The sequence below is a fragment of the Thalassospira indica genome, from assembly GCF_003403095.1.
Taxonomy (GTDB): domain Bacteria; phylum Pseudomonadota; class Alphaproteobacteria; order Rhodospirillales; family Thalassospiraceae; genus Thalassospira; species Thalassospira indica.
In genome coordinates this window covers 3350001-3407671 of the sequence record NZ_CP031555.1, presented here as the reverse complement: position 1 = coordinate 3407671, position 57671 = coordinate 3350001, and the positions used below count along the sequence as shown (strand labels likewise).

The 57671-nt window shown below is 55.3% G+C and carries 51 protein-coding genes (2 of these 51 cut by a window edge); 30 read left to right on the top strand and 21 right to left on the bottom strand.

Going from position 1 to position 57671, the window contains the following annotated elements:
• The 4 genes from DY252_RS16045 to DY252_RS16030 all read right to left on the bottom strand — a co-directional run.
• Window positions 1-470, bottom strand: partial view of an alanine/glycine:cation symporter family protein gene (locus DY252_RS16045; RefSeq protein WP_064788384.1) — the beginning only. The gene continues 1051 nt to the left of window position 1, outside the view; only the first 470 of its 1521 coding nucleotides appear in the window; it begins with the start codon at window positions 468-470; the stop codon falls past the left edge of the window.
• A gap of 31 nt (window positions 471-501) precedes the next feature.
• Window positions 502-936 (bottom strand): universal stress protein, encoded by a 435-nt coding sequence (locus DY252_RS16040; protein WP_064788383.1) that lies wholly within the window; start codon window positions 934-936, stop codon window positions 502-504.
• Window positions 937-1275: 339 nt separating this feature from the next.
• Window positions 1276-2514 carry an allantoate amidohydrolase gene (locus DY252_RS16035; protein WP_064788382.1) on the bottom strand — a complete coding sequence of 413 codons (1239 nt, stop codon included), beginning with the start codon at window positions 2512-2514 and terminating at the stop codon, window positions 1276-1278.
• Window positions 2515-2534: 20 nt separating this feature from the next.
• Window positions 2535-3200, bottom strand: a complete 666-nt coding sequence (locus DY252_RS16030) for a DUF1028 domain-containing protein (protein ID WP_064788381.1) — start codon at window positions 3198-3200, stop codon at window positions 2535-2537.
• A 241-nt stretch (window positions 3201-3441) separates the two neighbouring features.
• Between DY252_RS16030 and DY252_RS16025 the strand changes: the two genes are divergently transcribed.
• The 6 genes from DY252_RS16025 to DY252_RS16000 all read left to right on the top strand — a co-directional run bounded on the left by DY252_RS16025 (window position 3442) and on the right by DY252_RS16000 (window position 10992).
• Window positions 3442-5010 carry an ABC transporter substrate-binding protein gene (locus DY252_RS16025; protein WP_064788380.1) on the top strand — a complete coding sequence of 523 codons (1569 nt, stop codon included), beginning with the start codon at window positions 3442-3444 and terminating at the stop codon, window positions 5008-5010.
• Between the two features lie 84 nt (window positions 5011-5094).
• Entirely contained in the window at window positions 5095-6042 is a 948-nt protein-coding gene (locus DY252_RS16020; RefSeq protein ID WP_064788379.1) for an ABC transporter permease, read from the top strand.
• Window positions 6039-7976 (top strand): dipeptide/oligopeptide/nickel ABC transporter permease/ATP-binding protein, encoded by a 1938-nt coding sequence (locus DY252_RS16015; RefSeq protein WP_082923419.1) that lies wholly within the window; start codon window positions 6039-6041, stop codon window positions 7974-7976. Before DY252_RS16020 ends, DY252_RS16015 begins: the two co-directional genes overlap by 4 nt.
• The gene (locus DY252_RS16010; protein WP_064788378.1) at window positions 7969-8961 is read left to right on the top strand and encodes an ABC transporter ATP-binding protein; all 993 of its coding nucleotides are present in this window, start codon (window positions 7969-7971) and stop codon (window positions 8959-8961) included. The genes DY252_RS16015 and DY252_RS16010 overlap by 8 nt, the downstream gene beginning before the upstream one ends.
• A 52-nt stretch (window positions 8962-9013) precedes the next feature.
• Window positions 9014-9883 (top strand): FadR/GntR family transcriptional regulator, encoded by an 870-nt coding sequence (locus DY252_RS16005; protein WP_064788377.1) that lies wholly within the window; start codon window positions 9014-9016, stop codon window positions 9881-9883.
• Window positions 9884-9924: 41 nt separating this feature from the next.
• Window positions 9925-10992, top strand: coding sequence for an osmoprotectant NAGGN system M42 family peptidase (locus DY252_RS16000; protein WP_064788376.1), 1068 nt, complete (start codon window positions 9925-9927; stop codon window positions 10990-10992).
• Between the two features lie 13 nt (window positions 10993-11005).
• On the opposite strand, the gene DY252_RS15995 is transcribed toward DY252_RS16000, so the two are convergent.
• Window positions 11006-11431, bottom strand: coding sequence for an acyl-CoA thioesterase (locus DY252_RS15995; RefSeq protein WP_064788375.1), 426 nt, complete (start codon window positions 11429-11431; stop codon window positions 11006-11008).
• Window positions 11432-11959: 528 nt separating this feature from the next.
• Between DY252_RS15995 and DY252_RS15990 the strand changes: the two genes are divergently transcribed.
• Genes DY252_RS15990 through DY252_RS15980 form a run of 3 tightly spaced genes read left to right on the top strand, consistent with a single transcriptional unit; the run spans window position 11960 to window position 15934 of the window.
• Window positions 11960-13318, top strand: coding sequence for an NAD(P)-dependent oxidoreductase (locus DY252_RS15990; RefSeq protein ID WP_064788374.1), 1359 nt, complete (start codon window positions 11960-11962; stop codon window positions 13316-13318).
• A gap of 25 nt (window positions 13319-13343) precedes the next feature.
• Window positions 13344-14621, top strand: coding sequence for an NAD-dependent dihydropyrimidine dehydrogenase subunit PreA (gene preA, locus DY252_RS15985; protein ID WP_008890132.1), 1278 nt, complete (start codon window positions 13344-13346; stop codon window positions 14619-14621).
• A gap of 41 nt (window positions 14622-14662) precedes the next feature.
• Complete coding sequence (locus tag DY252_RS15980; protein WP_063087951.1) at window positions 14663-15934, top strand: Zn-dependent hydrolase; 1272 nt, start codon at window positions 14663-14665, stop codon at window positions 15932-15934.
• A gap of 84 nt (window positions 15935-16018) precedes the next feature.
• Here the strand turns inward: DY252_RS15980 and DY252_RS15975 are convergent, their stop codons facing one another.
• Window positions 16019-16870, bottom strand: a complete 852-nt coding sequence (locus tag DY252_RS15975) for a substrate-binding periplasmic protein (protein ID WP_231959679.1) — start codon at window positions 16868-16870, stop codon at window positions 16019-16021.
• Between the two features lie 114 nt (window positions 16871-16984).
• Window positions 16985-17623, bottom strand: coding sequence for a TetR/AcrR family transcriptional regulator (locus DY252_RS15970; RefSeq protein ID WP_064788373.1), 639 nt, complete (start codon window positions 17621-17623; stop codon window positions 16985-16987).
• A gap of 496 nt (window positions 17624-18119) precedes the next feature.
• Between DY252_RS15970 and aptA the strand changes: the two genes are divergently transcribed.
• The 7 genes from aptA to hydA all read left to right on the top strand — a co-directional run bounded on the left by aptA (window position 18120) and on the right by hydA (window position 26358).
• On the top strand, window positions 18120-19451 hold the full coding sequence (aptA, locus tag DY252_RS15965) for an omega-aminotransferase AptA (protein ID WP_008890128.1): 1332 nt from the start codon (window positions 18120-18122) through the stop codon (window positions 19449-19451).
• A gap of 248 nt (window positions 19452-19699) precedes the next feature.
• Window positions 19700-20566 carry a nitrilase-related carbon-nitrogen hydrolase gene (locus DY252_RS15960; protein ID WP_008890127.1) on the top strand — a complete coding sequence of 289 codons (867 nt, stop codon included), beginning with the start codon at window positions 19700-19702 and terminating at the stop codon, window positions 20564-20566.
• 256 nt (window positions 20567-20822) lie between these two features.
• On the top strand, window positions 20823-21614 hold the full coding sequence (locus DY252_RS15955; RefSeq protein ID WP_008890125.1) for an ABC transporter ATP-binding protein: 792 nt from the start codon (window positions 20823-20825) through the stop codon (window positions 21612-21614).
• A complete protein-coding gene (locus DY252_RS15950) occupies window positions 21604-22533 on the top strand; it encodes an ABC transporter permease (RefSeq protein ID WP_064788372.1) in 930 nt (309 codons plus the stop codon). The genes DY252_RS15955 and DY252_RS15950 overlap by 11 nt, the downstream gene beginning before the upstream one ends.
• Window positions 22530-23687 (top strand): ABC transporter permease, encoded by a 1158-nt coding sequence (locus DY252_RS15945; protein WP_064788371.1) that lies wholly within the window; start codon window positions 22530-22532, stop codon window positions 23685-23687. The genes DY252_RS15950 and DY252_RS15945 overlap by 4 nt, the downstream gene beginning before the upstream one ends.
• Window positions 23688-23748: 61 nt before the next feature.
• Entirely contained in the window at window positions 23749-24729 is a 981-nt protein-coding gene (locus DY252_RS15940) for an ABC transporter substrate-binding protein (protein ID WP_064788370.1), read from the top strand.
• Window positions 24730-24906: 177 nt separating this feature from the next.
• Complete coding sequence (hydA, locus tag DY252_RS15935) at window positions 24907-26358, top strand: dihydropyrimidinase (RefSeq protein ID WP_064788369.1); 1452 nt, start codon at window positions 24907-24909, stop codon at window positions 26356-26358.
• A gap of 120 nt (window positions 26359-26478) precedes the next feature.
• Here the strand turns inward: hydA and DY252_RS15930 are convergent, their stop codons facing one another.
• Window positions 26479-26691, bottom strand: coding sequence for a tautomerase family protein (locus tag DY252_RS15930; RefSeq protein WP_064788368.1), 213 nt, complete (start codon window positions 26689-26691; stop codon window positions 26479-26481).
• Window positions 26692-26759: 68 nt separating this feature from the next.
• Complete coding sequence (locus DY252_RS15925) at window positions 26760-27500, bottom strand: SDR family oxidoreductase (RefSeq protein ID WP_064788367.1); 741 nt, start codon at window positions 27498-27500, stop codon at window positions 26760-26762.
• A gap of 128 nt (window positions 27501-27628) precedes the next feature.
• Here DY252_RS15925 and DY252_RS15920 point away from each other — a divergent pair, with 128 nt between their 5' ends.
• Window positions 27629-28531: a LysR family transcriptional regulator gene (locus DY252_RS15920; protein ID WP_064788366.1), complete on the top strand. Its 903-nt coding sequence runs from the start codon at window positions 27629-27631 to the stop codon at window positions 28529-28531.
• Window positions 28532-28561: 30 nt separating this feature from the next.
• On the opposite strand, the gene sugE is transcribed toward DY252_RS15920, so the two are convergent.
• Window positions 28562-28882: a quaternary ammonium compound efflux SMR transporter SugE gene (gene sugE / locus DY252_RS15915; protein WP_008890117.1), complete on the bottom strand. Its 321-nt coding sequence runs from the start codon at window positions 28880-28882 to the stop codon at window positions 28562-28564.
• A 260-nt stretch (window positions 28883-29142) separates the two neighbouring features.
• Here sugE and mobA point away from each other — a divergent pair, with 260 nt between their 5' ends.
• The gene (gene mobA / locus DY252_RS15910; protein WP_064788365.1) at window positions 29143-29781 is read left to right on the top strand and encodes a molybdenum cofactor guanylyltransferase MobA; all 639 of its coding nucleotides are present in this window, start codon (window positions 29143-29145) and stop codon (window positions 29779-29781) included.
• Here mobA and DY252_RS15905 read toward each other — a convergent pair.
• From DY252_RS15905 to glpD, 8 genes are all read right to left on the bottom strand, one after another.
• Window positions 29778-30644 (bottom strand): tetratricopeptide repeat protein, encoded by an 867-nt coding sequence (locus DY252_RS15905; protein WP_231959678.1) that lies wholly within the window; start codon window positions 30642-30644, stop codon window positions 29778-29780. The two genes, mobA and DY252_RS15905, sit on opposite strands and share 4 nt — an antisense overlap.
• Before the next feature lie 127 nt (window positions 30645-30771).
• Window positions 30772-32520, bottom strand: coding sequence for an ABC transporter substrate-binding protein (locus DY252_RS15900; protein ID WP_064788605.1), 1749 nt, complete (start codon window positions 32518-32520; stop codon window positions 30772-30774).
• Between the two features lie 137 nt (window positions 32521-32657).
• Window positions 32658-32930, bottom strand: a complete 273-nt coding sequence (locus DY252_RS15895) for a DUF2160 domain-containing protein (protein ID WP_063087963.1) — start codon at window positions 32928-32930, stop codon at window positions 32658-32660.
• A gap of 24 nt (window positions 32931-32954) precedes the next feature.
• The gene (locus DY252_RS15890; RefSeq protein ID WP_008890110.1) at window positions 32955-33758 is read right to left on the bottom strand and encodes a carbohydrate ABC transporter permease; all 804 of its coding nucleotides are present in this window, start codon (window positions 33756-33758) and stop codon (window positions 32955-32957) included.
• 1 nt (window position 33759) lies between these two features.
• Window positions 33760-34632 carry a carbohydrate ABC transporter permease gene (locus DY252_RS15885; protein ID WP_008890109.1) on the bottom strand — a complete coding sequence of 291 codons (873 nt, stop codon included), beginning with the start codon at window positions 34630-34632 and terminating at the stop codon, window positions 33760-33762.
• Between the two features lie 14 nt (window positions 34633-34646).
• Window positions 34647-35741 (bottom strand): ABC transporter ATP-binding protein, encoded by a 1095-nt coding sequence (locus DY252_RS15880; protein WP_064788364.1) that lies wholly within the window; start codon window positions 35739-35741, stop codon window positions 34647-34649.
• A 15-nt stretch (window positions 35742-35756) separates the two neighbouring features.
• Complete coding sequence (locus DY252_RS15875; protein ID WP_008890107.1) at window positions 35757-36857, bottom strand: ABC transporter ATP-binding protein; 1101 nt, start codon at window positions 36855-36857, stop codon at window positions 35757-35759.
• Window positions 36854-38410, bottom strand: a complete 1557-nt coding sequence (gene glpD / locus DY252_RS15870) for a glycerol-3-phosphate dehydrogenase (RefSeq protein ID WP_064788363.1) — start codon at window positions 38408-38410, stop codon at window positions 36854-36856. Before glpD ends, DY252_RS15875 begins: the two co-directional genes overlap by 4 nt.
• Before the next feature lie 447 nt (window positions 38411-38857).
• Between glpD and DY252_RS15865 the strand changes: the two genes are divergently transcribed.
• The 6 genes from DY252_RS15865 to DY252_RS15840 all read left to right on the top strand — a co-directional run bounded on the left by DY252_RS15865 (window position 38858) and on the right by DY252_RS15840 (window position 47110).
• Window positions 38858-39376, top strand: a complete 519-nt coding sequence (locus DY252_RS15865) for an RNA polymerase sigma factor (RefSeq protein WP_064788362.1) — start codon at window positions 38858-38860, stop codon at window positions 39374-39376.
• Window positions 39377-39476: 100 nt separating this feature from the next.
• A complete protein-coding gene (locus DY252_RS15860; RefSeq protein WP_064788361.1) occupies window positions 39477-40442 on the top strand; it encodes a FecR family protein in 966 nt (321 codons plus the stop codon).
• A 120-nt stretch (window positions 40443-40562) separates the two neighbouring features.
• On the top strand, window positions 40563-43016 hold the full coding sequence (locus DY252_RS15855; protein WP_082923417.1) for a TonB-dependent receptor: 2454 nt from the start codon (window positions 40563-40565) through the stop codon (window positions 43014-43016).
• Window position 43017: 1 nt separating this feature from the next.
• The gene (locus DY252_RS15850; RefSeq protein ID WP_064788360.1) at window positions 43018-44241 is read left to right on the top strand and encodes an MFS transporter; all 1224 of its coding nucleotides are present in this window, start codon (window positions 43018-43020) and stop codon (window positions 44239-44241) included.
• Window positions 44242-44248: 7 nt separating this feature from the next.
• The gene (locus DY252_RS15845; RefSeq protein WP_064788359.1) at window positions 44249-45373 is read left to right on the top strand and encodes an ABC transporter substrate-binding protein; all 1125 of its coding nucleotides are present in this window, start codon (window positions 44249-44251) and stop codon (window positions 45371-45373) included.
• A gap of 276 nt (window positions 45374-45649) precedes the next feature.
• Window positions 45650-47110: an NAD-dependent succinate-semialdehyde dehydrogenase gene (locus tag DY252_RS15840; RefSeq protein ID WP_064788358.1), complete on the top strand. Its 1461-nt coding sequence runs from the start codon at window positions 45650-45652 to the stop codon at window positions 47108-47110.
• A gap of 82 nt (window positions 47111-47192) precedes the next feature.
• Here the strand turns inward: DY252_RS15840 and DY252_RS15835 are convergent, their stop codons facing one another.
• On the bottom strand, window positions 47193-47744 hold the full coding sequence (locus tag DY252_RS15835; RefSeq protein ID WP_064788357.1) for a hypothetical protein: 552 nt from the start codon (window positions 47742-47744) through the stop codon (window positions 47193-47195).
• A 313-nt stretch (window positions 47745-48057) separates the two neighbouring features.
• On the opposite strand from DY252_RS15835, the gene glpK reads away from it, so the two are divergent.
• Window positions 48058-49554 (top strand): glycerol kinase GlpK, encoded by a 1497-nt coding sequence (gene glpK / locus DY252_RS15830; RefSeq protein WP_064788356.1) that lies wholly within the window; start codon window positions 48058-48060, stop codon window positions 49552-49554.
• A gap of 160 nt (window positions 49555-49714) precedes the next feature.
• Window positions 49715-50656 (top strand): AEC family transporter, encoded by a 942-nt coding sequence (locus DY252_RS15825; RefSeq protein WP_063087976.1) that lies wholly within the window; start codon window positions 49715-49717, stop codon window positions 50654-50656.
• Here DY252_RS15825 and DY252_RS15820 read toward each other — a convergent pair.
• Window positions 50653-52755, bottom strand: coding sequence for a bi-domain-containing oxidoreductase (locus DY252_RS15820; RefSeq protein WP_165374915.1), 2103 nt, complete (start codon window positions 52753-52755; stop codon window positions 50653-50655). The genes DY252_RS15825 and DY252_RS15820 overlap by 4 nt on opposite strands.
• A 332-nt stretch (window positions 52756-53087) precedes the next feature.
• Between DY252_RS15820 and DY252_RS15815 the strand changes: the two genes are divergently transcribed.
• From DY252_RS15815 to DY252_RS15800, 4 genes are all read left to right on the top strand, one after another.
• Window positions 53088-53984: a dihydrodipicolinate synthase family protein gene (locus DY252_RS15815; protein WP_008890095.1), complete on the top strand. Its 897-nt coding sequence runs from the start codon at window positions 53088-53090 to the stop codon at window positions 53982-53984.
• Window positions 53985-54154: 170 nt separating this feature from the next.
• Entirely contained in the window at window positions 54155-55456 is a 1302-nt protein-coding gene (locus tag DY252_RS15810) for an NAD(P)/FAD-dependent oxidoreductase (protein ID WP_064788353.1), read from the top strand.
• Between the two features lie 10 nt (window positions 55457-55466).
• Complete coding sequence (locus DY252_RS15805; RefSeq protein ID WP_064788352.1) at window positions 55467-56468, top strand: 4-hydroxyproline epimerase; 1002 nt, start codon at window positions 55467-55469, stop codon at window positions 56466-56468.
• 209 nt (window positions 56469-56677) lie between these two features.
• Window positions 56678-57346 (top strand): GntR family transcriptional regulator, encoded by a 669-nt coding sequence (locus DY252_RS15800; RefSeq protein WP_008890092.1) that lies wholly within the window; start codon window positions 56678-56680, stop codon window positions 57344-57346.
• Between the two features lie 78 nt (window positions 57347-57424).
• Here DY252_RS15800 and DY252_RS15795 read toward each other — a convergent pair whose 3' ends face one another.
• A protein-coding gene (locus tag DY252_RS15795; RefSeq protein WP_064788603.1) for a proline racemase family protein crosses the window boundary here: on the bottom strand, window positions 57425-57671 show its final stretch. Its footprint extends 776 nt past the window's final position; the window shows 247 of its 1023 coding nt (coding positions 777-1023); its start codon lies off the right edge, out of view; the stop codon is at window positions 57425-57427.

Sequence of the window (57671 nt, the reverse complement as noted above, 5' to 3'; positions counted from 1 at the left end):
TCGGTGAATTTCGATGCCATGCCCAAAAGTCCGGCCAGGATCATCCAGAATGTTGCCCCCGGCCCGCCGATGGAAACGGCAACGGCGACACCGGCAATATTGCCAAGCCCGACCGTGCCCGAAAGGGCGGTGGCAAGGGCCTGGAAGTGCGAAACTTCACCGGCATCTTCGGGGTGGGAATAGTCGCCCTTGACCAGTGCTATGGCATGGCCAAATCGACGGAACTGAACAAAGCCGAAATAAAGCGTGAAAATGGTGGCGGCAACAACAAGCCAGCCGACAATAAGGGGAAATTCCGTGCCGGCAATCGGCACGGAATAGAACATGGTGCCGGCAATCACATTTGAAATCGGTGAGATTGCCTGATTAATTCTTTCATCAAGGCCGACTTCCTGCGCAAGTGCGATTTGCGGCAGGGTGGCCGACATCATTGCAACGGCGCTGGCCGCTGCTGTCTTTTTCCAGAACATGATGGTTCTCCGGTTTAACTTCGTGATTGCCTTACGGAACGACAGTGACCGGAACAGGCGATGCCTGAACCAGGGTCAGCGGCAAACTGCCCAGCAGCCGTGCCCCCAAAGTCGATCCACCCTTCCTGCCGACGATGATCTGACAGGCGCCTTTGTCTTCGGCGATCTTGCAGATCAATTCGCCGGAATGGCCGTAACGGACTTCCGAAGTTACCGGTATTTTAAGTTTGTTAAGCGCGTCCAACGCGGGCTTGAGAGTTTCCTCCGCCCGCGACAGTTCTTCTGTTCGCCGTTGATGGCGTTCTTCGAGTTCCTGTGTCGACAGGAAGCTGTAGGGGGACCATTCAAGAACGTAAACCAGATGAATGGCACAGCCTTCGGCTGTTGCGCGTTTGCCCGCGAATTCCACGGCGCGCTGTGCGGCATCTGTTCCGTCATAGCCCACAAGAATTGGCTGATCGGTCATGTGCTTCTCCTGATCAGAGACTGAAATGTCGGATAAGACTCTCCCACTTCCTCTCGCAATACAGGTGTCGGCCTGTACCATGCCGTCTTTGTCCCTGACACCAGCACACGACGGTTCCCCCGAATTTCATTTCCAGCGCCAAGTGAAACGACATGGGGGAATGATACATAAAACTGAAATGAATTCGCCAAAAAGTTGAGATATAAAAATAAGATGTTCTGTTTTGGCGTGCTATTTGACGGCCAAACAAAATAAAACGCGCCGAATTTTTCGGCGCGCGTGGGAATGTTTTGCAAGAACGCTTAAAAAAAGTGCGTACGACCGGCCCGGTCAGGCCGTTTATGTGCCAGAAATTCCCTTTATGGGACCGACCATTTGCAGGAAGTCGATCAATACACGGGCGGCAACATCGATATCCTCTGGCGTGACGGCTTCGTCGGGATGGTGGCTTAGCCCGTCGCGACACCGCACAAATAACATGCCGATGTCACACAGATCATGCATGGCAAGCCCGTCATGGCCTGCGCCGCTAAACAGCCGAAAGGGTTCTATGCCCTGTTCACCAATTGCCTGACCCAGCCCATCCATGATCCAGTTGGCGCACGGCACGCCTTCGGCCTCATAGGTCAGGTCGGCCGATATTTCCACACGGCGATTGGTCGCGATATTGGGCAGTGCTGAAAGGATCTGACCGCGACCATTGACCCGAACAATCCGCTCGGGTGCGCGCAGTTCGATGGTCAGATCGACATGATCGGGAATGACATTGACGGCATTCGGACTGACTTCGATCTTGCCAACGACACCAACCATGCCATCGGTCATCGAACAGATGCCCTCAACCTGATGGATGACATCGGCGGCGGCCACCAACGCATCGTGTCGGTCATTCATCGGGGTTGTTCCCGCATGGCTGGCCTTGCCCTGAATACGGATGCGGTGGCGTTCAATGCCGGTCAGTGCGGTAACAACGCCAACGGGCAGATCACGCTTTTCAAGAACCGGACCCTGTTCAATATGGGTTTCGATAAAGCCCAGTACATTGGCCTTGTCACGTTTGAGGCCTGCGATATCTTCGGGCCTACAACCAAATGCGCGCAAGGCATCTGCAACAGATATGCCTTTATCATCGGTGGCCTCCAGCGATTTCGGGTCATGTTTGCCCGCCAGCGCCCGAGAACCGACGAGTGTTGATTGAAAGCGCGTACCTTCTTCATCGCCAAAGGCAACGATTTCGATGCCGAAGGGCAAGTCGATCCCTGATTTATTGAGTTGTTCGATCACCGCAATTGACAGGGCAACGCCCAGCATTCCGTCATATTTCCCGCCTGAAACAACAGTGTCCTGATGGGATCCCATGATCAGGGTAGGCGCACCATCCAGTGCCTTTTGGTCGCGTCCGACAATATTGCCAGCCGCATCAATTTCACTTGTGAGTCCGGCCTTGGTCATCCAGTCGCGGATCAGCGGGGTGACCGCGCGGTGTTCATCACTCAAAAACAGGCGGGTAACACCCGGGCCGGGCAGGCTGTGAGTGGCGGCGTCTTCAAGGCGGTCATAGATCAGTTGGCCAAGCATGGCGGTTCGGGCCCTGTTTCCTAGTATTGATGGGGTTTGTCAGGTGTCGGCAGGCGATCAAAGAACCGGCGATATTCCGGGTCCTGGGTTTTGGCGTAAAGGCGCATCAATTCATGCAGGGGATCGGTATGGTCATCAACCCGCAGATCAAGCGGGAGCCTGTCTGGTGTGATGACCTTGATGACGGCCGATGTTGTCCCGCGCACATCGCCGCCCGCATCAAAGCCCGCGACAAGTGCTTCGAGGATGCATTTTTCGAACGGCTCATTGCCATCGCGCATCATTTCAAAGCCTTCGCGCATCGCATCAGGCACATTGCGATGGGCCAGCATATTACCGGCAATCGCCAGATTGCGGGCGCTAATCCGTGCGGTTTCAGAGCGGTTCTTTTCCCCGGTCCAGACCGCAGTTTCACCGTTTTGATCAAGAACGATCAGTTGTCGCCAGTCGCGGCCATTGTCTTCACCGGTCAGTTTTTCGCTTACCGACTCGGCAGCCTCGCCCTGTTCAAGCATCGCCAGCCCGTTGACCCCGTACCAGAAATTTGTCGAGAATCCTTGTGTGGCGATGGCACCCACACCCGGTTTGACGTGCGGCACAAAGCCGCCCACGGCCAGATTTCCCGTCGCACTCGCGATGCCGATCGCGTTGGTTTTCGGGTCTCTGGCAACGATTGTGTAGGTCATGTTTCCCGCCTGATGGACAGCTTGGTAGGGATGCTGTCTTGCATTTATCATGATAAATATTTGCTCAATTCGAATTTATCATTATAAATATGTTTTGCAACCGTGACATCCGAATGCATCGACAACGGGTTCGGAACTCGGGAAACGTCCAATCGAATAAGAACACCTCACAAACGGTGCGTTGTCGGTCGGTTCGGTATGAACCGGGGGTAACAGGAAGGTTTCAACATGGGAGGCTTGAATGAAAAGCCTGTTTAAGGGGGTGCTTGCAGCAGCAGCCCTTGCGGTTTCCGCAATCGGTTTCGGCCCAGCCGAAGCCCAGACGCCACCGGGTGTTCTGGTGGTCGGTCAGATTGCAGAACCCAAATCACTTGATCCGGCGGCCGTGACCGCCGTGAATGATTTCCGCATTCTGATGAATGTCTATGATGGTCTGGTACGTTACAAGGATGGCACACTCGAAGTGGAGCCCGCCCTTGCCAAAAGCTGGACGATCTCTGATGACGGAACGGTTTACACCTTTTCCTTGCGCGACGGTGTAACCTTCCATGACGGCACGCCGTTCAATGCCGAGGCGGTGAAATACAATTTCGACCGCATGCTTGATGAAGATCATCCCGAACATGACACCGGTCCTTTCCCGCTTTCCTTCTTCTTTAGTGCGGTGGAAGAGGTCGAGGTTGTTGATGATCTGACGGTCAAATTCCAACTGAACGCGCCCTATGCGCCGTTCCTGTCCAATCTTGCCTATCCGACCGGCCTGATCGTTTCACCGACAGCAGTTCGTGAAGGCGGTGCGGATTATGGTCGTAACCCGGTTGGCACCGGCCCGTTCAAGTTTGCCGAATGGGAAAGCAACGCCAAAGTGGTTGTCGTGCGTAACGATGATTACTGGGAAGACCCGGCCAAGCTTGAAGCGGTTGTGTTCCGTCCGATTACGGATGCCAACACCCGTGTTGCCGAACTGATGGCCGGGGGCATTGATCTGATGGTCGAAGTGCCGCCAGACAGCCTGACCCAGCTTTCGGGTGATGATAACTTCAGCGTCTATGAACAGGCAGGCCCGCACCTTTGGTTCCTGATTCTGAACCTGAAGGAAGGTCCGTTCAAGGACAAGAAAGTCCGTCAGGCAATCAACTATGCAATCGACAAAAAAGCACTTGTTGAAAACGTGCTTCAGGGGACCGCCGAAATCGCAACCGGCCCAACCCCGCCCGCATTTGCATGGGCCTATAACGAGCAACTGCAGCCCTATCCGCATGACGTGGAAAAGGCAAAACAGCTGATCAAGGAAGCCGGTGCCGAAGGTGCCGAGGTGGTCTTCTATGTCACCGAAGGCGGTTCGGGCATGCTTGATCCGGTACCGATGGGCGCTGCCATTCAGGCAGACCTGGCCCAGATCGGCCTGACCGTTGCCATCGAAACCTATGAGTGGAACACCTTCCTTGGCAAGGTGAACCCGGGTCTTGAAGGCAAGGCGGACATGGCGGAAATGGCCTGGATGACCAACGATCCGGACACCCTGCCATATCTGGCGCTGCGTACCGATGCATGGCCAGACAAGGGTGGCTTCAATTCCGGTTACTATTCCAACCCGGAAGTGGACAAGCTTCTTGAAGCAGCCCGGTCGTCGACCGATCAGGCCGAACGTGCCAAGCTGTATCGCGAGATGCAGGAAATCGTCTATGACGACGCACCGTGGGCCTTTATCGCGAACTGGAAACAGAACGCGGTTTCAAGCACGCTGGTTGATGGCTTCAAATTGCAGCCGTCCTTCTTCCTGCTGCTTGATGACGTCGTAAAGAACTGATCTGATTTTGATGCCGGGGTGAGAATGCCTTGCCCCGGCATTATTGTTTTCGACTTTTCCCGCACATAGCCAGACGAGCCTGCCATGCACGTCTATATTTTACGTCGATTGATCCTGATGGTGCCGGTGTTGCTGGGCCTGACAGTGATCGTTTTTCTGATTATGTCGATGATCCCCGGTGATCCGGCATTGGCGATCCTTGGATCCTATGCCACGCCGGAAAATGTTGCGAAATTACGCGCAGATCTTGGTTTGGACAAAACCATGGTCGAACAATACTGGATCTGGCTGACCAACATGCTTCAGGGCGATTTCGGGCGGTCCTATAGCCTGAACCGGCCGGTTTTGGATGAAATCCTTGAACGGTTTGGTGCGACCCTGATCCTTGCGGGTACGTCGCTTGTCCTCTGTACGATTTTTGGCCTTCTGACCGGTGTGATTTCTGCCGTGCGTCAGTACGGCTGGGCGGACAAGGCGCTGACCTTTGCTGTTCTGATCGGCATTTCCGTACCCAGTTTCTGGCTGGGGCTTTTGTTGATGATGTTTTTCGCTGTTGAATTGCGGTGGCTTCCGGTCAGCGGCATGTACGCCATTTACGGTGGCGGCGATTTGCCCGACTTGATCCGCCATCTGATTTTACCATCCATCACACTTGCTGTGGTCGCGACCGGGATTATTGCCCGACTGACGCGATCCAACATGCTGGAAGTTCTGCGTCAGGATTTCATTCGCACAGCACGCGCCAAGGGGCTTGATGAAAACCGGGTGATTTATCGCCATGCCTTCAAGGCAGCCTTGGTCAATGTCATTCCGGTGATCGGGGTGCAGGCGGGCTTTGTTCTGGGCGGGGCGGTTTATATCGAAACCGTGTTCCAGTGGCCCGGCATCGGCCGCATGCTGGTCAATGCGATTTCGACACGCGACATCCTGCTGGTTCAGGGCGGCGTGGTTCTGGTTGCCGGCAGCTATGTGCTTTTCAATCTGTTTGCCGATGTCATCCAGCATCTGCTTGATCCGAGGGTGAAGGCATGACCAGCAACACAGCAACAGCACCTGAAATCAAAACCAAAAAGCGTTCGGCGCGGCCATCGGCCTTCAAGCTACTGGCGCGCAATCAGCTTGCCCTGATGGGGGCTGCGATCCTTGCGCTTGTGGTGGCGATTGTACTTATTACGCCGATCTTGCCGCTGCCTGATCCTGACGTGACCAACCCGGCGCAGCGATTGTTGCCGCCACTGTCTGACGGGCATTTCCTGGGGACGGACCATCTCGGACGTGACTTGTTGTCGCGTTTGTTATGGGGCACGCGGGTCAGTCTTGCGGTCGGCATTTCGGCATCGCTGGTGGCGGCCCTGTTCGGGTCGACCATCGGGATCGTGTCGGGCTATTTCGGTGGGCGAACCGATAACATCATGATGCGTGGCATCGATATGTTGATGGCGTTTCCCTATATCCTGCTGGCACTTGCGATTGTTGCCGCCCTTGGTCCGGGACTGATGAATGCGCTGTATGCCATTGCAGTCGTCAATATCCCGTTCTTTGCGCGTAATATTCGCGGTGTCACGGTCGGGATCGCACACCGGGAATTCGTTGATGCCGCCAAACTTTCGGGCAAGGGGCATATCCGCATTCTTGTGACCGAAATCCTGCCCAATGTGATGCCGGTGATCGTGATTACGATTTCAACCACGGTCGGCTGGATGATCCTTGAAACCGCGGGTCTTAGCTTCTTGGGCCTTGGTGCACAGCCGCCGCAGGCCGACCTTGGTTCCATGCTGGGCGAGGGGCGCAAACTGATCACAACCGCACAGCATCTTTCGGCCATTCCCGGGGCGATGATCTTCATTCTGGTGATGAGCATCAATTTGCTGGGTGATGGCATCCGCGATGTGCTTGACCCGCGTCTGAAATCCGGCGCACTGGCGCGTCCGGCACCACTGACCAAAATTGATCGCAGCGATCAGGGTTCGGGAAGTGCGGTTGCTGATGACACTGTTCTGGCCGTTGATGAACTGCGCACGGAATTTGTTCTGGGTGATGATATCTACAAGGCCGTGGGCGGTGTCAGTTTCTCGGTCGGCAAGAATGAATGTGTTGGTCTGGTCGGGGAATCCGGGTCAGGCAAATCCGTAACAGCACTTTCGCTTTTGGGGCTTGTGGCTTCGCCACCCGGTACGATTGCCGGGGGTCGGGTGATGTTTGATGGCAAGGACGTGTTTGACATGTCCGAACGTCAGGTCCGCAATATTCGCGGTGGCAAGGCGGCCTATGTGTTCCAGGATCCGCTTTCCACGTTACATCCGCTGTTTTCCATTGGCGATCAACTGGTCGAGGCGATCCGGGCCCATAACGCCATGAGCTACAAGGAGGCCTGGGCCAAGGCGGTCAAGCTGCTGGGCATGGTGCGTATTCCCAACCCGGAACGCCGCGCGGAAAACTATCCCCATCAACTGTCGGGCGGTATGCGCCAGCGTGTCGGCATTGCCATGGCCCTTGCCAATGAACCGCAACTTATCATCGCCGATGAGCCGACCACGGCCCTTGATGTCACCGTGCAGGCGCAGATTTTGAAATTGATGAACAATCTGCGCACCGATCACGGGACGTCGGTCCTGTTCATCACCCATGATTTTGGCGTGGTGTCGGAAATCTGTGATCGGGTGGCGGTGATGTATGCCGGGCGCATTGTTGAAATGGGCACGACCGAACAGGTTCTTGGCCATCCGGCGCATCCCTATACCAAGCGTCTGATTGACTGCGTGCCGCGTCTGGGTGAGCCGGACCGTCGCACTGCGGCCATTCCGGGATTGCCACCGGCCGTTAACAACCTGCCAGCCGGTTGTGCCTTTGCTGATCGATGCGAACGGGCAGAGGATAAATGCCGGGTTGGTGAGATCAGCTTTGATGATTTGGGCAACGGCCATGGTGTGCGTTGTATCAAACCGATGGAGGCGGCAAATGTCTGAGACGTCTGACGTCGTTTTGCAAACCAGCGACCTTGTCCGCACCTTTGGCGGCGGCCGCACGATTTTGGGCGGGCCGAAACCCATGGTCTATGCCGTGCGCGGCATTGATGTGGCGGTGCGCAAGGGTGAAACATTGGGCATTGTCGGGGAATCAGGTTGTGGCAAGTCAACACTGGCCCGCATGCTGGTCGGGCTGGATCGCCCGACAGAGGGCAATATTACCCTGACCGGATCGGATATGAATGATCTGATCGCCCAGGATCGCCACGCCTTGTCCAAGCGCATCCAGTATGTCTTTCAGGATCCGATCAGCTCGCTTAATCCGCGCAAGCTGGTCCGTGAAACGCTGGCGGCTCCCTTGCGTCATTTGCGTGGTCTGTCGGGCGATGCGCTCGATAAGCGGATGAAGGAATTGATGGATGCGGTCAATCTGCGTCCGGAATTTCTTGATCGTTACCCGCATGAGTTTTCCGGCGGGCAGGCCCAGCGCATCGGCATTGCGCGCGCCCTTGCGGCAGAACCGGAAATCATTGTGCTTGATGAACCGGTCTCGGCCCTTGATGTGTCTGTGCAGGCGCAGGTTTTGAACCTTCTGGCGGAACTCAAGGCGCAATTTGGCCTGACCTATGTGTTTATCAGTCACGATCTTTCCGTGGTCGAAGCGGTCAGTGACCGGGTGGCCGTGATGTATTTCGGCCGGGTGGTTGAACAGGCGCCGGGACGGGCATTGTTTGAAAAGCCGCAGCATCCCTATACCCGGTTGTTGCTTGATAGCGCGCCAGTACCGGGTAAACGCGGCCTTACGGTCGAAGATGCCAGTGCCGAATTGCCCGATCCGCTGGCCCCGCCGCCCGGTTGTGCCTTTGCGCCACGCTGCCCGCGGGCCCAGGATGATTGTGTTGCCACCGTCCCGGATGCACAATACGGGTTGGATAACCACGATGCGGCATGTCTGCATCCGCTCAATCCGGTGACAAGGTCCTGAAAAAGGATAGAATAGAGGCCGGAATGCGTTTGGGCGCGACAGGGAAAAACAAATGACAAAGAACCCGATCAAGGGGCCGAAACAGGACTTGGAACTGACCACACGCCCACGCAAGCGCGAGCGGAAGCGTTCCGATATCATTGCCGACGCGCTGAAAGACTATATCGCGCAAACGGGGCTGCGTCCGGGCGAGCGTCTGCCACAGGAAGCGGAACTGATTACACTGTTGGGCGCATCCAAGGGGACCGTACGCGAAGCTCTGAAATCAATGGAAACGCAGGGGATTATCGCAACCCGGACCGGACCGGGCGGCGGGGCGTTTATCGATACCGTGTCCGAGGGACGCGCGGTCGAACTTCTGGCTAATTACTTCTTTTTCAAGGACCTTACGATCCGCGACATTTACGAGCTTCGGATACTGCTGGAACCGGAAATGGCCGCGGCCTGTATCGGTCATCTGGAAGAAGACGATTTTGAAAGGCTTGAAGAGGTCATGACATGGTATGCGAGCCATCCGACCTCGATCGAGGAAGCGCGACGCCAACGCATCAAGGAACTGGAATTCCATCTGGTTCTGGTGGAGCTTTGCCCCAATCCGCTGTTGTCATTTATCTGTCGGTTCATGATCGATTTGCTGATGAATTTGACCGTCTGCAAAAAGATTTATGATCAGCCCAACACTGAACTGCGCGAAACGGGGCGCAACTATCAGTTCCGCCTGATCGAAGCGCTTCGCAAGGGCGATGGTGAAACGGCGCGTGCGGTCACCTATCAACACATGTGCGCGGCCCAGCGTTTGATGGAAGAACAGGAAGCGGTGGTTGAAAACCGCTTTTTCCGGTCGGGCAATATCGATCTGCCGCGTGACTTGTCACCCAGTGCCGAATTGCGCGCGCTTTCGGGTATCGCAACCAAGCACTGATCTTTGAGCCGACGTTATACAAGAATTTAAGGACGGGTATCATGTCTGAAACCCATATTGATCGACAATATCTCAGTGCGGTTCTGGCAAGGCTTCTGACGATTGACAGCCCGACGGGCATGACCGAGCGCGCCGTGGACTTCGTCTGTGACGAGTTGCGCGATATGGGAATATCGTTTGAACTGACCCGGCGGGGGGCGATCCGGGCTGTCATTCCGGGTCAGGCCAAGGGATCCGACCGTGCGGTCGCAGCCCATCTTGATACGCTCGGCGCGATGGTCAAACAGATCAAGGATAATGGCCGACTGGAAGTCGCCATGATCGGGCATTGGTCTTCGCGCTTTGCCGAAGGGGCGCGCGTGACGGTCTATTCCGATAACGGCAAAACAACACGCGGCACGATCCTGACGATCAAGGCATCAGGCCACACCTATAACACCGAAATCGAAAGCCAGCCGGTTACATGGGAACAGCTTGAGCTGCGTCTGGATGCGCGGGTTGCCAATCGTGATGATGTGGTGGCCCTTGGCATCAATGTCGGGGATATGGTTGCGATTGATACCAATGCCGAATTTACCGACAGCGGCTTTGTCGTGTCGCGCCATCTTGATGACAAGGCGGGTGTGGCGGCTGTTCTGGCGGCTGTCCGTGCGCTTGTGACGGGAAAGGTATCCTTGCCCGTCGATTGCAAAATCCTGTTTACCATTGCCGAAGAAGTCGGTCATGGCGCGCCGCACATCCTTGATGATGATATTGCCGAACTGGTCGCGGTTGATAACGGCACCTTCGCACCGGGGCAGAACACCAGCGAATATGGCGTGACCATTGCGATGAAGGACATGTCCGGCCCGTTTGATCGCAAGCTTAATCGCCATTTGCTTGATCTGTGCGAAGCAAACGGCATCGAGCATTCCCGCGATGTGTTCAAGTTTTACCGAAGCGACGTGGCCGCCGGGATTGAAGCCGGCTATGACGCGCGCGGATCATTGATCTGTTTCGGGCTGGATGCATCGCACGGGCATGAACGTGCTCACATCGACAGCTTCGTCGCGGTCGGGGAATTGCTTGTGGCGTATCTGCAAAGTCCATTGCTTGGCTCGGATGTTTGACCCGGATCCTTGATCAGGCCTCTGACAAGGCATCTTCCGGGTCGGGATTAAGCGGGCGGGGGCGGCCGGCCTCATCGAGCGCGACAAAGGTAAAGATACCTTCGGTTACTTTGTCGGATGTTTCTTCAAAGCGCGTCTGGCGCCAGGCCTGCACATGGATGCGAAGGGATGTGCGCCCGACATGGATGATTTCGGTGAAGAACGACACTTCATCGCCGACATGGACCGGACGCAGGAACGACATGCTGTCGACAAAGACGGTCGCGGTTCGTCCCTTGGCCCGCCTTGCAGCGGCGGTTCCGGCGGCAAGGTCCATTTGCGACATTAACCAGCCGCCAAAGATATCCCCGGTCGGGTTGGTATCGGACGGCATGGCAACGGCACGCACCGACGGTTGACGGTCGGGAAGGGTGTCGGTGGCATCGTTTACAAGGGTCATCGAAGGCTTTCCGAAGTGGGTTTGTTCGATGACGTTACTTTAGTTTGTCTAAATAAAGCCAGCACAAAATGTTGCCAAATCAGGGACATACCGGATGTCCAGTGGCCTGTAATCCGATGCGGATATGATGGCGCCAGGCCCCGGTTTTTTGGCGCGGATGCAGGTGTTTTACGACCCAACCAAGAATTCGGATTTTTAATCTTGACCAAATGATCAGGATTGGACATGCTGTATCCGTCAGAGAGAGGCATCTGCACGTGTATCAACCGGGGATAACCCCGAAACTATAACCACACGGCAGATCAAATACTGGGAAACAATCCGGCTCAAGCCGGACGGATACGCCAAGAATGTCAGTACGAGAGACCCTGAGTTGGTCGGGCCCGCCCGTCCACGTGAAGCCATAACTGTATTCTGATCGCGCGCAAGCTGTGATCACATTTGGCCCGCGGTCGATTGTAATGTCATTCTTGTTTTGTCTCTCGATGACGTCAGGAGAGGACGCCTTTTTGGCAGGGAGACAAACAAATGACCACCTTGCAGGCCAAGCAAGCTTCAAAATCCGGTGCCGTTCATGGCGGTGCTGGTCACAATGACGCAGATGACGGCTTTTCCGATCTGCATCCGGCCTATTCCACGCTTCAGGCGATGGCGGAAAGCAACCGCTGCCTGTATTGCTATGACGCGCCATGCGTGACCGCATGCCCGACATCAATCGATATTCCATCCTTCATTCGCAAAATCAGCACCGGCAACCCGGATGGTGCGGCAAAAACCATTTTGTCAGCCAACATCATGGGCGGCACCTGTGCGCGGGCCTGCCCGACCGAAGTGCTGTGTGAAGAGGCCTGCGTGCGTAACGTCGCCGAGGATACCGCCGTTGAGATCGGCAGCCTGCAACGATACGCGGTTGATCATCTGATGGCGCGCGATCTGCCCCATCCGTTCAAACGTGCACCCAAAACCGGCAAGACCATTGCCGTTGTCGGTGCCGGTCCGGCGGGCCTTTCGTGCGCGCACCGTGCGGCGATGCTGGGCCATGACGTTGTCGTGTTCGAAGCCAAGCCGAAACCGGGCGGGCTTAATGAATATGGTCTTGCCGCCTACAAGATGACCAACGATTTCGCCCAGCGCGAAGTAGAATTCCTTCTGGGCATCGGCGGGATTGAAATCGAATATAACAAGGCGCTTGGCAAGGACATCAACCTTGCCGACCTCAAAGCCAAATACGATGCCGTGTTTGTTGGTGTTGGTCTTGGCTCGACCAATGATCTTGGCCTTAAGGGTGAAGATTTCCCGGGTGTTGATGACGCAATCAATTTCATCGAAAAACTGCGTCAGACCGAACCGAAATCCGATATGCCGGTTGGCAACAACGTGATCGTCATTGGCGGTGGCAACACCGCAATTGATGCCGCGGTTCAGGCCAAACGCCTTGGGGCCGAGGAAGTCACCCTTGTTTACCGCCGGGGTGCGGAAAACATGTCCGCGACCGAGTTCGAGCAGGACCTTGCCAAAACCAACGGCGTTATTGTGCGTTACTGGGCAAAGCCGGTCGCGATCAAGGCCAATGGCAAGCTGATGGGCATGGAGTTCGAAAAGACCGAACTTGATGCCAGTGGCAAGCTTGTCGGCACAGGCGAAACCTTTGAAGTGCGTGCAGACCAGATTTTGAAGGCCATCGGACAAAAAATCAAAACCGATGACCTTGCCGGGATGGAGATCACCGGCGGCAAGATCGTGGTCGATAAAAACTATCAGACAACCGCCCCGGGCGTGTTCGCCGGTGGGGACTGCATCAAGAGTGGCGAAGACCTGACTGTTCAGTCGGTCGAAGACGGCAAACAGGCCGCCATCGCCATTGATGCATTCCTGAAATCCGCGTGAAACGCTAGCCAAAGGGAGAGAGAAAATGGCTGATCTAAGCTGCAAAATCGCCGGTATTGATTCGCTTAACCCGTTCTGGCTGGCCTCCGCGCCGCCAACGGACAAGAAATACAACGTTGTTCGCGCCTTTGAAGCAGGCTGGGGCGGGGTTGTCTGGAAGACGCTGGGCATCGATCCGCCCGTGGTCAACGTGTCCTCGCGCTATGGCGCGCACCATGACCAGAACCGCCGTCTGCTGGGGATCAACAATATCGAGCTGATTTCCGACCGTCCGCTTGCCACCAACCTTCAGGAAATCCGTGAATGCCGGAAAGAGTATCCTGATCACGTCATCATCGGTTCGATGATGGCCCCGATCGAGGAACGCGCCTGGAAGGACCTTGCCCAGCAGATCGCCGAAAGCGGTGTGCATGGGCTTGAGCTTAACCTTGGTTGCCCGCACGGCATGTGCGAACGCGGCATGGGATCGGCCATCGGTCAGGTGCCGGAAATGGTCGAACAGGTCACCCGTTGGGTCAAGGATGCGGTCGATATTCCGGTCTTTACCAAACTGACCCCGAATATCACCAACATCCTGTGGTCGGCCGAAGCAGCGCTTAAGGGCGGGGCGGATGCCGTATCGCTGATTAACACCGTTAACTCCATCGTCTCAGTCGATATCGACAACATGATCCCGGAGCCAGTCGTTGACGGCAAGGGCACGCATGGCGGTTATTGCGGGTCTGCGGTCAAGCCGATTGCGCTGAACATGGTGGCGGAAATCGCCCGCACACCTGAAACCCGCGATCTTGAGATTTCCGGTATCGGGGGCATCACCACCTGGAAAGATGCCGTCGAATTCATGGCACTTGGATCGAACGCCGTTCAGGTTTGCACGGCTGCGATGATCTATGGCTTCCGCGTGGTTGATGACCTGATTGACGGTATGAGCCAGTGGATGGATGACAAGGGTTATACCAGTGTCGAACAGTTCACCCGTGCTGCCGTTCCGCAGGTTTCCGACTGGAACGAGCTTAACATGAACTTCGACACCAAGGCGGTGATCAACCCGGATAACTGCATCGAGTGCGGTCGTTGCCATATTGCGTGTGAAGATACCTCGCACCAGGCAATCACCATGACCGACAAGCCCGAAGGCGGCCGTCTGTTCGAAGTGGTCGATGAGGAATGCGTTGGCTGTAACCTTTGTTATCACATCTGCCCGGTGCCCGATTGCATCACCATGGAACCGGTCAAGACCGACAAACCGCCGATGACCTGGCCGGAACATCCGCTTAATCCCATGCGCGTGGCTGCTGAATAAGCCATCCGCGCAAACGCCACCAAAACCAAAAGGACTGACGAATGACTGCTCAACCCAGTGTACGTAACCTGTCAATTGATGGTGACCGCCTTTGGGATAGCCTGATGGAAATGGCCAAGATCGGCAAAACCGCAAAGGACGGCGTTTGCCGTCTGGCGCTGACCGATCTTGACCGTGAAAGCCGTGATCTGTTCATCGACTGGTGCAAGGCAGAAGGTTGCTCGATCCGGATCGATAAAATGGGCAATATCTTTGCCCGCCGCGAAGGCCGCAATCCCGATCTGCCGCCCGTGGTGATGGGAAGCCACCTTGATAGCCAGCCCACAGGTGGCAAGTATGACGGTGTTTACGGGGTGCTGTCGGGGCTTGAAGTGATCCGCACGCTCAATGAAGCCAAATACGAAACCGAAGCGCCTCTTGAAGTCGTTTGCTGGACGAACGAGGAAGGCTCGCGCTTTGCCCCGGCCATGGTGGCATCCGGTGTCTTTGCCAAGGTGTTTGACCTTGAATACGGTCATTCCCGTGCGGATGTTGATGGCAAAACCATGGGCGAGGAGTTGGAGCGTATCGGCTATATGGGGCCGGACGAGGCCACCATTGATGCCCATCCGATGGGGGCCTATTTCGAAGCCCATATCGAACAGGGCCCGATCCTTGAAGATGAAGGCAAGGATATCGGCATTGTCACCGATGCCCAGGGCCAGCGTTGGTATGAAATCAAGTTCACCGGTGTCGAAGCCCATGCCGGCCCGACCCCGATGAAGACGCGTAAGGATGCATTGCTTGGTGCGGCGCGCGTGGTTGATCTGGTCAACAAGATCGGTCTGGATCGCTCCCCGCTTGCCTGTGCGACGGTCGGCATGATGCAAATCCATCCGAACTCACGCAACGTCATCCCGGGCGAGGTGTTCTTTACCGTCGATTTCCGCCATCCCGATGATGCGGTTCTGGCCGATATGGACAAGGCATTGCGCGAAGGTGTCGAAAAGATTGCCAAGGAGATCGGCCTTCAGACCGAGCTTGAGCAGATCTTTTATTACGCACCGGTGCCGTTCGATAAATCCTGTGTCGATGCGGTACGCATGGGGGCCGAACTTGGCGGGTTCTCTGCGCGTGAAATCGTTTCGGGTGCGGGGCATGATGCGTGCTATCTCGCGCAAGTTTGCCCGACGGCGATGATCTTTATCCCGTGTGTTGACGGCATTTCGCATAACGAGATCGAAGAAGTGCACAAACACTGGTCGGATGCCGGTGGTCAGGTTCTGCTGCATGCGGTTCTGGCCAAGGCCGATGAAACCGTGATGCAAAAATAGGGTCCCGACATTTTACGGTGACCAAATGTAAAGCAGGGCGTTATGTGCGCCCTGCTTTTTTATTATGGTGGCAACAGGCCGCCGTTAACTCGCCCCTTCGGACACATCAAGAAGATGGTTCTCGGTCCACTGATCAAGCGTTCCGTCTTCGGCAAGCTGTTCGATCAGGATATTCAGGTTTCTGACATGGCCCATGCAGGGGCTTTTGCGTGAAAACATGAAATGGACCTTGTTGCTGTCAATCGGTGGTTCGACCACGATGATGTCGTCGATCAGATTATCGCGATAGATATTGGTCAGCCCGTCAAAGCGCCCCAGCATCACATAATCGACCCGCCCATTCATCAGGACGTCAAAGATGCGATTGCCGGTGGGGGAGAAAATCATGTTCAGCCGTTGTTCGGCAAAGCGGTCGATATAATCGCCGTAACTGCCACCTTGCGGACGCGCACCGTCATACCCGATCAGATCACTCAGCTCGACGACCGGAAAGCGATTGTCGTTGCGTTGAAAGACCATGATGTCGTCATTGGCAAATGGCGCACTATAAAAGTGGACCTGATCGCGCTCGTGGGTGAAATAGGCGCCGGCAATCACATCCAGTTCACCCTTGCTGAGCATCTGAATGGCGCGTGTCCAGGGAATGTCGAGATTGAGATCAAGCTTCAAATCGTGACGGTTGGCGTAATCCTGCAAAATGTCGATTGCAAGCCCGGTCTGTTGGCCATCATCACGGATATAGGTGATCGGCTCCCAACCGTCTGCGCCGCCAACCGACAGCTTCCTGCAATTGCTGGCAGGCGGGGTATTTTGTGTCTGGGCTAAAATTGCGTTTTCGGCAGCTGCCGGGAATGTCATCAGGGACGCAAGTCCGCCGATCAGGACAGCGGAAATACAACCACAAACAGCGCGAAGTGATGGTCCGATACACAGCATTATTGTCTGCAAACATCGTGATTATCAGGAATAACTAAAATTGGTCCCGCGATAATCCGATACAACTATACAGAAGTGGTGACGTCGGCCGCAGTCAGGTCCCCAAACGGGGGATCAGGCGAGGCCGACACCCTTCAATATGATCCGCACGACATTTTCCTTGGCCTCGGCAAATTGTGCGTCGGTCAGTGGTTTGTCATTGTTGAAAATCTCGATCTGGCGGCCAAAGTCGGCATAGTGCTGTGTGGTGGCAAAGATCATGTACATCAGGGTGTAGGGTTCGACCTCATCCATCTTGCCCTCGTCAATCCAGCCCCGAATGACTTCCACGCGGCTATCGAGCCAGTTTTTCACCGTGGTCGAGATATATTCCGACGAGAATTTGGCGCCACGGATGATTTCATGTGCCCAAAGACGCGATCCGTATGGACGCACACGCGACAAATCCATCTTGGCCTCGATATAGCCGCGCAGAATGAAGGCGGGGTCGGCACTGTTATCGAACGTCATTGCCGCTTCGAGCCAGTGGTCGCAAACATCTTCCATGATCCGGCGATACAGGGCCTCTTTGGTGCTGAAATAGTAATGCACATTGGCCTTGGGGACATTGGCGATTTCGGCAATCCGCGCAGTGGTTGCCCCCTTGAACCCGAAATCGGCAAAGACCCGTTCGGCAGCGGCCAGAATCTGTTCTTCGTTTTCCTGTCGGATCGCGGCCTTGTGTGCGCCGTTTACTGCGGGTTTTGTGCTCATTTTTGTGTCCCGTTTCGCGCCGATTTTGATGGATCTCAATCGTGCTGTCTAAATCGCGTCATTTATCTTGACCGTTTGGTCAGGTTAAAATAACCTCTACTGCAAATATCAAAAAGAAACTTTTTATGCGCGTCGTTCCAAGCCATGGTCAAGAGTCGGTTTTGTCCGAAATATCGAACAGTACCGATGAAAGATAAACACAAAATAGACGCCGTAAATAAAAATCAGGGTCGCCGAAATGGTGTTTGACAGTCGAATATTCGAAACAGTTCCGCGGTGGTATTAAAGCGCTAGTGCGTGGGCATGTCTCATGCTAACGACGTTTGTGTGCCCGCAACAGGTCGGGCCGTCCCGGAAAACGAATGTGCGACATTTTGGTCATCAGGCCAGATACCTTTTCGCGAAAACGGGATGAAGAATATCAGATGCCGGTGCACGGTGGCCCGCCACCGAACCGGTCGAGGGAAGAACTTGAAAAGGTACGGGAGACCTTTTGATGACAGCCACCACGAAAATCAGCCGTCCGAACGATCTTTCGGCGTTCTGGATGCCCTTTACTGCCAACCGTCAGTTCAAGCAGACCCCGCGTATGCTGGTGTCGGCCGATGGCATGTATTACAAAACCGACGATAACCGCGACATCCTTGATGGCACCGCAGGCCTTTGGTGCTGCAACGCTGGTCACAAGCGTCCGAAAATCGTCGAAGCGGTCAAGGCACAGATGGACGAGCTGGATTATGCCCCGGCATTCCAGATGGGCCATCCCAAGGCGTTCGAACTGGCCAGCCGTCTGGCACAGTTGATGCCGGGCAATCTCAACCACGTTTTCTATACCAACTCCGGTTCTGAGTCGGTTGAAACCGCGCTTAAAATCGCACTGGCCTATCACCGTGCACGCGGCGATGGACAGCGGACCCGCCTGATCGGTCGCGAACGCGGATATCACGGTGTGAACTTCGGCGGTATTTCCGTTGGTGGTATTTCGGGTAACCGCAAAACATTCGGCCAGATGCTGGGCGGTGTGGACCATATGCGTCACACTTACCTGCCGGACGAAAACGGTGTTACCCGCGGTATGCCCGAACATGGTGCCTACCTTGCCGAAGATCTGGAACGCATTTGCGCGTTGCATGATCCGTCGACCATCGCGGCCGTGATTGTCGAGCCGGTTGCGGGCTCCACCGGTGTTCTGATCCCGCCGAAGGGCTATCTGGAACGCCTGCGCGAGATCTGCACCAAGCATGGCATCTTGTTGATCTTTGATGAGGTCATCACCGGTTTCGGTCGTCTTGGCGCACCGTTCGCAGTCGATTATTTCGGTGTTCAGCCGGATCTGGTCACTACCGCCAAGGGCCTTACCAACGGCACCATCCCGATGGGTGCGGTGTTTGCCACCGACGAGATCCATGATGCCTTCATGACCGGCCCGGAAAACATGATCGAGCTGTTCCATGGCTACACCTATTCGGGCAACCCGGTTGCCTGTGCGGCTGCCATGGCAACGCTTGAGACCTATGAAGAAGAAGGTCTGTATTCCAAGGGCAAGGAACTTGGTCAGTATTGGGAAGATGCGGTGCACAGCCTGATCGATCTGCCGCTGGTCAAGGATGTCCGTAACCTTGGCCTGATCGGTGCGATCGAGCTGGAGCCGATTGAAGGCTTCCCGACCAAGCGTGCGTTCAATGCCTTCCTCAAGGCGTTTGAGAAGGGCATTCTGATCCGCACCACGGGTGATATCATTGCGCTGTCGCCGCCGCTGATCCTTGAAAAATCACATATTGATCAGCTGTTCGGCACATTGCGCGAAGTGCTTAAAGAGATCGACTAGAGTTACGATTTTCGTTCCCTGCCTGCGCAATCGGGCAGGGGACACCCGGCTTGCAGAACCACCAAAAACAAACGGGACTGCAACGCCACGGAGGAAACAACTGTTTCGCGATTTTTCTGATTGCGTCCCGTCTGGGAACGAACCCGTAAAAAAACAAACAGGGTTCTTGGGGCGCGAGAAGACATAAGTCCAAAGATCAGCAAAAGCTGGCAAGGACATAAAAATATCAGATCAAGGAGGTATCTCGGATGTCAAAGCTGAGAGGTGGCCTGATTCAAATGAGCCTTAAGGGTTCAACCGATCAGTCCCCCGAAGAAATCCGCAAGGCCATGATCGACGCACACCTGCCCTATATCGAAGAGGCGGGCAAAAAAGGTGTGCAGGTTCTGTGCTTTCAGGAAGTATTCACCCAGCCCTATTTCTGTCCGAGCCAGGACAAGAAATGGTACGCCGCCGCAGAAAAAATCCCTGATGGCCCGACCACACAGCTGATGTGTGAGTTGGCCGCCAAATACAAAATGGTGATCGTTGTTCCGATCTATGAGGAAGACATCACCGGTGTTTATTACAACACCGCTGCCGTGATTGACGCCGACGGCACCTATCTTGGCAAATACCGCAAAACCCACATCCCCCATGTCGCCGGTTTCTGGGAGAAATTCTTCTTCAAGCCGGGTGTTTCGAACTGGCCGGTCTTTGATACCCAGTATTGCAAACTTGGCGTTTATATCTGTTACGACCGGCACTTCCCGGAAGGCTGGCGTGCCTTAGCACTTAATGGCGCGGAATATATCGTCAACCCGTCGGCGACGGTTGCCGGGGTGTCGGAATATATCTGGAAACTCGAACAGCCGGCATCGGCTGTCGCCAATGGCTGCTTTATCGGTGCGATCAACCGGGTCGGCCGTGAACAGCCCTGGGATATTGGCGAGTTTTACGGCCAAAGCTATTTCGTCAATCCACGCGGCGAAATCGAAGCACAGGCATCGCGCGATAATGACGAATTGCTGGTCCATGACATGGATATGTCGATGGTGCGCGAAATTCGCGACAACTGGCAATTCTTCCGCGACCGTCGCCCGTCGACCTATACCCGTCTGACCGACGGGAACTGATTTCATGATACCGGCGAGCGGTCAAAGCGCTGCTCGCCGTTTTGCCTTGATCGACAGGTGGGGTATCATTCCCCGTTCCCGGCAACGACCGGACAAAGGCTTTATGCGTTTGATCAATGTCGACAAGGTTCAGGGCAACGTCCCTGAGGGAGGCTTCCATCGACTGTGCCAAAAGAGACGCTTTTGGTTCTGAGAGAGACATACGATCAGGGGAAACCCCATGACGCTAAAACAAGTCGTCAATAATGTTGCTGAGATGCCCGCATCGAAAAAAGCAGTTGTTGATATCAAGAAACTGTCGCTGACTTTCCAGACGGCAGACGGTCCCGTTTACGCCCTTTCCGATGTCGATCTGACCATCGAAGAAGGCGACTTTGTTTCCTTTATCGGCCCGTCGGGCTGCGGCAAAACCACACTTTTGCGCGTGATCGCCGACCTTGAACAAGCCACCGGCGGCGAAATTTCGATCAATGGTGTCACGCCGCATGAAGCGCGCGAAAAGCGTGCTTATGGCTATGTGTTTCAGGCACCCGCACTTTTGCCGTGGCGTTCAATCGAACGCAACGTGACCTTGCCGCTCGAAATCATGGAAATCTCCAAGGAAGAGCGCGTCAAGCGCGCCCAGGAGGCCCTGAAACTGGTCGAGCTCAATGGTTTTGAAAAGAAATTCCCATGGCAGCTGTCCGGCGGCATGCAGCAACGTGCGTCAATCGCGCGTGCCCTGTCGTTCGACGCCGACCTGCTGTTGATGGACGAACCATTTGGCGCGCTTGATGAAATCGTGCGCGATCACCTGAATGAACAGCTGTTGAAATTGTGGGCGCGGACCAACAAGACGGTGGCGTTCGTCACCCACTCCATCCCCGAGGCGGTGTATCTGTCGTCCAAGATTGTCGTGATGTCACCCCGTCCGGGGCGAATCATTGATGTGATCGAAACCGACTTCCCGAAAGACCGCACACTTGATATCCGCGAAACGCCGGAATTCCTTGAGATTGCGCATCGGGTGCGGGAAGGGCTGCGTGCGGGGCACAGCAATGACGAGTAACACTGCTGCCATGACCGGGTCTGTTCGCGGACCATCGACCTGGACACGCATGATGTCTGGCCAGACCGGGCCGGTTTGCGTTGTTCTGATCGCCCTTCTTGTTCTGTGGTATGTCGGGGCCGTTTTCATGAACGCGCCGACCCAGATTGACCGTTACAACCGTGCTGACCAGACCTGGACTACGGGCCAGCTGATTGAGGATACCCTTGCGCAAGATCGCCCGATCCTGCCCGCCCCGCATCAGGTGGCGGTCGAGATGTATCACACCATCTTTGCCATCAAGATCACCTCGAAACGCTCTCTGGTCTATCACAGCTGGGTAACGCTTTCCTCGACCCTTCTTGGGTTTGGGATTGGTACGTTGCTTGGTGTGTTACTGGCGGTGGGGATTGTTCATGTCATGACGCTTGAAAAAAGCCTGATGCCATGGGTGATTTCATCGCAAACCATTCCGATCCTTGCCATCGCGCCGATGATCATCGTTGTTCTGGGCGCCATCGGGATCAAGGGGCTGGTGCCAAAGGCGGTCATATCGACCTATTTGTGCTTCTTCCCGGTCACGATCAGCATGGTCAAGGGGCTACGTTCCCCGCAGGTGATCCAGCTTGATCTGATGCGGACCTATAATGCCTCGAAATGGCAGACCTTCTGGCAGCTTCGCCTGCCGTCGGCCATGCCATATCTGTTTGCCAGCCTGAAGGTTGCGATCGCGATCAGTCTGGTCGGTGCCATCGTCGGCGAATTGCCGACCGGTGCGCAGGCGGGCCTTGGCGCGCGTTTGCTGGCCGGGTCCTATTACGGACAGACCATTCAAATCTGGTCGGCCCTTCTGACCGCGGCGTTTGTGGCCGCCATCCTTGTCGTCATCGTCGGCTGGTGTGAACGCAGGGTCCTTGTGCGGATGGGGGTGAAGTCATGACCTGGACGAAACTGGACAAGTTCTGTCTCGTCGCGGCGATTGCGGCCTTGCTGGCACTCATCTTCCCGCTTGCGGGTGTGGATGGGGATACAGGTAAACAGGTTGCCTTTGTTGGTGACATTCCCGGGCTTGCAGCCGCAATGGCGTTGTCTGTGATCGTCGGTTCCGCCTTTACCTGGCTGGGCGCACGGTCGATCACCGCTGGCATGATCATTCTGGCAGTTGCAGTGTTTGGCTGCTGGCAGGCCTTGAGTGTTCTGTATGATCACGGTGTTGCAGGCTTTGCCGGGCTTGGTTTCTGGTTGTTCATCCTGTCGCTTTGGGCGTTTGTCTGGCGCGGGATTGATGTGATTGCCAATTACCACAGCCTTGATCGCACCAAACAGCATCTGGCGAACTTCGTCGTGCCGGTGGCCTTTGGCGTATGGCTTCTGTTTGTCTGGGAAGTCGTCGTTTCAGGCTTTGGCGTGCCACAGGTTCTGTTGCCGCCGCCCAGCATGATTGGCGAACGGTTCGTCAATTCCACTGACATTCTGGCAGCCGACTTCCACCAGACCTTCGTGAAGGCCGTGCTAAGCGGCTATGTCATGGGCTGTGGTTCGGCCTTTATCGTAGCGATCGCGGTTGATCGTGTGCCGTTCCTTAAACGCGGTCTTTTGCCGCTGGGCAATATGGTTTCGGCGCTGCCGATCATTGGCGTCGCTCCGATCATGGTGATGTGGTTTGGCTTTGACTGGCAATCGAAGGCGGCTGTGATCGTCATCATGACCTTCTTCCCGATGCTGGTGAATACCGTGACCGGGTTGAATGCGGCCGGGAAGCTTGAAAAGGATCTGATGGCGACATACGCGTCGGGCTATTGGTCAACGCTGTTTCGGCTGCGTTTGCCTGCGGCCATGCCGTTTGTTTTCAACGCACTTAAAATCAATTCCACGCTTGCGCTGATTGGCGCAATCGTCGCCGAATTTTTTGGCACCCCGATTGTGGGCATGGGATTCCGTATTTCGACCGAGGTCGGGCGGATGAACATCGACATGGTCTGGGCGGAAATCGCATTGGCGGCCCTTGCGGGGACCGCCTTCTACGGGGCTGTGGCGTATATCGAAAGAAAAGCGACGTCATGGCATCCGTCATTCAGGGTACGTCGCCATTAAAGGCATAAAACAAGACGACCCGCCGGGAGGACTTGACGATAACCTGAGGAGACATCGACGAATGAATAAGTTTATCGCGACTGCAATGGGGTTGAGTTTCGGGTTGGCATCGTTTTCCGCGATGGCAGCAGATGAGGTGACCCTGCAGCTTAAATGGGTCACGCAGGCCCAGTTTGCAGGCTACTATGTGGCACTCGACAAAGGTTTCTACGAAGAAGCCGATCTTGATGTGACCATCAATCCGGGTGGTCCGGACGTTGCCCCGCCGCAGGTGATTGCGGGCGGTGGTGCCGATGTGATCATTGACTGGATGCCGTCCGCACTGGCATCGCGCGAAAAGGGTGTGCCGCTGGTTAATATCGCCCAGCCATTCGCCAAATCGGGCATGATGCTGACTTGCCTGAAGGAAACCGGGATTGAAAGCCCGGAAGACTTCCCGGGCCGTACCCTGGGTGTGTGGTTCTTTGGCAACGAGTATCCGTTCCTCAGCTGGATGTCGAAACTTGGCATTCCGACCGACGGCGGGGATAACGGCGTTACTGTCCTTAAACAGGGCTTTAACGTTGATCCGCTGCTTCAGAAGCAGGCCGATTGCGTATCGACCATGACCTATAACGAATACTGGCAGGTCATTGATGCCGGTCTTTCGCCAGACGACCTTAAGGTCTTCAAATACGAAGATCAGGGTGTCGCCACCCTTGAAGACGGTCTTTATGTTCTCGAAGACAATCTTGAGGATCCGGCATTCGTCGACAAAATGGCACGCTTCGTTGATGCCAGCATGAAGGGCTGGATGTGGGCCAAGGAAAACCCGGAAGATGCCGCGATGATCGTTCTTGATAACGACATGACCGGTGCCCAGACCGAAAAACACCAGGTCCGCATGATGAAAGAAATCGCCAAGCTGCTTGGTGATTCTGCGGTTCTTGATGAAGCAGCCTATCAGCGTACCGTTGACAGCCTGCTCTCAGGTGGTTCCGATCCGGTGATCACCAAGGAACCGGAAGGTGCCTGGACCCATGCTGTGACCGACAAGATGTAATTTGACCATCTTGTGATTTTGACCGTCCGGCGGGGTTGGCTTCGCCGGACGGGATTACCTCCCGAACTTTGTGCTTTGAACTATGATGATCGAATACCCTCGGGTGTTTGGAGACAACGGGCGAAATGCCGGGATGGCCCGCACCTTTTCGCCGCAGAGACAGACAAGGAGCCACCCATGTCCATGGTTATTCGTGGCGGAACCATTGTTACCGCCGACTTGACTTACAAATCTGATATCCTGATCGAAGACGGCAAGATTGCCGCCATCGGGGACAACCTGACCGGGGACAAGGTGATTGACGCCGACGGCTGCTATGTGATGCCGGGCGGGATTGATCCGCACACCCATATGGAAATGCCCTTTATGGGCACCTATTCCGAAGACGATTTCGAAAGCGGCACCAAGGCCGCGGTTGCCGGTGGCACGACTATGGTGGTCGATTTCTGCCTTCCGGCGCCGAACCAGTCGCTGCTCGAAGCGCTTCAGGCATGGGATAACAAATCCTCAAAGGCGGTATGTGATTATTCCTTCCACATGGCAATCACCTGGTGGAGCGAGCAGGTCTTTGATGAAATGAAGACCGTCGTGCAAGAAAAGGGCATCAACACCTTTAAGCACTTCATGGCCTACAAGGGCGCGCTGATGGTCGATGATGACGAAATGTTCGCATCCTTCTCGCGCTGCTCGGAACTGGGCGCCATGCCGCTGGTGCATGCTGAAAACGGCGACGTGGTCGCAACCCTTCAGCAGAAATTGCTGGCCGAGGGCAATAACGGCCCGGAAGCACATGCCTATTCACGGCCTGTGGATGTCGAGGGCGAAGCATGTAACCGCGCGATCATGATTGCCGATATGGCCAATGTGCCGCTTTATATCGTGCATGTGTCCTGCGAACCGGCCCACGAAGCCATCCGCCGCGCGCGTGCCAACGGCAAGCGTGTGTTTGGCGAACCGCTGATCCAGCATCTTATTTTGGATGACAGCGAATATAAAAACGCTGATTGGGACCATGCCGCACGTCGCGTCATGTCCCCGCCGTTCCGCAGCAAGGAACATCAGGATGGCCTGTGGAATGGTTTGGCATCGGGCAGCCTGCAGGTTGTTGCCACCGACCATTGTGCGTTTACGACCGAACAGAAACGCATGGGCGTTGGCGATTTCACCAAGATCCCGAACGGCACCGGCGGCCTTGAAGACCGCATGCCGCTTCTGTGGACCTATGGTGTTGGCACCGGGCGTCTGACCCCGAATGAATTCGTGGCCGCAACCTCGACCAACATTGCCAAGATCCTCAATATCTATCCGCGCAAGGGTGCCGTCCTTGTCGGGGCGGATGCCGACCTTGTTGTCTGGGATCCGAAGGCCTCGAAAACCATCACCGCAGATCATCAGCAGTCGGCAATCGATTACAACGTGTTTGAAGGCATCGAGGTTACCGGCCTTCCGCGCTACACACTTAGCCGTGGTCGGATTGCCGCCGAAGAGGGTGTTGTGCTTGCCAAATGCGGCGACGGCGAATTCATCGCCCGCGAACCGTATCCGGCGGTCAACAAGGCGCTTTCCAAATGGAAAGAAATTACCTCGCCGCGCAAAGTTGAACGCAGCGGTATTCCGGCGGGCGTCTAAGCCGATCGGTAACGAAACATCAAAAAACGGGGCAGCCAATGGCTGCCCCGTTTTTGTTTCGGGCCATCATCTGTCACGGGGTGGGGGAAAAATGAAAGACGCGGCCCGTGAACAGCTGGATCATTCCTTGGCGCGATATTCATCTGGCAGAATGAAGACCTCGTCTGCGCGACCATATCCACCATCAAGGACTTCTTCGATCAGAACCATCGTGTGAGGACGGGCAGCTTCCGAGAAGTATTCCACCAGCATGTCGGTGGTTTTATGGATAATCTCTTCTTTCTGGGCGGTGCTCAGCGCACCTTGCGGGGTTTTGATATTGACGAATGGCATTTAATATCTCCGTTTAGGGATTTGTAATGATGGGCTGTGTGGTTGATGAATGGGCGTTTTCGGGCCGCTTAGATAACACCGCCGTTGGCACGAATGGTTTGACCGCTGATCCAGCCGCCTTGTTCTGAGGCAAGGAAGCTGACGACATTTGTGATGTCATCTGGTTGGCCCAGACGTTTGAACGGGTTCATGGCAATCATGTTTTCAATCAGTTGATCGCTTTTACCCTTAAGGAAAAAGTCGGTGGCAACCGGGCCGGGTGCGACGGCATTGACCGTAATTCCCCTTGGTCCGAGTTCCTTTGCCAGAACGTGGGTCAGGGCTTCGACCGCGGCCTTGGTTGCGGCATAGACCCCGTATGTCGGTTGATAAAGTCCGACAACGCTTGATGAAAAGCTGATGATGCGACCACCGTCACGCAGCTGATTGGCCGCTGACCGCATACCGCGAAAAACACCGCCAAGATTGACCGCAACCTGCTTCTCGAAGGCATCATCATCTGTGTCGGCAATCGATGCACACGACATGATCCCTGCATTGTTGACCAGGACATCAACACCGCCGAATTCTGCCTTTGCGGTATCAAACAAATGCGCAATCCCGTCACGTGCACTGATATCGGCGGCAATCGCGATGGCGGTGCCGCCAGATGCCTTGATATTGGAAACAAGTGTCTCGGCAGCGTCAGCGCTGCTGTTGTAATTGACGACAACAGCAAAACCGTCCGCGGCCAGTTTGCGGGCAAGGTTTGCACCAATGCCGCGGGATGCGCCGGTGATGATTGCTGTTTTTTCTGTTTTGTCAGACATGACAAACTCCTTTTGCCGTTTTGTGGTGCCGGCTCTGGGCTGTGATTGATGTTGGCAAAGGTAGTCGCAAGGTTTATTCAGAACAATAATCGGAATTTTGACATCACTATTCGTATGAGGCGAACAAAGTGGATCGTCTTGATCGCATGTCCCTGTTTGTCAGGATCGTTGAACGCGGCAGTTTTTCGGATGCGGCGGCGGATCTTGGAATGGCGCGCTCCACGGCAACAGAGGCCATCAAGGTCCTTGAACGTGACCTTGACGTGCGCCTGCTTGAACGGACAACCCGCCATGTCACGGCGACGCTTGATGGTCGGGAATATTATCAGCGCTGTTTGTCTATTCTGGGGGATATCGAAGACGCCGAGGGACTGTTTCGCAACCCGTCACCTGCGGGCCTGCTGCGCATTGATGCGCATGGCTATCTGACGCGGACGTTTATCTTGCCGCACCTGCCGGATTTCCTTGAACGCTATCCTGACTTGAACATCCATTTCGGCCAGACGGACCGATTTGTTGATCTGGTGCGCGAAGGCGTTGATTGCGTTATCCGCGCGGGCGAGCTTAATGATAGCAGCATGATCGCGCGCCATTTGGGCGATCTTGATGAAGTCACCATTGCCAGTGCCAATTACGTCGAAAACTTTGGCATACCCATGAGCCCCGATGATCTGGACGGGCATCAAATGGTCGCTTTTGTATCCTCAAGAACCGGGGAAGCCATGCCGCTGGAATTTCAGATCGACGGCAAAGTTAAATACGTTAACTTACCCAGTCGGGTGACGGCGAATAATTCGAACACGGTTGCGGCACTGGCCCGACTGGGGTTCGGGATCATGCAGGCCCCCAGATACCATTTCGCCGACGAACTCGCGCGCGGCAACATGGTGGAGCTTCTGGCCGACTACCCGCCGTTGCCAATCCCACTTGCCGCTGTCTATCCACAAAATCGTCAAGTGACCCGGCGTTTGCGTGTTTTCCTTGATTGGGTGGCCGAGATATTTGCATCCGCTGATTTGCAGGGGCGCTGACAGACGACAGCGCCCCGAGATGTCCGGCGCTTAGCTCGGACTAAACAGTTTCAGCATAACGATGCCTGATAGGATCAGCGCAATCGCGACCAGTCTCCCCGGATTGGCCGGTTCGCCGACCATAATGATGCCAAAGATCACCGCACCCGCCGCACCGATCCCGGTCCAGATCGCATAGGCCGTTCCGATCGGGATGGTGCGCATGGCAATCGACAGCAGCCAGAAACTGGCAGCGATTGCGGCAATGGTAAGCGCACTTGGGATGGGTTTGGTGAAGCCTTCGGTGTATTTCAGGCCAATCGCCCAGCAAATTTCGAGAAATCCGGCAATAACCAACGCTGTCCAGGCCATGGGGGCCTCCTGTCTTGCGGGGCCGTCCCCATTGATCGGATCAGGAATACCGGTCGTCCGGTATCAAGGCGGAAGTCGCAATGTCTTTAATCACTCTAAATCAATGCCTGTAGGGCGACAATGTAAAAATGACGCAGTGCAGCATTGCGGCACGGCCTTAGAAAACGCCTTTGTGCCAAGACGACAGATGCAACGATTGGCGCACTGGATTATGATGAGGCCATCTGGTTATTCGCCCCCTTCAAAGGTTTGGTCTTATCGTGAACACGCCCCAATCCCAACATGTCCCAACCCTTGGCCTTATTCTGGCCGGGGGCGACGCACGACGTATGGGCGGGGACAAGGCGTTTCGCGAGGTCGGGGGCAAAAGTCTGATCGGGCGGGTAATTGATGTTGCCCAAGCCCAATGCGATCAGGTGATGATTTCATCCAATGCCGGGGCAGAGGCGTTTGCGGATTATGGCCTGCCGGTGGTTGGTGATGCGCCCAAACCGGGGCAGGGGCCGCTGGGTGGTATTTTGGGTGGCTTGAAAGCGCTGCCCGATGGCATTGACTGGCTGGTGACCTTTCCAGTCGACTGCCCGATTGTGCCGCTTGATATGGTGGAACGCTTGCGGACCGCAGCCGAGGATGCCGGGGCGAAGGCGGCCTTTGCCAGCCATGCCGACCGAGACCATTACCTTTCAAGTATTTGGCATCGTGATGCGGCCCCGGTAATTGCCGATCTGCTGGCGTCCGATGATCGGCGGGTACGCGGTCCGTTGCAGGCGCTGGGTGCGCCGCGGGTGGTGTTTGAAGATAAGGTTTCCGGGTTGGAGCCGTTTACCAACGTCAATACGCCGGATGATCTGAAGCTGATTAACAGTGCCCTTGCCAGTGCTGTATCTACGCGGGATTAGTCGACCGCGCAGGCCCGCCAAGGCTGCCACGGTTCGTAATTCTTGAAGAACTCGGACAGAAAATGATCGACGCGTTCGCGGTTGATCGCGCGGTCTTTGGGCGACAGGTCCTTGTCAAACTGGCCGCAGTTCTTTTCGACCGCATCACCAATGGTTTTCCAGTCGACATCTTCGTTATGCCCGGGCATGCCCGTGGCAATCGCGCACCAGCCAACGGCTTCGGCCTTGTCATCAACCGTGCGGGCTTCTTCGGCAAGGTAAGCGGCCGCGCGCATTTCGCCGTGCTGGGCGGCGCGACGCAAATAAGTCAGGCGATCAACATCACTTTTGGCAAACCGGTTGGCAAGAAGTGTTGCCGCACGCGGATCACCAAGCTGCCATGCCTGTTTCAGGTGGGCTTCGGCCTGTGCCGCATCGCCGCGATCAAGCGCATCAAGGGCCAGCCACAGCATCGCCTGGGTGTTGTTCTTTTGGGCGGCAGCAATATAAAGGTCGCGAATTTTGTCTTTGTCACCACCCATCGCTTCAAGACGCCTAGCCATGACAACGCTGGCATTTGGATTGTTGTTGTCTGATGCCTGTTCCATCAGGGCCCAGCCGGCATCTTCGTTGGCAGTAACACCAACGCCATTGATGGTCTGACAGGACAGAAGATATTGCGCGGTGGCATCACCGCCATTGGCCAGTGGTGCGAAAATATCGGCCGACTTTTCAAACTCCCCATGGCGATAGGCAGAAATGCCGTCATCAAGGGCCGAGGACGCCGCAGCACCGGTGGCAAGAAAGCCGCTCATGGCCAGTGCCGTTACGGCAGCACAGCCAAGAGCGGAAGCAGTCCGGCGGAGGGAGGATGACAGGCGCATGGGAAAGTTACCTTTGCCCGCAAAATACCGGGCGATCAGATATGAAAAAATCAAAAGTGATGGATAAAGTCCGGGACGGTCGGGGGCGAAAAAATCACCCCCGACACCCCCAGTAGTGTAGCCCGAATTACTGGGCTGCACGCCATTCCGCGATCAGATCGTCATATTTGACGGTCTCACCCTGCGGTTTTTCGTTGGCAAGCGGCGGTTTCGGTGCGCCCGGCTGGTCGAACCAGTACTGGGCATCACGTTCTTCGTTCAGCTTCGGTGCACATTCGCCACCGATGCCTGCACGCTCCAGACGCTGCAGAACGCTGTCCATGGCAGACGCAAGGTTGTCCATGGCTTCCTGCGGTGTCCGTTCGCCGGTAACAGCTTCGGCAACGTTCTGCCACCAGAGCTGTGCCAGTTTCGGATAATCCGGAACGTTGGTACCGGTCGGCGACCACTGAACACGGGCCGGCGAACGATAGAACTCGACCAGACCACCCCAGTTCGGAGCGATATCGGTCATTTCCTGGGTATCCAGGTCAGACTGACGGATCGGTGTCAGACCGGTGAGGGTCTTTTTCAGCGATACGGTTTTCGAGGTGGTGAACTGTGCATAGAGCCATGCAGCTTTGCGGCGCTCAACCGGGGTGGACTTCATCAGAGTCCAGGAACCCACGTCCTGATAGCCAAGCTTCATGCCTTCTTCCCAGTACGGGCCATGCGGCGACGGGGCCATACGCCATTTCGGCGTGCCGTCTTCGTTCACAACCGGAGTACCTTTTTTCGCCATGTCGGCGGTGAAGGCGGTGTACCAGAAGATCTGCTGTGCGATCTGGCCCTGTGCCGGAACCGGACCAGCTTCACCAAAGGTCATGCCGGCTGCTTCTGGCGGGGCATAAGCCTTGAGCCAGTCGATGTATTTGGTCAGGGCATAAACCGCTGCCGGGCCGTTTGCGGCACCACCACGGGTCACGCTTGAACCAGCAGGCGAGCAACCTTCAACACGGATACCCCATTCGTCGACCGGAAGGCCGTTCGGGATGCCCTTGTCGCCAGCGCCAGCCATGGAAAGCCACGCATCGGTGAAGCGCCAACCCAGTGACGGGTCTTTTTTGCCGTAATCCATGTGGCCATAGACTTTCTGGCCATCGATTTCACCAACGTCATTGGTGAAGAATTCGGCGATGTCCTGATAAGCCGACCAGTTGACCGGAACGCCCAGGTCATAGCCGTACTTGTCTTTGAACTGCTTTTGCAGGTCTTCACGCTGGAACCAGTCATAACGGAACCAGTAAAGGTTCGCGAACTGCTGGTCAGGAAGCTGATAAAGCTTGCCATCCGGACCGGTGGTGAAGGACAGACCGATGAAGTCGTCCAGATCCAGGGTCGGAGAGGTAACGTCCGCACCTTCGCCCGCCATCCAGTCGGTCAGCGGCACAACTGCGTCATAACGCGCGTGGGTCCCGATCAGGTCGGAGTCATTGATGAAGGCGTCATAGATGTTGCGGTTCGACTGCATTTGGGTCTGCAGTTTTTCGATGACATCGCCTTCGCCGATCAGGTCATGGGTCAGGTTGATCCCCGTGATTTCCGAGAAGGCCTTTGCCAAAACCTTGGACTCATATTCGTGCGTGGTGATGGTTTCAGACACCACGTTGATGTCCATGCCGCGGAACGGTTCAGCTGCTTTGATGAACCATTCCAGTTCGGCCATCTGGGCGTCTTTGCTCAGGCTCGACGGCTGGAACTCGCTGTCGATCCATTTTTTCGCCGCGTCGGTATATTGATCTGCCATGGCCGGGTTCGCCAGCACAGCAAGACCAAGGGCGACGGCAACGGCGCTGCCTTTAACAACGCTTTTGGCACCTTTGGCTTTAACGATCATGTCGTTTTCTCCCTGGTCGTCTTCCTTATTGCTCATCCGGTAAACCCGGTCATCGACGCTGGGGGAAGACGGACAGCCCACCGTGATGAATTCGATCAAAAACGGCACCGCTGCAGGACGCGGTACCGTTTTGGTTGTTAACCCCAGCGCATCACAATGACGAGCCAGACAAGTGCAATGATGGAACCGATCCAAAGGGCGGCATCGGTAAATGCCAGCCAGCCAAGATGGATATAGGCGGCTCCAAGCAAACTGATAAACAGGCGATCACCGCGTGTGGTGGTCAGTGGCAAAAAGCCACGCCGCGGAACGGTCGGTGAAACCGCCTGCCAAATTCCCATCCCGATCAGCATCAAGAAGATGCAGCCAAAGAACGCGGCGGTAATCGGGGTCCAGGCCATCCATGCCATTTTGATATTCCTCCTGTTTTCCGATTACACGCGACCCATCGCGAAACCTTTGGCGATGTAGTTGCGAACGAACCAGATCACCAAGGCGCCCGGGACGATGGTTAAAACACCCGCAGCCGCCAGAACGCCCCAATCAAGGCCCGACGCCGAAACGGTACGGGTCATGGTGGCGGCAATCGGCTTGGCCTCGACCGAGGTCAGCGTGCGTGCCAGCAGAAGTTCAACCCAGCTGAACATGAAGCAGAAGAACGCGGTTACACCGATGCCGGACCGGATCAGCGGCAAGAAGATCGTGGCAAAGAAACGCGGGAACGAATAACCGTCGATATAGGCGGTTTCATCGATTTCCTTGGGGATCCCCGACATGAAACCTTCGAGGATCCAGACGGCCAGCGGCACGTTAAACAGGCAGTGCGCCAGTGCCACAGCGATATGGGTGTCAAACAGGCCGACACTTGAATAAAGCTGGAAGAACGGCAACAGGAACACGGCCGGCGGTGCCATACGGTTGGTCAGAAGCCAGAAGAACAGATGCTTGTCGCCGGTAAAGTTGAACCGGGAAAACGCATAAGCCGCGGGCAGGGCGACAACCAGTGAGATCACCACGTTGATGCCGACATAGATCATCGAGTTGATATAACCCGTATACCAGGCCGGGTCGGTCAGGATGGTTGCATAGTTGGCCAATGTCGGATTGTCCGGGAACAGGGTCATTGCGCCCAGGATTTCCGTATTGGTCTTGATTGACATGTTGAACAGCCAATAGATCGGAACCAACAGGAACAGGATATAAAGAAGAAGTCCGATATGTCGTTTCTGGAACTGCATTTTATTGTTCCCCCTGCTTTCCGGCGTTCATCACGACGGTATAGAAAACCCAGCAAACCAACAGAATGATCAGGAAGTAGACCAGCGAGAAGGCCGCAGCAGGACCAAGGTCAAACTGACCGACTGCCATCCGGGTCAGGAACTGGCTGAGGAAGGTGGTTGCGTTACCCGGACCGCCACCGGTGAGGACGAACGGCTCGGTATAGATCATGAAGCTGTCCATAAAGCGCAGCAGAACACCGATCACGAGAACCGACTGCATTTTCGGCAGCTGAATAAAGCGGAACACGGCCCAGCGTGATGCACCGTCAATCTTGGCCGCCTGATAATAGGCATCCGGGATAGAGCGCAAACCGGCATAGCACAGCAGCACGATCAGGCTGGTCCAGTGCCAGACATCCATCACAAGCACGGTCAGCCAGGCATCCATCGGGTTCTGGGCGTAGTTGTAATCAATACCCATCAGATTGATCACATAGCCACCAAGACCAATGTCGGCACGGCCAAAGATCTGCCAGATGGTGCCAACCACGTTCCATGGAATAAGCAGCGGCAAGGCCAGCAGCACCATCGATGCCGAAACGCCCCAGCCCTTGCGTGGCAGGGTCAGTGCAACCGCAATGCCCAGCGGAATTTCAATAAACAGCACCGAAAGCGTATAGAAAATCTGACGCAGCAGCGCGTCATGCAGGCGGCTGTCGCCCAGAACCTGTTCAAACCATTCGGTGCCGACAAAGAAACGCGTCTGCGGATCGAAAATGTCCTGAACTGAATAGTTCACAACCGTCATCAGTGGAATGATCGCGCTGATGGCGACGATAAAGAACACTGGCAGGACGAGGAACCAGGCCTTGTTGTTGGTAATCTTGTTCATTTCCCCATCCCCCCTTACGCGACCAACTGACTGTCGGCGTAAAGCTTGGTCCATTCCGGCGCAAAGCGCAGAATGCCGGACTGGCCGACAACCTGTTCGTCTTCGCCGAGCTTGACCTTGATTTCAGATGCGCCAAACCGGGTGGTCGCGATCTTGAACTGGCCAAGGTCCTCGACCTTGGTGATGTTGACTTCGATCCCGTCTGATCCCTTGTCGGCATTGCCGGTTTCAAGGGTCAGGAATTCGGGACGAATGCCAAGCTCAAGCTTGCCGGTCTGTTTTGAAACGGCTTCAAGGTGGCGATCCGAAAGACCGATACGCTGGCCATCAACCCAGGCCGCACCATCATCGATTTTGCAATCCATGATGTTCATGCCGGGGCTTCCGATGAAGTAGCCGACAAAGGTATGGGCCGGATTTTCAAACAGTTCCTGCGGCGTGCCCAGCTGCACGACCTTGCCGCCATACATGACAACAACCTTGTCAGCAAAGGTAAGGGCCTCGACCTGGTCATGGGTGACATAGACCATGGTCGGGCGCAGCTTGTTGTGAATTTCCTTGAGCTTGCGACGCAGAACCCATTTCAGATGCGGGTCAATCACGGTCAGCGGTTCGTCAAACAGAATGGCCGAAACATCATCGCGCACCAGACCACGCCCCAGCGAGATCGTCTGTTTTTCATCTGCACCAAGGCCGCGTGCCTTTTGCTTGAGCTTGCCGGTCAGATCCAGCATGCCGGCAATTTCACGTACACGGGCATCAACGCGTTTTTCATCGATGCCGCGATTGCGCAGCGGGAAGGCCAGGTTGTCATAGACCGTCATGGTGTCATAGATCACCGGGAACTGGAAAACCTGCGCGATGTTGCGTTCTTCCGGGGCAAGGCTTGTGACATCCTTGCCATCAAACAGGACCTGCCCATGCGACGGGGTCAAAAGACCGGAAATGATGTTGAGCAATGTCGTCTTGCCACAACCCGACGGGCCCAACAGGGCATAAGCACCGCCATCTTCCCAGACATGCTCCATGCGACGCAGGGCATAGTCCTCGTCCGTTTTCGGATCTGGGAAGTAGGAATGCGCAAGGCTTTTAAGATCAATACGTGCCATTTTCTTACTCTTCCCTCACGCCGCTTTGCCGTTTGAAATTTCGACCGGCGGGGCGGCCACGAGCGCACCGTTCGCATCAAAGGCAAACAGGCGTGTCGGATCGACATAGAACTGGGTTGCTTCGCCAAGGCGCGGGTTGTGAACGCCTTCTTCCTGGATCACCCAGGACACATCATTGAAATGGACGTGGACAAAGGTTTCCGAACCGGTGATTTCGGCCAGTTCGACCTGTCCCTGCATCGCGATCGTATCATCCCCGGTCGGATCAACCGACAGGTGGTTGGCGCGAATGCCAAGGGTGTAATCGCCATTGGACAGGTTCGCCAGATGCCCTTTCAGCGGCACCTGGTGGCCGCTTTTCATAAAGATCGCGCCATCGCGCACTTCGGCCTCGACCAGGTTGATCGGCGGATCGGAAAAGATCAGGCCGGTCTTGACCGAGGCCGGGTTGTGATAAACCTCTGTGGTCGGGCCAAACTGGGTCATCCGGCCTTCATGCATCACCGCGCACTTGCCACCCAGCAACAATGCTTCCATCGGCTCGGTCGTGGCATAGACAACGATGGTATCGCGCTCAGCCAGAAGGTTGGGGATCTCTTCGCGCAGCTCTTCGCGCAGCTTGTAGTCCAGGTTGACCAGCGGTTCGTCAAGCAGCAGCAACTTGCAATCCTTGACCATGGCGCGTGCCATGGCGGTACGTTGCTGCTGGCCGCCGGAAAGTTCCTGTGGCAGGCGGTCAAGCAGATGTTCGATATGCATGAGTTCGGCCGTCGAACGCACACGCTTTTCGATCTCTGCCTTGTCAACGCCCTGCAATTTCAGGGGGGATGCGATGTTGTCAAACACGTTCATCGACGGATAGTTGATGAATTGCTGATAGACCATGGCGACATTGCGTTTCTGCACCGCCATACCGGTTACATCGGCATTATCAACAAGGATGCGGCCCTTGGTCGGCGGCTCGAGGCCTGCCATAATTCGCATCAGCGTCGTCTTCCCGGCCAGGGTCCGCCCTAAAAGGACGTTGAACGAGCCCGGTTCGAGCGTCATCGACACATCGTCGATATGGGTCTCCCCACCCACGGTCTTGGTTATGTTTTCAAGCGTAAGGGTCATTTTCCACTGTTTCCTTCGCCCGCTTTCACGGTGTTTTTTGATGTCGGTTCGGTTTTGAACCATTGGACAATGGCATTACGCGTCTCATCCGAAAGGTGCAGCCCCAGTTTGGAGCGGCGCCACAAAATATCATCGGCCGTTCTGGCCCATTCGTGATCCACCAGATAGCGCAATTCGCACTCGTATACGTCGTCACCGAAGTGCTTTCCAAGCCCTTTCAGATCGCTGGCATCGCCAATGATCATATTGGTGAGTGTGCCGTAGTTTTGCACGTAACGGTATAGCTGTGCTTGCGCAATCCAGGGAAACTTCTTGTGCATCGCAGTAAGATAGCGCTCGAAATCCGCATCGGGGATATCGCCGCCCGGAAGCGGTTTGTCCGCGGTCCATCTTGTGTCACTGCTGCCAAGTAGCGGGCAAAGCTTGCTCATCGCGGATTCCGCAAGCTTGCGATAGGTGGTGATCTTGCCGCCATAGATGTTTAGAAGCGGCGCAGCATTATCGGCACTGTCACCCCGATCAATTTCCAGGACATAATCACGCGTCACCTGGGATGCGTCTTCGCTGCCATCACCATAAAGCGGGCGGACACCCGAATAGGCCCAGACAACATCATCGGTGGTGATTTTCTTTTCGAAATAGGTATTGGCAAGTTCGCAGAGATATCTGGTTTCATCTGCACTGATCGCGACCTTGGCAGGATCGCCTTTGTAATCGCGATCCGTCGTGCCGATCAGGGTGAAGTCCTGCTCATAGGGGATGGCAAAAACAATCCGCCCGTCCGGATTCTGGAAGATATAGCAATAGTCATGGTCAAACAGTTTTGGCACCACGATGTGGCTGCCCTGAACCATACGAATGCCTTGTTTCTTTTTGGCTTCAACCCGTTTTTCAAGAAGCTCGGCACACCAGGGACCAGCGGCATTGACCAGCGATTTGGCCTGAATGGTTTTTTCCGATCCGTCGTCGATATCGCGCAGTGTCACGGTCCAAAGGCCGTTTTCGCGTTTGGCAGATACACATTCGGTGCGGGTTTCGATATCGGCACCGCGATCGCGGGCATCCATGGCGTTCAGCACCACAAGGCGCGCATCCTGAACCCAGCAGTCGGAATAAACGAACGCCTTGTCCATGCCCTTGATCAGTGGGGCACCGGCCGGGTGGGTGGCAAGTTTGATGCCCTCGGACCCGGGAAGTTTTTCGCGCCCGCCAAGATGATCATACAAAAACAGGCCAAGCCGGATCATCCATGCCGGGCGCAGGCCCTTGACGTGGGGCAGGACAAAGCGAAGCGGCCAGATGATGTGCGGGGCGGCACGCAAAAGAACTTCGCGCTCAATCAACGCTTCACGCACAAGGCGGAATTCATAATGTTCAAGATAACGCAGGCCGCCATGGATCAGCTTCGTGCTGGCGGACGAGGTCGCGCTGGCAAGGTCATCCTTTTCACACAGATAAACCTTGAGCCCGCGGCCTGACGCGTCACGCGCAATGCCCGTGCCATTGATCCCACCACCAATAATGGCGATGTCATATGTTTTTGGAGTGAGCAACCGATTCCTCCCCAATTGCTCTTATTTGTGACAGCTGTTCTCAACTGCCATTCTGTTCTTTCACAAACGTTACGAACGCCCCAAAATAATTGCAAGCGAAAATTATGGCTGTTTGGAATTTTCATTAACGAAACTGAATTTCTGAAATGTAACAGATTGTAATCATTGGAAGATTGAACAAATCCCTTGTTGGATAGCAGGCAAATCTTTGTTTCTTTCGTTTGCAATCAGGGCGGAAAAACCATTGGAATCGGTTGAAACTGAAAAAATAAGTGATGAAAGCCGCCAAATATGCGGGTCTGAATATCAAAACTCTTTTGCGATTGAAAATGATTATCATTGTTGTTAGCTTGCGCTCCCGGGTTGCTATGTGATCGGAAATCGCATGGCGGCCCAGCACCACAAAGCGTTCCAAAGCGTGACCAAGCGACAGCAGATGACCCGAATATGAAGCCCTGGCAGAACACGCTCTCAAAACTGTTTGAGGACCACCGTCGGCAACTGGTCTCGATGGCTAATCGCCGTATCGGTGACCGTGAGGCGGCGAATGAAATTGTTCAGGACGTCTATGCCAGACTGTTGCTTTCGGGGGATCACGGAACGGACGAAGAAAACGTCAAGGTTCTTTATGCATCGGTGCGCAACGCCGTGATTGATCATCATCGCAGCACAGCGGGGCGCACGGGGCTCATGCGCCGAATTTTACCGGTCCAGTTGTGGCAGAGAGAAACATCTTCCCCGCACGATCATGCCCAGTCGCGCCAAGCGCTTTCGGCGCTTGATCGGGCCTTGCTGGAACTTTCCCCCAAGGTGCGCGAGATGTTTGTTTTGCATCGGGTCGAAGGGGTTTCAAACGCAAAACTGGCGCAGAAATACGGAATATCTGTCAGCGCAGTGGAAAAGCAACTTGCACGCACCATGCGCCATTGCCAGCAACGTCTGGAAGATTATCGGGATACAGATTGAAAAGTTTGAGCCAAACGGCATGAGGATATTTTGTTCTAAGCCGTTTATTCGTTATAGAAATCGCATAACAGCCAGTACCGTGTGGACCGATAACAGATCAATGCAAGGCGACGTTAAACTGACCGAGGCGCAAAAGGACGAAGCAGCCCTTTGGCACGTAAAACGTGCAGGTGGTTCGCTGACGGCCGCTCAGGAACAGGAATTTGATGCCTGGCTCAATGCCGACACAGGCAACCGCCTTGCCTATGATCAGATGCGCGTTCTTTGGGCACAGGTCGAAGAGCCGGCCCGCCGCATTGCAGTCAGCGACGCCGGGCAAGTGCCAGTTTGGCAAAGTTTGCTTGACTGGTTCTCTCCGCTGCGGACTGTGACGTCATGCGCTGCGGTGGCGGCGGTAATGGCGATGGTTGCCTTTCTTAACCCCGATGCCCTGGAAAATCTTCAGGCCGATATTGTTACCGATGCCGCCACGGTAACCGAGATGCGGTTGCCGGATGGATCCGCGGTTTTTCTTGCCGCCAACAGCGCGATTGCCACCGACTTTGAAGACGGGAACCGGGATGTCGAACTTTTGCGCGGTCAGGCATTTTTTGACGTCATGCATCGCGATGGCGACAGCTTCCGGGTTCGGGCCGGTATGGCAACAGTCGAAGTGGTTGGGACGCGCTTTAATGTAGATTATCTCGCGCACGACACACGGGTCGGCGTTGAAGAGGGCGCTGTCCGGGTGTCGACCGGGGCCGATACAGGCAGTGTCATGCTTGGGCCGGGGGATGCAGTGGCCGTCGGGGCTGGCGGGCTGCACGCCAAGGAGGCCGTCGATATTGCATCCGTACAAAGTTGGATGCATGGGCGTCTGAGTGTTCAGAACGTGCGTCTGGATGATCTGGTTGCGCGTCTTGATAACTTCGCACCGGGCCGTCTGATGGTTTTAGGTGAGATCGGAAACAAAACCGTTTCGGGCAGTTTTCCGACCAATGATGTTGCCAGATCCCTTGAAACGCTTGCCGTTGCGGTGGGTGGATCGGTGATCAAAACATCACCTTGGTTGACCATTATTTATTAAGATTGCGAAAAATTCGCAAAAAAGTGCTTCCTCATGTGAGGAGTTTATTTTCCCGCTCGTTTGTTTTTCTAGGTGCAGGGGGACCTGCCTGAAAAACCAATCTCATAATGGAGCGGGAATTTGTATTCCAAGCAGGCAAAATCAAAAAAGAATATCCTGATCTCGGCATTGTTGATGACGTCCTCAATCGGTCTGCCGACCGGTTTGATGGCGGCGGAAACCAACACTCAAACCGTGCCGGGCAAGCAGGTCGAGCTCGCACAAGCACTTTACAGCTTTGATTTCAGCGTCACGTCAATCGCCGAGGGTATCAGCCAGATTGGCGATGTTTCCGGCTGGAGCATCGCCTATACCATCGATCTGCCGGAAATCGCAGGATCGCGGGAAATTCGCGGCGAGCTCTCTGTCCCGGGCGCAATCGAAATGCTTATTCGCGGTACGGATTTATCCTATCGCGCAATCGGCAGCCGTTCGCTGATCATTACCGACACAAGCACGCAGGATAGCGCCAGCGGCGAAATGGTCACCGATCCGGTGATTGTCGAGGCCACCAGTGCACAATCCGATCTTGCCCCGGCCTATGCTGGCGGGCAGGTGGCAACCGGCGGACGACTGGGCATGCTCGGCAATACCGACATCATGGATGCCCCGGTCAGCATCACCAGCTACACCAGCGACTATATCGCCGATCAGCAGGCCGAAACCATCGCGGATATTCTGCAAAATGACCCGTCTGTGCGTGCGCCGAATGCCGAAACCGCCAACCTCGATACCTATCAGATCCGTGGTTTTGGCGTGAATCTGTTTAATACCGGCGAAGTTTCGTTCAACGGTGCCTATGGGGTGGCGCCAACCTATCGCGTGATGTCCGGTTTGGCAGAGCGGATCGAAGTCGTCAAAGGTCCCAATGCGTTGCTAAACGGTATGTCGCCCACCGGCGCTGTTGGCGGGGCGATCAATATCGTGCCAAAGCGGGCCGGTGAAAAGGATCTGACACGAACAAGCGTTGATTACGGTCGCGGTGAACAAGCTGGCGGCGATATTGATTTCAGCCGCCGTTTCGGGGCGGATGACGAATTTGGCGTTCGCTTTAACGGTGGTTATCACAATGGCGATACGTATCTGGATCGTCAGACGCGTGAAGCATCCCTTGGTGCGCTGGCCCTTGATTACCAAGGGGATCGTTTCCGGGCATCGGTTGACCTGATTGATCAGCGTGAAAACCTCGATGCGCCTGCACGCGAACTGCGTTTCAATTCCGGCTTTGCCATTCCCGACGCGCCTGATGGTTCCACCAACCTCATTCAGGATTGGGAATGGTCCGATGCCGTGGATCGCTCTGGCATGGTTCAGGCGGAATATGACCTGTTTGATGACGTTACGGTCTTTGGCAGCTTTGGCGGCGGGCGCACGGAACTTGATCGCCTGTTTGGCACGCCAACGGTCCAAAATGCGGCTGGCGATTACATCGACAGTGGTCTTTCCTATCGCCGTTTCCAAACCGACCGCTGGTCTGCCAGCACCGGCGTGCGGGGCGAATTTGAAACCGGTGAGGTCAAGCACAAGCTTTCACTTCAAGCGACACGTTACGAAGACGAGCTACGTCAGGGCATCAGCAATGCCGGATCAAACCCGTCGGCCAACATTTACACCACGGCTGCGGTCGCGCCGATTGCCGTCAGTGCCCCGGCCGGCAAGCCCAAAACATCTGCATCGGAACTAACCGGCTTTGCATTGGCCGATACGCTGTCCTTCCTTGATGAAACGGTTCTCGTCACCCTTGGGGCGCGTCATCAAAGCATTGCTGTTGATAACTACAGCAGCGGTGTTGTTAGCAGCTCCTATGACGACAGCGAAATCAGTCCGATGGCAGGCATCGTTGTTAAGCCGACTGAAACTGTGTCGGTTTACGCCAACTATATCGAGGGCCTCAATCAGGGCGATATTGCACCCAGCAGTGCCGCCAACGCGGGCGAAGCGATGGCACCTTATGTCGCCAAACAGATTGAAACCGGCATCAAACTTGATTTCGGAAATATTGGCGGTTCCATCTCCGCCTTCCAGATCACGCAGCCGGACGGTGACACCGATGACGGCACCAATATCTTCACTGCCGATAACGAACAGCGAAACCGCGGTATTGAGCTCAATGTCTTTGGCCAGGTGACGGATGATATTCGGTTGCTTGGTGGTGTGATGTTCCTTGAATCGGAAATCACCGAAGCCGTCAACGCAGATGACTTGGGCAAGCGGCCGGTTGGAACGCCTGAAATGCAGATCAATCTTGTTGGCGAATGGGACACCCCGTTTGTCGATGGTCTGACACTAAGCGGTACGGTCACACACACATCGTCGCAATTTGTCGATACCGCCAATACTCAAGACATTCCGGAATGGACCACGCTTGATATCGGTGCGCGTTACAAGACTGAACTTTACGACACCCCCGTAACCATTCGGGCGACGGTTCAGAACGTCACCGATGAAAGTTACTATTCGGGTGTGAACCAGTGGCGCTTCGTCTCGTTGGGCGCTCCGCGTACAGCACTGTTGTCGCTAACCGCGGACTTCTGATGTGACCGGAAACCTGATCGGGGCAAACAGGAAAATCCATCTCCTGTTTGTCCTGCAATTGGTATCCATGGGCGCAATGGAAATGAGCGGGCCGTTCTGGCCCGTTCATCTGCGTTCGCTTACCAGTTCGGATGATCTGTTCGCCGTCGCCAGTGTCGGCGTTTATGTCGGGCCGATGCTGGGTATCATGTTGACCAGCACGTTTTGGGGGCGGGTCGGGGATCGGTTCGGCCACAAGGCGATGATGATACGTGCCCTTTTTGGCTTGGCCGCAACCCAGCTGGCACTGGCTTATGCCGGTGATGTCTTCTCGATCCTGAGCTTGCGGTTTTTGCAAGGGGCGTGTGCCGGCTATATCGCACCAGCGCAGGCGTACGGCGTCAGCATCGAAAGCCCGGCACGGCGGGCAAAGCTGTTTGCCTATTTGCAGGTGTCGACCAATCTCGGCTCGCTGTGCGGGGCGTTGCTTGGTGGTGTGATCCTTGATCTTGCCAGCTTCTTTTGGATTAACTTTTCGGCGGCCATCCTGTGTGCGCTGTGCATGATTTCGGTTTGGGTTTTGCTTCCAACTGTCGCCGCTCCGGTGCGGCCTAAGACAGGTGACAGACCGGATACCAAGCCAAGCATGCTGCGATCGCCACAGGTCATTTCCTTGCTGACGATCATCGGCGTTCTGTTGCTTGGCCGAATGGTGACGCAATCGCCGTTTCCGATTTATGTCCTGCACACTTTTGATGTCGGCAACTGGGTTGTTGGCCTGTGCTATGGCCTGTTGGCACTGGGCTTTGTCGCAACGGCGCCTCTTTGGGCGCGTTATTTCGAAGGACGTTCTGCGCAAAACGTTCTGGGGCGAATGTGTCTGGTCATTGCCGGATGCGTGGTCGTGACCGTAACGGCCGGGCTGACCGGGTCGGTCATTGTTTTTGCCGCGATGTATTTCCTGTGGGGAATGCTTTTGGGCGCGACCACGCCGGTTCTGACCGCACTGGTGTCACGCAGCGCGTCTGATCATCAGCAAGGATATTTGCTGGGACTGGCGCAAAGCACAGCCCAGTTTTCATCGATTGCTGGGATCGCAGTTGGCGGCTGGTTCGCGCAGGTTTCCGGGCTTTCAAACATCTATTTTCTCGTCGGTTTTGTCTATTTCGTCGGCTTGGTGCTGACCGCTGTGACGCGCGTTGGTGTCGGTCGTACGACAAACCCGACTGAGCTATCAGGGGAGTAAAACGAGGATGCGTAAAATTTCACAGATACTTATTGGTTTGGTTTTGGTCCTGATTGGGCCGATTTCAGCACAGGCAGAAACCGTCACGGTAACCGATATTGCCGGGCGCGAAGTTGCGGTCAATGTCCCGATCAAACGTGCCATCCTTGGCGAAGGGCGCCAGCTTTACATCATTGCCGCCATTGATCGCGAAAATCCGGCGGCGCGCATTGTCGGTTGGCGCAAGGACCTGATCGAAGCCGATCCGGCAACCTATCAGGCCTATCTTGCGAAGTTCCCGGAATTTGCCGATATCCCGGCCTTCGAGGGGCTGGAGCAAAGCCTGATTGATATCGAAACCACGATTGCGCAAAAGCCTGACATCGTTTTCCTCAATCTTGAAACCAAGCGCGCGGTGGAAGAAGCCGCCTATATCGAAAAGCTTGGGGCCCTTGATATTCCGGTGGTCTATGTCGATTTTCGCAACAGCCCGGAAGTCAATACCGAACCCTCCATACGTTTGTTCGGAAAACTGTTTGGCAAGCAAGACCGTGCCGAGGAATTTATCGCGTTCCGTGCTGAGGAAATCGCAAAAATCACTGATCGTCTGGCCAGTGTGAAACCGGAACGTCCAAAGGTATTCATCGACCGCGCCGCCGGGTTTTACGAGGATTGCTGCCATTCATTTGGCGATGGCAATTTCGGTGCGATGGTTGAAATGGCCGGTGGCGACAATATTGCCAAGGACCTGATCCCAGGCACCTTCGGGCAGATCAATGCCGAACAGGTCATTGTTTCCGATCCGGACCACATCATTGTCACCAGCGCGATGTGGGATGTCTATGTGCCGGGCGGCAAATGGGTTCCGGTTGGTCCGGGTGCCGACCCGGACGAAATCGTTGAAAAGCTGAAATTCTATCCGACCCGCCCGGCATATCTCGGCATCAAGGCGCAAAAGACCAAAGCATTCCATGCGGTCTGGCATCAGTTTTACAATAGCCCCTATCAATTCGTCGCCATTCAGCAGATAGCCAAATGGTTTCACCCCGAACTGTTTGCAGATATCGATCCCGATGAAACCTTCAAACAGCTTCATGACCGCTTTCTGCCGATTGATTATCAGCCGGGCTATTTCGGGACGCTGTCGAACTAGGTGTGTTTTTGCGCATAACATAATAACGCGATGACTGATCATGGCGGGAGCAACACTGTTGTTCCCGCTTTTTTGCGCAAATATCGCAGGTTCTGCTAATCGGCGGTGGTTGGCTGTCCTTTGATGAAATCTTCTAGCAAAGCAGGCCTCGACCCCGGTTTGCGATTGCTATTGGGGAAATATCTCGCAAAAATGTGGCATCCACCACGGAGCAGACTAGATAAGGATCAGCGTCCGATCATGTCGCTCCCAATAATGCTTTCCGGAGGCACTCAAATGATTTCGCTTAAAGACCCCAGTCTTTTCACCCAGCAGGCCTATGTCGGCGGGGAATGGGTCGATGCCCCAGACGGGAAAACAGCCGAGGTAACCAACCCCGCAACCGGTGAAGTGCTTGGCACGGTTCCGGTCCTTGGCCGTGATGAAGTTGCGCATGCCATTGATGTCGCCGAAAAGGCGCAGAAGCTTTGGAAAAAGCGCACCGCCAAGGAACGCGCAGGCATCCTGATGAAATGGTACGACCTGATGATGGAAAATCAGGACGACCTGGCCGCACTGATGACGGCAGAGCAAGGTAAACCATTGACCGAGGCCAAGGGCGAGATCGCCTATGGCTCATCCTTCCTGCAGTGGTTTGCCGAAGAAGCCAAACGCGTCTATGGCGATGTGATCCCGACCTTTGCCGAAGGTCGCCGTGTGATGGTTCTGAAAGAACCGATTGGTGTTTGTGCCGCCATCACGCCGTGGAACTTCCCGACCGCGATGATCACCCGCAAAGCCGCCCCGGCCCTGGCCGTTGGCTGTTCAATGGTGGTCAAACCGGCGATGGAAACACCGTATTCCGCCCTTGCCATGGCAATTCTGGCCGAACGTGCCGGTTTGCCCAAGGGGCTGTTGTCCATCGTGACCGGTGATGCACCGGTGATCGGTGCGGAAATGACCGAAAATGCCAAGGTCCGCAAACTGACCTTTACCGGTTCGACCGCGATTGGGCGTTTGTTGATGCGTCAGTGTTCCGATACCGTCAAAAAGGTCAGCCTGGAGCTTGGCGGCAACGCGCCGTTCATCGTCTGTGAAGATGCCGATATCGATGCGGCGGTCGAAGGGGCTATTGCGTCCAAATACCGTAACGCCGGTCAGACCTGTGTCTGTGCCAACCGTCTGTTTGTCCATGATGCAATCTATGACGAGTTCGCAGAGAAATACGCGGCCAAGGTTGCCAAAATGACCGTCGGGAATGGTGCAGACGAAGGCGTTGTGATCGGCCCGCTGATCACGGAAAAGGCTGTCGAAAAGGTCGAAAGCCAGATTGCAGATGCGGTTGCCAAGGGTGGCCGTATCCTGACGGGTGGTAAGCGTCATGAAAAGGGCGGCTCTTTCTTCCAGCCGACCGTGATTGCCGATGCCACCCGCGAAATGACCGTCTTCCGCGAGGAAACCTTTGGCCCGATGGCACCGCTGATCCGGTTCAAAACCGATGATGAAGTGCTTGAGATGGCCAATGATTCCGAGTTCGGTCTGGCATCCTACTTCTATTCGCGTGACATCAACCGGATCTGGAAACTGGCCGAGGGCCTTGAAAGCGGGATTGTCGGGGTCAATACCGGCATCATCTCGACCGAGGTGGCACCGTTTGGTGGCGTCAAACAATCCGGTGTCGGCCGTGAAGGATCGAAATACGGTGTCGAGGATTACCTCGAAGTCAAATATGTCTGCATGGGCGGCGTTGACGAATAACGCTTATCCCCCCAGAAGGCATAAAAAAAAGGGCGCTGCAACTCGCAGCGCCCTTTTGTATTGAAGGCCACAAGGCCCGCACTCAGACATCAAAGATGTTTTTCTTGCGCGCGCCAGAGGCTTCATCCTGTTCGTCCTGCGTGCCGGTAATCGACTGCGAAGAGCCGCTTGGCAGTTCGGACTGCAATTCGGTAAACACATCGAACATGTTCGGGTTAAAGGCGATCCGTGCCTGCAGACGGTCGCGGCGCTCATCGGCGGTTTCATCCCCGTCGGCTGATTTTCCAAGTTCGGCCTCGGCCATACTGTTGCCGTTCAGGCGCTGCTCGATGGCATCGGCAATGACCTTTTCGATAGCCTGGCGATCATCGGCATCCATTTCGGCCAGTTTCTCTTCATCAAGGCCCATGCTTTGAAGGATCTTCGCACGCAATTCTTCGATCTTGCGTTCCTCGATTTCCTTTACATAGGTCGTGAAACCATGTTCGCGGATATAGGCCAGCTCGGCATTTTCTTCCTTCTTCTTTTCGGGAAGCGGGACGGTGTTCGATGAAATGGTCTGGCGGAAACTGGCCGCACTTTTGGCGCTTTGTGCGGTGTTGGTGACAGCAGCCAACGTTTCATACAATCCCATCAGAAACCTCCATGGGGAAAAAGATGCCGGTTGAAATTCATTCTCCTGTTTTCGTTGCAAACCCTGTGCCGAGCTAAGCGGGCACGTTTTTCCCGCCTGTTTGATCACCAAAACCGGCCTGAAAATTCCTTTGTAAATCAGGGGTATGAACGCATTGCGCAGAAAAATTTTCGAAAACGAATTGTTTTTTGCCGCGATTTTTTTCTAAATAGAGCGATAAAACCAATGGCACCGTCATTAGGACGGGCCGCAACGCATCAATGTATGCAGGGTCGAATGGCAGGAAACCTGCCGGCTCGGGAGGAAAACAAACATGTCAGAAACGCGCTATATCCTTGCCATTGATCAGGGAACGACAAGCTCACGCGCCATTGTCTTTGATGAAAACGGTCGCTCCGTTTCCGTCGCCCAGCAGGAATTCCCGCAACATTTCCCCAATAGTGGCTGGGTCGAACATGACCCGGAAGATCTGTGGAGCACCGTAGTCGCCGTCTGCAAGGAGGCATTGGCACGGGTTGATGTCGCCAAGGTCGCCGCAATCGGCATCACCAACCAGCGTGAAACCACCGTTGTCTGGGATCGCAAGACCGGCAAGGCGATCTATAACGCGATTGTCTGGCAGGATCGCCGGACGGCAGCGCTGTGTCATGAGCTTAAAAAGCGTGATCCCAAGCTTGAAGAGGCGGTCAATGCCAAATCCGGTCTTTTGATTGATCCTTATTTCTCGGCCACCAAGGTTGCCTGGATTTTGGATCATGTAACCGGTGCCCGTGCACGCGCCGATCAGGGTGATCTGGCCTTTGGCACGGTTGACAGTTTCCTTTTATGGCGTCTGACCGGCGGCAAATCGCATGCAACCGATGCGACCAATGCGGCCCGCACCAACCTTTTCAATATTCGCGACAACGCCTGGGATGACGAGCTTTGCAAAATCTTCCGCGTCCCGCGCAACATGCTGCCCGATGTCAAGGACTGTGCGGCTGATTTCGGGGTAACCGATACCGATCTGTTCGGCGCTGAAATCCCGGTTCTGGGCATGGCGGGTGATCAGCAGGCGGCGGCATTCGGTCAGTGCTGCTTTGAACCGGGTGATATCAAAAGTACCTATGGCACCGGCTGCTTTGTCATCCTGAATACCGGTGATGAGGCCGTAACCTCGCAACACCGTCTTCTGACCACGGTTGGTTATCGCATCAATGGCAAAACAAGTTACGCCATCGAAGGCGCGATCTTTGTTGCCGGGGCGGCGGTGCAATGGTTGCGCGACGGGCTTGGTATCATCAAGTCGGCGGCCGAAACCGAAGGGCTGGCAAAATCACTTGATGACAATCATGGTGTTTACCTTGTCCCGGCCTTTACCGGCCTTGGCGCACCTTATTGGGACCCGGATGCTCGCGGGGCGATTTTTGGCCTGACACGTGATACCGGACCGCGCGAGTTCGTGCGTGCGGCCCTTGAAAGCGTTTGTTATCAGACGTTTGATCTGTTCGAGGCGATGGCAGCCGATGGTGTTTCGCCCAAGGCGGTGCGGGTTGATGGCGGCATGGTCGCTAATGACTGGATGTGTCAGATGCTTTCTGACGTTTTGGGCATTTCGGTCGAACGTCCCGAAGTCACCGAAACCACGGCACTTGGGGCGGCATATCTTGCCGGATTGCAGGCCGGTATTTACCGCGATCTCGATCATATTTCAGAGAAATGGCACCTTGATGCCAGCTTCGAGCCCGATATCGAGCCGGGCCGCCGTCAGGGATTGCTGAATGGCTGGAAAGATGCGGTGAAGCGCGTGCAGACAAGCCCAAGTGACTGATACGCATGGCTGCCTTGCCGGTCAATTTGCCGGGCGGGGCTGGTAAGTCTGCGCAATCATTTGTACTATGACAGGACAGCGTCAATGATGCTGTCCTTTCTTTTTGCGTGATCGACGTGGTTTTCCCGATCTGTTGCGCCGTTCTTGCCATGGGGGAAACATGCTTGATCTGATCGTCGGAAAAGTGGGACCGGTCTTTCTGACGATCCTGTGCGGTTTTCTTCTTACCCACATCAAAATCATCAAGCGTGAAGGCATTCCATTTTTGGCCAAGCTTGCCATGAATGCCTTTATCCCGGCGATGCTGTTTCAGACCCTGTCGCAATCCGACATCAGCGCGCATTTCGATCTGCGGCTTTGGGGCAGTTATTATTCCGGCGTGCTGTTGAACTTCGCGCTAGTGTTTATAATCGCCAAGCTTTGGCTGAGTGCCAAAACTGATGAAGCAGCCGTCACTGCGATGGGAGGCGTCTTTTCCAACATCGTTCTTCTTGGCATTCCACTGGTGCAGGCGGTTTACGGCGAAGAAGGCCTGGTGCCGCTTTTGATCGTGCTGTCGATCCATCCAGTCACCCTGATGGGCATGACAATTCTGATTGTTGAGGGCAGCCGCGGCGGCGACGGTCATTGGCTATCCAATGTATTTCGCAGCATCGTGCGTGTGGCCAGAAATCCGATCATTGCGGCGATTGTGCTTGGGGTTCTGGCATCGCTGTTTGAAATCCGCATGCCGGAAATGGTCGATGGCACGCTTGAACGCTTCCGCACAGCCGGTCCGACCATTGCGCTTTTGCTTGTCGGGGCCGGGCTTTACGGGCAGTCGGTGCGCGGTAACCTCAGTGCCAGCTTGCTCTGCACCACGGCCAAAATGTTTGTCCAGCCGCTTCTGGTGTTCTCGGTCGGGCATTTCATTTTCGATCTGCCGCCGCTTTGGCTGATGATCGTCACACTGGTGGCTGCACTGCCAAGCGGGGCGAATGTCGCAATTGTCGCGGGCAGTTATAATGTTTGCATTGATCGGTCATCCACGACGATCTTGCTAACCACCATCATAAGTATGCTGACCTTGCCGCTTCTGATCCTTTACGCAGGACTGCTTTAATTTGGCGTTTGGGCGGTGGTCGTGTTGGCGGCCATCAGGATACGCGCCATCAGATCAATCTCGTTTTCAATGCTTGGCATCAGGGCAGAGCGCTCGCCACTTAAAACGGCGCTTGCGAAGGCCTCAATCGCAGCCGCCTGACCCTTATCCTGCCCAAACCAGTTGCGTGTTACGATACGGCGGTTGATCCGAAGCATTTTCCAGTCAAACAGGCTGACCGAGAAATTTGGCGCCGTTACCTCAAGCACTTCCTTGGGCTCAACCCGATTGCCGTGCAAGTAACTGACCTCGCCCATTGATCCATCGGCAAAACTCAGCTGCCAGATGCTGTCACCCGCCGTGCGATCAATCCAGTGACAATTGAGCTCATTCAGCTCGCTATCGATCAGGCTCATAATCAGATCAATAAAGTGACTGATTTCACCAATCGTGCGCCCACCCTGATCCGAATGATGAAGCCAGTGACCGGTTGGAAGCGGCGTGATACGAACCCGATAGTGAAATTGTTTTACGCCAGTTGGCAGCGCTTCACGCAGTTTCGCAGCCATCGGCGCATAACGCCGATTATGCCCGACCATGAAGATGTTTCGCGGCATGCGATCAGCGATTTCTCGCAGCAAGTCCAGACCCGCGCGATCAATTGCAATCGGCTTTTCCAGCCAGACATTTCTGCCAGCAAGAATGGACGCGGCGGCCAATTCGGCGTGACTGTCATGGCGCGTGGCGATGATAACGCTGTTGAGACTCTGATCCTCAAGCAGCCCCTTCGCTCCGCCATACATGCGAAGACCATGAATCTGCTTTGACAGCGCAACTGCTGCCAATCCATTTTGAGAACAGCAGGCCGTGATTTCGACTTTCGGGTGCTTTCGCAACAGGGGCAACAAACCGCCCCCCAGATAGTTGCCCGCCCCGATCAGTCCGACCCGCAGATGATCATGTGTCAGTACGGATGTCCGCACCGACAGAGCAGGGGGCTTTAGGGGGACGTTTTCTGCATTTCTATATCGCACCAGTGTCGCCAATTGTGCTGGGTCTGGCCCCTTGGCGAAGTGATCTGCGATGTCGGCAAAATCAATCTCGGATGTGATCAGTGGCGTCGGATCAAGGCGGCCATCTGCCATCAGATCAAGGGCGGCCTGCATGTTGCGCTTAATGGTCCAGCGCACGTGACCAAGCGGATAATCTTCGCCACGTTCCTCATAATTGGGATCATAACGCCCCGGCCCATAGGACCGGACTTGCCGAATGGTGATTTCCTTTTCATACAGCGCCTTGCGCTGGCCATTCGGCGTCACATCGCCAACGCATATGATTGTGGCCCGGTCACGACAAAGGCGGGCGGCGTCGTCGATCAATCGATGATTTCCCTTGCCCGGCGCAGAGATAAAGACGCTGTCAAATCCGCTTTGCGACGCATCGCTTGCCTTGGCGAAACCGACTGCACGGCTTTCGCCCGTTGCAATCTTGAGGCGCGCAAGATCAGGCTCGATCACGGTCACCAACGCACCGGCAGCCCGTGCTGTCTCAGCGACAAGCTGCCCAATCAAACCCGCCCCGATAACAGCAACCTGGTCACCAATCGATGTCTCTCCCTGCCGAAGGGCATGCAAGGCCAAGGCATACAATGTCGCAAACACAGCCTTGCGGTCGGGCACCGCATCCGGAACCGGGCAGGCAAGGTTAACCGAAACCTGATTCCACTCGGCATGATTGGCCTGCCCCATCCCCGCAATCGCTAAACGCTGTCTGGCTCTGAGGTCCGTAACATTCTCGCCCGTGGCCTCAACCCGCCCGACAGCGCAATAGCCCATTGGCATCGGACGCCCCAGACGGTTTTCAACACGCGCACGCGTTCTGCCAAAGCCTTCCGATTTCAGATGTTTCAATGTCAGCGCGACCAGATCTGGCCGCTGCCATGCCTTTTGCAACAAGGATGCGCGGGTCTGGTGGGCTTGGGCGAATTCCGTTCCGGGACTGATGACAGAGTAGGCCGTTTTGACAAGGACAGCATTTTTGCCCGGTGCCGGGATGGGGCAATTGGCTAGGGCAAGTTTGCGTTCACCAGGAAAACGCAACAAAGCCTTCATCTCTGTCATTATCGTCCTCGGTTTCATTGGTTGAAAACTCTGGTGATGATTAAACCATATGTCGTGCTAACTGGTCGATCCGTTCTTGCAATGATGATTGAGGTGCAATCTGTCTCCTCCTGACGGGCGTATGTCCGATGGAGTACTTTCGCCAAACGGGACCATCTCTGTCATTCGGTGAGTTTTGCGGACAAAATAATTTCAACAAAAATCCCATTGCATCGCGATTTTTAGTTTTGTATACAATATACATGAATTGAATGCGGTCGCCGTTGATCGGGGCTGTGATGCTTAAAGGCGCCGGTATGTTGCCGTGCTGCCATATCAGGAGGTTTCTTTCCATGCAGGTAAACTGGACTGGCGTTTTCCCCGCCGTTGCCACCCAGATGAACGAAGACGGTTCGATCGATTTCGATATGACCGCCAAACAGATCGAAGACCTGATCACGGCCGGTGTTGATGGCCTCGTTATGCTGGGCTCGGTTGGTGAAAACACTGCCCTTGAGCCGGACGAAAAAATCGCCGTTCTGAAGCTCGCTGTCGAAGTCACCAAGGGCCGTATCCCGGTCCTGTCCGGTGTCGCCGAAAATTCGACCCGTGCGGCCATCCGCTATGTGCAGGAATGCGAAAAGCTCGGTGCTGATGGCCTGATGCTTCTGCCCGGCATGGTCTATACCGCCGATCCGCGCGAAAATATCGAGCATTTCCGCACGGTCGCGGGCGCGACCAAGCTGCCGATCATGATCTATAACAACCCGGGTGCCTATCGCATCGACATCAAGCCCGAAGAGTTCAACCAGCTTGCCGATGTCAAAAACCTTGTCGCGATTAAGGAAAGCTCAGGCGATCCGCGTCGTATTACCGACATCTATAATGCCTGCGGCGATCGTTTTGTTCTGTTCTGCGGCATGGATGATCTTGTCATGGAAACGCAGGTTCTCGGTGCGGTTGGCTGGATTTCCGGCTTCACCGATGCCTTCCCGAAAGAATCGGTTGCGCTCTGGAAGCTGCTGTCGGAAGGCAAATACACCGAAGCGCTTGAAATCTATCGCTGGTTCACCCCGGTTCTGCACATGGATGTCCATGCCAAGCTGGTTCAGTACATCAAGCTTGCCCAGGAAATGACCGGCGTTGGCAAACCGCACGTCCGTGCACCGCGTCTGCCGCTGGTCGGTGAAGAGCTTGAAACCATCAAGGCCACCATCCAGAAAGCCATCGATACCCGCCCGTCGCTCTGATCGGCAGTCCTTTGCAATCAGGATGCGTACCCGCAAAACCGTGATTGCATTGAGACGGTATTTGATGAAACAGTGAGCTCCTCCGCTTATCTCGTGGGGGAGCTTCCTGCTATCTGTTTGCAGCTCAGAAGCACCAAAATACGCATCGTCGAAATTCGAGAGGCCCCAAAATGACATCAGCCAAAACCGCTACGCCATCTGATACCGCCGCCGGTCAAAAGGTTGTTGTGATTGGTGCGGGTATTGTCGGGGCCAATGTCGGATTGGCGCTGCTCGATAAGGGCTATGACGTCACAATTCTTGATCGCGGCGAACCGGGCATGGGTGCATCCTTTGGCAATGCGGGCGGAATCGCGGTTTCCGAATGCGCGCCGGTCGCGATGCCGGGCGTGCTTAAAAACGTACCCGGTTGGTTGATGGACCCGTTGGGCCCGCTTTCGGTGCGCTGGGGCTATTTGCCCAAAATGATGCCCTGGTTGTTGATGTTTCTGGCATCCAGCAGAAAGCAACGGGTCGAACAGATCGCAACCAATATGGCGACCTTGCTCAACCGCGCATGGGATGATTACGACCCGGTGCTTAAGGAAGCTGGCCTTACGGATGCGGTTTTCAAAAAACACGGAGCGATGGCGGTGTATCGCAGCAATGCGTCTCGTCAGGCAGCCGAATATGCCATTGATCTGCGTCGGCGTAACGGTATCAAGCTGCGCGATCTGACCGGTGATGAAGTGCGCGATATCGAGCCCGATCTGGCGCCGATCTTTGCCTGCGGCGTGATGGAAGAAGACTGGGGCCATGTCCTTGATCCGTTCAAAATCACCACCGGCATTTTCAAGCATTTCCTCGATCGTGGCGGTAAATTCGAGACCGCCGATGTCACCAATTTTGTCTTCCGCGATGGCAAACCGCGTGCTGCCACCACCGATGCTGGCGACATGATCACGTTTGATCATGTGGTTGTCGCCTGCGGTGCCTGGTCAAAGACGCTGGCCAAACGGCTGGGCTCGCCGGTGCCGCTTGATACCGAACGTGGCTATAACACCACCGTGCCCTATCACGATGCCAAACTATCGCGCATGATTGTCTGTGCCGATGACAGCTTTGTTTTAAGTCCGCTTGAAATGGGCATTCGCGTTGGTGGGGCGGTCGAACTTGGGGGCCTTCTGGCTGCACCAAATTACGAACGTGCCAAGGCGCTGTTTGCCAAGGGCAAGGAAGTCCTGCCCAAACTGAATGCCGAGGGCGGCACCGAATGGATGGGCTTCCGTCCCTCCATGCCCGATTCAACCCCGGTCATTTCCAAAAGCCCGCATCATGCCAATGCCTATTTTGCCTTCGGGCACGGGCATCTTGGCTTGACGTTGGGGGCAACGACCGGGCGTCTGGTTGCCGATCTGATGGCAACGGGTAAAACGCCGGTCGACATGACCCCGTATCGCATTAATCGTTTCTCTCGTTTCTATAGTATCTAGGGCCCCATCCATGGCGAAAAGCAGTTTCTTTTGTGTCGACGGTCATACCTGTGGCAACCCGGTGCGTCTGGTTGCCGGCGGTGGTCCCAAGCTTGACGGTGCGACCATGCTTGAAAAGCGTGCGCATTTTCTTCGTGAGTATGACTGGATCCGTACCGGGCTGATGTTTGAGCCGCGCGGTCATGACGTTATGTCGGGCTCGATCCTCTATGATCCGACCTCGGATGATTATGACGTCGCGGTGCTGTTTATCGAAACATCGGGCTGCCTGCCGATGTGCGGTCATGGCACGATTGGTACTGTCACCATGGCGATCGAGGAAGGTCTGGTAAAACCCAAAACCCCCGGTCGTTTGCGCCTTGAAACACCGGCGGGCCTCGTCATTGCCGAATATAATCAGGTTGGTGATTACGTAAAATCGGTCAAGCTCACCAACGTGCCGTCGTTCCTTTATAAAACCGATATCGAAGTCGATTGCCCCGATATTGGTCCGATCAAGGTCGATGTTGCCTATGGTGGTAATTTCTATGCGATTGTCGAACCGCAGGAAAACTACCGCGACATGGCTGATTTTTCGGCCGGTGACCTGCAACGCATCAGCCCGGAACTCCGCCGTCGCCTGAACGAACAGAACGAATTTGTGCATCCGCTTTATCCCGATATCAAGGGCCTGTCGCACATCCAGTGGACCGGCAAGCCGACCCAACCTGACAGCACGCATCGCAATGCGGTGTTCTATGGTGACAAGGGTATTGATCGCTCGCCATGTGGCACTGGTTCCTCGGCCCGGCTCGCCCAACTGGTTGCCAAGGGGCAATGGGATCCCGAGCATGAGTTGGTCCATGAAAGCATTATCGGATCACAGTTCCGGGTGTCGGTGGTCGAGAAAACCAAGGTCGGTGAATTTGATGCCGTCGTGCCGGGGATCGAAGGCTGGGCGCGCAAGCATGGCTACAACACCATCTTCATTGATGACCGCGATCCCTATGCCCATGGCTTCATTGTCAAATAGGCAAAGTGCTGTCGATCACGCCAAGGGGGCTTCATGCCCCCTTTGTCGTATATCGGCGAAGTTTGGCTGCTAATACAGTAGGCAATTGTATTGCGACTTGTTTGACCCAACGCTATGAATAGCAAAACTGACAGATTCTGTCGGATGGAACTTTGCCCGATTGATCAGCATGCCATGTCGCGTCGGGGTAACACCATAAAAGAGCTGAAATGACCGCATCACCGCGATTTACCCGCCGTACCATCACCGATCAGGTGACCGAAGATCTTCGTGCACGTATTCTGACCGGCGATTTCCCTGCCGGCTACCAATTGCGACAGGATGCCATCGCGGGTGAATATAATGTCTCGCGCATTCCGGTCCGCGAAGCCTTGCAGCGCCTTGATGCCGAAGGGCTCGTCTCGTTCCAGCCGCACAAGGGCGCGATTGTCTCGCAGCTCTCGCTTGACGAGATCGAGGAGCTGTTTGAAGTGCGCAAGCTGCTTGAATGTGATCTTCTGCGTCATGCCGTCCCGCGCCTGACCCCGGCGGACCTCAAATCGGTCGAAGATATCCTGATGGTCTATGACGAGGCGTTCCGGTCCGGCGATGTTTCCAAGTGGGGGGAGCTTAACCGCGAATTCCACGACCGGCTTTATCGCGCATCGAACCGTCCCAAGACGCTCGAGATTGTCCGCATGATCGGCAACAACACCGTGCGCTTTACCCAGGCACAGCTGGCCCTTTCCGGCGCAACCGACCGGGCCGAGCGCGAACACCACCAGATATTTGACGCTTGCAAGGCCGGGAATGTCGAAGAGGCCGTCGAGCTTCTCGCCAACCACATCCAAAGTTCTGCCGACAGCCTGATGGACTGCCTGCGCAAGGCGCGTGAATAGGCGAACCAACTCCGACCAAGTCCGAAACGTAAAAAGGGATGCTGATGGCATCCCTTTTCTGTTTCTGTCTTGGTGAACTCAGCCAACAATAAAACCCCGCCCGATCACATCATCCTCTTCAAGCCAGAAACTGGCCTTGCCACTATAATGCGCCTTGCCCGTGACCGAGGCGATAATGGCTTCATGCGGGCCACAGCGGGTTGTGGCTTCAACCGATCCTTCAAAGCTCGACCCGATCACGCTTTCAAATACCCGGACCTGACCCGGTGCAATCAGCCCCTTGGCGTGCTGTATGGCAAGCCGGGCGCTGACGCCGGACCCGGTC

Bases quoted from the DNA above. Each gene is read 5' to 3' on its own strand.
- DY252_RS16040 (WP_064788383.1), bottom strand. From the start codon at position 936: ATGACCGATCAGCCAATTCTTGTGGGCTATGACGGAACAGATGCCGCA.
- DY252_RS16035 (WP_064788382.1), bottom strand. From the start codon at position 2,514: ATGCTTGGCCAACTGATCTATGACCGCCTTGAAGACGCCGCCACTCAC.
- DY252_RS16030 (WP_064788381.1), bottom strand. From the start codon at position 3,200: ATGACCTACACAATCGTTGCCAGAGACCCGAAAACCAACGCGATCGGC.
- DY252_RS16025 (WP_064788380.1), top strand. From the start codon at position 3,442: ATGAAAAGCCTGTTTAAGGGGGTGCTTGCAGCAGCAGCCCTTGCGGTT.
- DY252_RS16020 (WP_064788379.1), top strand. From the start codon at position 5,095: ATGCACGTCTATATTTTACGTCGATTGATCCTGATGGTGCCGGTGTTG.
- DY252_RS16015 (WP_082923419.1), top strand. From the start codon at position 6,039: ATGACCAGCAACACAGCAACAGCACCTGAAATCAAAACCAAAAAGCGT.
- DY252_RS16010 (WP_064788378.1), top strand. From the start codon at position 7,969: ATGTCTGAGACGTCTGACGTCGTTTTGCAAACCAGCGACCTTGTCCGC.
- DY252_RS16005 (WP_064788377.1), top strand. From the start codon at position 9,014: ATGACAAAGAACCCGATCAAGGGGCCGAAACAGGACTTGGAACTGACC.
- DY252_RS16000 (WP_064788376.1), top strand. From the start codon at position 9,925: ATGTCTGAAACCCATATTGATCGACAATATCTCAGTGCGGTTCTGGCA.
- DY252_RS15995 (WP_064788375.1), bottom strand. From the start codon at position 11,431: ATGACCCTTGTAAACGATGCCACCGACACCCTTCCCGACCGTCAACCG.
- DY252_RS15990 (WP_064788374.1), top strand. From the start codon at position 11,960: ATGACCACCTTGCAGGCCAAGCAAGCTTCAAAATCCGGTGCCGTTCAT.
- preA (WP_008890132.1), top strand. From the start codon at position 13,344: ATGGCTGATCTAAGCTGCAAAATCGCCGGTATTGATTCGCTTAACCCG.
- DY252_RS15980 (WP_063087951.1), top strand. From the start codon at position 14,663: ATGACTGCTCAACCCAGTGTACGTAACCTGTCAATTGATGGTGACCGC.
- DY252_RS15975 (WP_231959679.1), bottom strand. From the start codon at position 16,870: ATGCTGTGTATCGGACCATCACTTCGCGCTGTTTGTGGTTGTATTTCC.
- DY252_RS15970 (WP_064788373.1), bottom strand. From the start codon at position 17,623: ATGAGCACAAAACCCGCAGTAAACGGCGCACACAAGGCCGCGATCCGA.
- aptA (WP_008890128.1), top strand. From the start codon at position 18,120: ATGACAGCCACCACGAAAATCAGCCGTCCGAACGATCTTTCGGCGTTC.
- DY252_RS15960 (WP_008890127.1), top strand. From the start codon at position 19,700: ATGTCAAAGCTGAGAGGTGGCCTGATTCAAATGAGCCTTAAGGGTTCA.
- DY252_RS15955 (WP_008890125.1), top strand. From the start codon at position 20,823: ATGCCCGCATCGAAAAAAGCAGTTGTTGATATCAAGAAACTGTCGCTG.
- DY252_RS15950 (WP_064788372.1), top strand. From the start codon at position 21,604: ATGACGAGTAACACTGCTGCCATGACCGGGTCTGTTCGCGGACCATCG.
- DY252_RS15945 (WP_064788371.1), top strand. From the start codon at position 22,530: ATGACCTGGACGAAACTGGACAAGTTCTGTCTCGTCGCGGCGATTGCG.
- DY252_RS15940 (WP_064788370.1), top strand. From the start codon at position 23,749: ATGAATAAGTTTATCGCGACTGCAATGGGGTTGAGTTTCGGGTTGGCA.
- hydA (WP_064788369.1), top strand. From the start codon at position 24,907: ATGTCCATGGTTATTCGTGGCGGAACCATTGTTACCGCCGACTTGACT.
- DY252_RS15930 (WP_064788368.1), bottom strand. From the start codon at position 26,691: ATGCCATTCGTCAATATCAAAACCCCGCAAGGTGCGCTGAGCACCGCC.
- DY252_RS15925 (WP_064788367.1), bottom strand. From the start codon at position 27,500: ATGTCTGACAAAACAGAAAAAACAGCAATCATCACCGGCGCATCCCGC.
- sugE (WP_008890117.1), bottom strand. From the start codon at position 28,882: ATGGCCTGGACAGCGTTGGTTATTGCCGGATTTCTCGAAATTTGCTGG.
- DY252_RS15905 (WP_231959678.1), bottom strand. From the start codon at position 30,644: ATGCGCCTGTCATCCTCCCTCCGCCGGACTGCTTCCGCTCTTGGCTGT.
- DY252_RS15900 (WP_064788605.1), bottom strand. From the start codon at position 32,520: ATGATCGTTAAAGCCAAAGGTGCCAAAAGCGTTGTTAAAGGCAGCGCC.
- DY252_RS15895 (WP_063087963.1), bottom strand. From the start codon at position 32,930: ATGGCATGGATGGCCTGGACCCCGATTACCGCCGCGTTCTTTGGCTGC.
- DY252_RS15890 (WP_008890110.1), bottom strand. From the start codon at position 33,758: ATGCAGTTCCAGAAACGACATATCGGACTTCTTCTTTATATCCTGTTC.
- DY252_RS15885 (WP_008890109.1), bottom strand. From the start codon at position 34,632: ATGAACAAGATTACCAACAACAAGGCCTGGTTCCTCGTCCTGCCAGTG.
- DY252_RS15880 (WP_064788364.1), bottom strand. From the start codon at position 35,741: ATGGCACGTATTGATCTTAAAAGCCTTGCGCATTCCTACTTCCCAGAT.
- DY252_RS15875 (WP_008890107.1), bottom strand. From the start codon at position 36,857: ATGACCCTTACGCTTGAAAACATAACCAAGACCGTGGGTGGGGAGACC.
- DY252_RS15865 (WP_064788362.1), top strand. From the start codon at position 38,858: ATGAAGCCCTGGCAGAACACGCTCTCAAAACTGTTTGAGGACCACCGT.
- DY252_RS15860 (WP_064788361.1), top strand. From the start codon at position 39,477: ATGCAAGGCGACGTTAAACTGACCGAGGCGCAAAAGGACGAAGCAGCC.
- DY252_RS15845 (WP_064788359.1), top strand. From the start codon at position 44,249: ATGCGTAAAATTTCACAGATACTTATTGGTTTGGTTTTGGTCCTGATT.
- DY252_RS15840 (WP_064788358.1), top strand. From the start codon at position 45,650: ATGATTTCGCTTAAAGACCCCAGTCTTTTCACCCAGCAGGCCTATGTC.
- DY252_RS15835 (WP_064788357.1), bottom strand. From the start codon at position 47,744: ATGGGATTGTATGAAACGTTGGCTGCTGTCACCAACACCGCACAAAGC.
- glpK (WP_064788356.1), top strand. From the start codon at position 48,058: ATGTCAGAAACGCGCTATATCCTTGCCATTGATCAGGGAACGACAAGC.
- DY252_RS15825 (WP_063087976.1), top strand. From the start codon at position 49,715: ATGCTTGATCTGATCGTCGGAAAAGTGGGACCGGTCTTTCTGACGATC.
- DY252_RS15820 (WP_165374915.1), bottom strand. From the start codon at position 52,755: ATGACAGAGATGAAGGCTTTGTTGCGTTTTCCTGGTGAACGCAAACTT.
- DY252_RS15815 (WP_008890095.1), top strand. From the start codon at position 53,088: ATGCAGGTAAACTGGACTGGCGTTTTCCCCGCCGTTGCCACCCAGATG.
- DY252_RS15810 (WP_064788353.1), top strand. From the start codon at position 54,155: ATGACATCAGCCAAAACCGCTACGCCATCTGATACCGCCGCCGGTCAA.
- DY252_RS15805 (WP_064788352.1), top strand. From the start codon at position 55,467: ATGGCGAAAAGCAGTTTCTTTTGTGTCGACGGTCATACCTGTGGCAAC.
- DY252_RS15800 (WP_008890092.1), top strand. From the start codon at position 56,678: ATGACCGCATCACCGCGATTTACCCGCCGTACCATCACCGATCAGGTG.